Here is a 57,671-nt window from a genome sequence, read left to right on the forward strand (position 1 = left end):
ATACCAGCCAGTTAGTGGCGTAGAAATTCACTCCAACTTATGGGGTTCACTTCATTCAGGGTAGTCGGCTTTTTGTCGATTAACTGGATAACCAGTGAATCTGGTTCACATGCGTCGAACTAGTTGACTAGCACGGTGAGCATCTTCGTTACACCTATTCTTGGTACAGATCCTTAGCGATGCCGAAAGCGGACCATGCCTTGGGCCAGCCGGTGTAGAAGGCCAAGTGGGTGATCAGCTCGACCATCTCGTCCTTGGTCACCCCGTTTTGCTTGGCGATGCGCATGTGGTCCTTCAACTGTGGGACCCCCTGCGTCATCAGGCTGGCGACCGTGATCAGGCTACGGTCGTGCGCGGAGAGTTGGGCCTCGCGGGACCACACCTCACCGAATAAGACGTCATCATTTAATTCCGCGAATTTCGGGGCGAAATCGCCCAGGTTGTCGCGGCCAGCGGTTTGCTTTTTAGCCATCGTTACTTATCCTCCTCGACTGCTGCGTACTGCTCATCGGAAACGGGCTCCAACCACTCTGGCGTCCCGGCCGTAATGGCCACGTGGGAGAACCAGCTGTCCTTGGTGGCGCCGTGCCAGTGCTTGACCCCGTCATGGGTGACCACGACGTCGCCAGGAACCAGGTGCCGCGCCGGTTGGCCGGCCTCTTGGTACCAGCCCTCACCACCGGTCACCAGTAAGATCTGAAAACCGTCGTGGTGAATGTGCCAGTTGTTCCGGCAACCGGGCTCGAAGGTCACGTTGCCGACCCCGACGGTCACTGCGGGGTCGTTGACCAGTCCCTGCAGGTAACTCTGTCCCGTGAAGAATTTCGCGTACGCGTCGTTCTTGGGACCCATCGGGAAAATGCCATGCTGGATGTTTTCATTTTTAGCCATTTAATTGTCCTCCTTGACTTAAGCTTGCTTAGTGGGATAAATCGTAAATTCGTTGACGTTCACGTCTTCCGGTTGGTCGACCGCGAAGTCGACGACCCGGGCTACGGCGTCCGGGGTGATGCCCACGGCGTCGTAGAACTGTTGCATGCCAGTCGCCGTCTGCTGATCGGTGATGGTGTGCAGGAGCTCCGTGTTGATGGCCGCGGGGTACAGCGAGGCAGTCCGAATGTTGGTCCCCTCCTGAGCGCTTTCCATCCGGATGACCTCCATCAGGTTCCGCACGGCAAACTTCGTGGCGCCGTAGACCCCGGCACCGGCAAAGCTCTTGATACCGGCCACCGACGAGGTCGTGATGATCTGGCCGTGCTTTTGCCCGGTAAAGATCGGCATGACGGCCGCGACGCCGTTCAGCACCCCTTTTAAGTTGATGTCGATCATCGCGTTCCACTCATCCACGTGCAGCGCACTGATGGGCGAACTCGGCATGATGCCGGCGTTGTTGAAGATGACGTCCAGTCCCCCGAAGTCACTTTGGGCCTGGTCGACCAGCGCTTGTACGTCGGCTGGCTTCGTCACGTCGGTCACCCGGTAGCTGGCCTGACCGCCCGCGGCTTGAATGTCCTGCACGATGGCCTGGAGGCGGCTTTCACGCCGGGCGCCCAAGACCACCTTGGCCCCATGTTGGGCTAACAACTTGGCGCTGGCTTCCCCAATGCCGGAAGAGGCACCGGTAATCACAATCACTTTATTTTGTACGGTCATTTTTAAAGACTCCTTCTTTCACTAAATCCTGCTGGTACTGCATCAACCAATGGTCCACCGCGCAGCCGGCTCGGTCGGCCCGCGATCCGCGGACCGGCAACCCCGGCCGAATCTCAGCGTGGGGCAGCGCTGCCTGCAACTGCGCCTGGGTCCGTCCCAGGCCGCCCCCTTCGTGCGTCACGAACGGGTAAACGGTTCGCTGCTCGGTGGCGACCTGCCGCAAAAGCGTCATCACCGGCCGGGGCACCTCCCCGAACCACAGGGGGAAGCCGAGGAACCACACCGGTTCGGCGACCACCGTGGCGGGCAACGGCTGCAACGCCGGTAAGGCCTGACGACGCTGTTCGCCCTGTGCCCGCCGTAAGAGGTCGGCGTAGGCCAGTGGGTAGGCCGTGACCGGCTCGATGGGCGTGGGAGCGACCCCGAGGCGCGCAGCGAGTTGCTGGGCCACCTGCCAGGTATTGCCCACGGCAAGCCGTTGGGGCGTGCCCCGGTAAAGGGTCTCACCGGGGGACGAAAAAACAAGTAGGGCGACCATTCACTCCCCTCCTTTCGGTGACGTCCTTGATAACAGAACCTAGTTTACGGCCAAATTGGGTATAGGTCTAATGCCTAATTTAATCGTTGAAATGCTTATGAGGCATGCACCATCCAAAAGCTGACCGCGCCCATCAAAAAAAGCCATTCTGACGATCCTCACGGGATCTCTCAGAATGGCTTTACAGATAATGACAAATTTAGTTTGTGTCCTGTTTTGCCGCTGCACCTGTCCCGAACGCCTCCTGAAAGTACCGGACGAAGGCTCGGACGACCGGCGTCATCAGGCGATCCCGGCGCCAGACCAGCACGCAGTTGGTCTGAATAGCCGGCTTGAGCGGGATGAAGCGCGTGTCGGCCGGTTGCCGGTTCGACAGCGCCCCGGCGATCATCAGGGCCGCGGCCACCTGGTGGGCGACCAGCGGCAACACGTTAAAGCTGAGGTTATAGGTGCCCACGACGTTCAGTTGCGCCGCCGTCAGTCCCGACCAGGCCAACAAAAGGTGCTGGACCTCGGGCCGGTTAGACAGCATCAGCGGCATCCCCGCGATGTCGGCCGGTTCGATCACCGGCCGGTCCGCCAAGAAGGAATCCTGAGAGACCAGCAATCCCCACTTCTCCGTGCGCGGCAAGGTCAGCGTCGCGTACTTATCAGTATTGACCGGCTCGAGCAGGATGGCCACGTCCAACAGTCCCTTGTCCAGCTGGTCGGTGATGATGTCACTGGCACTGCTGAAGATGTGAAAGGTCACCTGGGGATAGTCACTGACGAAGTCCTCGAGCATCATCGCCAACGTGTCGGAGTTGTCAGCCTCGACGCAGCCCACGGCGATGTGCCCGCTGAACAGCTGACTTTTTCGGTCGGCAAACTCCTGGGTGGTCTGTTGGGTCAGGCGCAGAATCTCCGCCGCCCGGTTCTTCAAGAAGAGCCCGGCGTCGGTCAGGACCAACCCCTTGTTCTGCCGTTCAAAGAGCGGCGTGCCCAGCTCCGTTTCCAGTTCGCGCAGCTGTCGGCTCAGCGTCGGCTGGGTCACGTGCAAGATCTCCGCGGCCCGGGAGATGTTCTCTTCTTCGGCGATCGTCCAAAAATAGCGTAATAGCCGTAACTCCACGAGACGCCCTCCTTAGTTGTCCGCCGGCAGGTCGGGGAATAGCTGCCGTAAGCGCGCGTGCGGATCGCGCATCTGGGTGTCCTGTTCCTGCAGGACCTGGGTCACGCCCCGGTAGGTAAACAGCAACAGGTCGGCCCCGAACTCGTCCTTGACCTGGTAGAACTGGACCCCGGCCTGCATGGCCACCAGGATAAACCGCTGGCAGCGCTCGGACAAGGTCTGGTAGACCGGCAGTAACGCGGTATTCGATAACCGCTGGTACCGCCAGGCGTTGGCGACCCGCAGCCCGTAGTCCATCAGGCTGCCGTGCTGCAGGTGCTGTAACAACTTAGCAGACGGCGTGAGCTCCGGATGGGTCAGGACCTCGGCCAGGTCGTCCATCGCGCCCCACTGCTCCGTGTGCGCGTTCAACTTCTTGGCCATCGAGCCCATCTCTAAGAAGAGCTTCTGACCCTCCGTCAAGAACTTGGTCGGCTTGGTCGGATCTTCCAACGCGACCGCGGTGTTCTTCTCCCGTGCCGCCGTCAACGTGGCGGCCAGGTTGGTGTTCGGTAGCGGCGTGGTCAACAGGTAAATCATGAAAATCTTCAGGAAGTACAGGGCGTGACGACTGACCCCGTTGGCCGTGAACGGCGTATTGTCGAACCCACGAAATTCGAGGTAGCCGATGCCCCCGGTCAGGTAGTCCTGCGGCGTCTTCTGCCCCCGCAACCGGACCGGACCGGCCACCGTCGAGGTCCCGGCGTCGATGATGCGCTGCATCTCCCCTAAATGCGCCGACAACGAGGTATAGGTCACCGGCGTCCCCTCGGGCAAGATGCCACTCTGGCGAATGCTGCGCACCGGGTGCTGTAAGACGTCCGGCGTCGTGGCGAAGAACCCCTTTTCCGCTAGCGGCGTCGCGCCAAACAAATAGGTGATCAGCCACTGGTAACGGACGTAGTTCTGCGCGATGCGGAAGTACAGGACGTTTTTGAACGCCACGACCGAATCGAAGTCGGCGGTGTAGTGGCTGTATAGCCGGTGCACCACCGGATCCGGCAGGCTGTAGTGGACCTGGACCCCGGTCAGCCAGTCGAGCGGATTGGTGTTCCCCGAACTGGTCAGTTCGGCCGGCGCGACCACCGGCGGCAGGCTCAGCGGCCAGATGCGGTCGTCGCCTTCTAAGGACCGGTACGCCACCGTTTGTAGGGTGTCCAACCGGTCCAGCGTCCCCCCGATATTTGGGTGCGGCTCGGTGATCAGCTGCACCTGGCTGGCGAGCTTTCCCGTACGCAGATACGGATGTGCCGGACGATTGCGCCACGGCCGCGGTTGAGGCCGCTGGCTGAGTCGACCATGCGTGTCGACCCGTTGCTCCGTGAGTTCGATCCCCACGAGGCTGTGATAAAGTTGTTCTGATAAGTTTTCTTCTCGAATAACCGCTAATAAGTTTTCTAACATCGCGGTAACATCCCCTGACTGCATAACCATTCTGCTTAAATTCTACCGAAAGACGTCCCGCAAGTCACGCATTCAGCCCGGTTTTCGGCGCCAGTAGATGGTTTCACTATTGACGTTATTATAGCATGCTTCCAACGCCCGGCGTTAGACTGAAAACTGAAAAAATTTCCCACACGAAAGCCGTCAGGGCAAGGATTCGCCCGGGCGGCTGTGGTCAGAAATTTATGGGCAATTGGTGAGGATGCCATTCGCTTAGACGATGGGGCCGACAGCAAAAAACGAGCCCGGAAGTTTTTCCAGACTCGTTGGTGCGTGACCGCGTTAATCGTTGGCGTGAACATCAAAGGCGTCCAGTAACATCTCTTGCACGCCCGGGGCATCGGGATCGTGTTGCCCTTTGCCGGTGTCCAGGGTCCGCAGTTGGGCCAGCTCGTCATCCGTCAGCGTAAAGTCGAAGATGTCCAGGTTACTCTTGATGCGGGCTTCGTGGACCGACTTCGGGAAGACGATGATGCTCTCCTGGTTTTCGAACCGCAGGATGATCTGCCCGGCGTCCTTGCCGTACTTGGCCGCCAATTGCGTGATGACGGGTTCCTGGAACAACTGCCGGTTCCCCTGGCCTAACGGTGCCCAGGCCTCCAGCTTCACGTCATGTTGCGCAAGGATCTGCCGTAATTCCCGTTGTTGAAAGTACGGGTTGAATTCGACCTGGTTGACGGCTGGCAGCGTCGCAAATTGCGGCACAAACTTTTGCCAGATGGTCGGGGTCATGTTGGAGACACCGATGGACTTCAGTTTACCGGCCTGTTGCGCCGCTTCCATGGCCCGCCAAGCACCCGGCACGTCACCGTACGGTTGGTGAATCAGGTACAGGTCCAGGTAGTCCAGTCCCAGTTGGGTCAACGATCGGTCGATGGCCGCTTGGGCCGCTTCGTAGCCGTAGTCTTGAAGCCACAGCTTGCTGGTGATCCAGATCTGATCGCGGGGAATCCCGCTGTCGCGAACGGCGCGACCGACCTCGTCTTCGTTGAAGTAGGCCACGGCCGTGTCGATGTGTCGGTACCCCGCTGCCAAGGCGTCCTTGACGGCCTGATAGGTGGTGCCGTCGTCCGGAATCTGGAAGGTCCCGAAGCCGATGGCCGGAATCTGGTTGCCGTCATTTAATTGAATCGTAGGTGTTTGGGTCATTACTTTTCCTCCTCGTGTAACTGCCGTAAACTCGTCCCGAAAATCTGCTCGATGGTGACCGGGTCGCGGTGGTCAAAGAACTGACTCTCCTGACGGTCCAGCCCGGCCAGCGTCGTCATCTCACTATCCGTCAGCGCAAAATCAAAGACGTCCAGGTTTTCGGCCATCCGGTCGGCGTGAACCGACTTGGGAATCACCGTGATGCCCCGTTGAAGCAGCCAGCGCAGAATCACCTGTCCGGTCGTTTTACCGTGCGCCTGCGCAATCTGGGCAATCGTGGGGTCCTGGAAGATACCGTGCTTGCCCTCGGCAAACGGCGCCCAGGCCTCGACCCGTACGTTTTCGCCCTGATTAAAGGCGACTTCGGTTGGCTGCTGATACCAAGGGTTAACCTCAATCTGATTGACGACCGGCTTGACAGTCATGGTCAGCTCCAGATTCTTGAGCTGGTCCGCGTAAAAGTTCGAGACCCCAATGGCCCGAATCTTCCCCGCATGGTAGGCCTCTTCTAACGCCCGCCAGGCACCCATGACATCGCCATAGGGTTGGTGCAACAGGTACAGATCTAGGTAATCGAGCCCCAGCTTCTGTAGGGAGGCGTCGATACCGTGTTGCGCCCGTTCGTAAGTGAAATCGGACACCCACAGTTTCGAGGTGATGAAGAGCTCGTCGCGGGGGATGCCGCTCTTGGCGATGGCCCGCCCCACGGCCTCCTCGTTCTGGTAGGCCGTGGCGGTGTCGATCAACCGGTAGCCGGCTTGCAGGGCGGCGGTCACCGCCGCTTCACACTCGGCTAGGTCCGGAACTTGAAAGACGCCGAACCCTAGCTGGGGCATCGTCACGCCGTTATTGAGCGTTGTGGTTGGAATTTGAATCATGAACATCGGTCCTTTCTGCTGACTTATCGGTTCCCATGATACCCACAAACAACTTCCTTGAAAATTACCCGTTGGCTATACTAGTATACAGGTATCGTATACTAAGGAGTTGATCCGCATGATTGAAAACTACCTGCTCGCCGAACTGGTGGCCTTCGGGGAGCACGGGACCCTGGCGCAGACCGCGGCGGCCCTCCACGTGACCCAGCCCACGGTCACCCGGGGGATGCAAAAGCTGGAGGACGACCTGGGGGTCACGCTGTTCGACCGGCAACCCAACCGGATCACCCTCACGGCCACGGGCAAGCTAGCCGTTACCCGGGCCGCGGCCGTGTTGCGGGCCAACCAAGCCTTCGTTGAGCAGGTTCAGACCTTTGACCGCAGTCACCAGGTCTTCCGGGTGGTCACGACCTTGCCCGGCCCCAAATTGGTCGTGCATCACGCCCAAACAACGCTGCCAGCCAACCTTGAGTTGGACGAGGCCCTGTTAGCGGATGACCAGGTGGTGGCCCAACTGCGAAACGCCGCGGCGACCCTGGTGCTCTCCGACCACGAGCTCCTGACGGACGACGTTGAGTCCCGCTACCTGGGGACCGAAAGCCTGGCGGTCAACCTCGACCAATTCATGTACCAGGCCAACCAGCCCAGCGTGACGTTTGCCGAACTAAAGGGGCTGAGCTTTCTGGTGCTCCAGGACATCGGCGCGTGGCGGGCCATCATTCAACGCGAGATTCCCGACGCCCACTTTCTTTACCAGGCCCAGCGACAGGCCTTCACCGAGATCACCCAGTACTCGGACTTTCCCTACTTCAGTACCAATCTCTCAGCCTACGATCCACAGGTCCCAGCCACGCCCCGTGAGGATAACCGGGTCCGCCGCCCCATCAGCGATGCTAGCGCACACCTGCCCATCTACGGCAGCTACCTCACGGCCCAACGCCACCGGGTCACCCCGGTACTCCGGGCACTGACAGCGGCTTGGCCGGCGGAGTAAGGGGCTTCGTCATGAACCTAGTGCTAAAAAATCCAAAAACCGCGATGGCTGACACTCCCATCGCGGTTTTTCTGGTGGATTACGTTATTTCCATTGAACGAACTGTCGGTTAGCTGTGACGAAGTGGCCGTTGGTCAACTGATACCGCGTGACGTTGCCGCGCGTCACCAGCTTTTTGACTCGTAACGTCGCGTGCTGCTTGCGGTGCTGTTGCCGCTGCGTCCGCTTCAGCTGGGCCGTCCGGTATTCGTAGACCCCCTTAGTAGCGATGACCCGCAACTGCTTCGTCGTGCGCCGATAATACTGGTCATGTACCGCCTTACCGGCCCGCAGGTAACCACCTTTGACCCGGTAAACCCGTTGGCCGTTCCGCGTCATTACGGCTAGCACCTTGAAGCTCGGGGCCGTTGCCCGGGAATGGGCCCGGTAACTGTGTTTGACCCGCTTAAGTCCCCCATCGCGATACAGCTTGAAGGCCGCCGTCACATAGATAGCCTTGACCTTTGGCGCTGCCGTCTTAGTCGTAGAGACCGTTGCTGGCCGGGAAACGGACGTTGTCGGCGTCACACTCGGTTCGGTGAGTTGCGGCGTTGTGGTCGTGGTGGTATTGGAAGAAGACGTACTCGTCGTTGGCGCCGTAGTCGTAGGCTTCGATGACTGTGACGACAACTGCTTAAAGAGGTGGTGTTGCTCAAACAGTTGCCCCATGGCCATCAATAGCCGGTCCTGATTCTTGGCTGCCGTGAACTGAATCCCTAATGGCAAGCCCCCGGCCGAGACATAGGTCGGCAGACTAATTGCCGGATCTCCCGTCAAATTTGCCTGTTGGGTAAACGGCGTCTTGCTCAAACCGTGCAACCAGGCATCATAAATCAGTGGCATCTGCTGGGCCACCGGGACCGTTTCCATGTTGCGTAATTTTGCTTCATATTCTGGCAATACGGCGGGATCACTGACCAGCGGTGCCGTCGTGGCCGCGGTGGGCGTCAGATAGAGCGGATAGGTCTGGTGGAAGGTGGCCATCTTGGTCGCCGCATCCGCAATCGTCGCATTCGCCTGCGCCGTTTGGTCCTTGGTCAGGTTCTTGCTGGCCTGGTAAAGCCCCCAGGTCAACGGACTTACATCGTCCTTGGTCATCGCCCGTTTCTGTTGCGTCTGGGTGACGTAGGCGGCCACACTCCCCGCGGCCGTATCCAACGTATAATAGGCCTTCATCAGGGCAACCCCATCGATCTGTGGGTCGACCTCTTTGACCGTGAACCCCTGTTGCTTCAAGAAAGTGACCGCTTGGCGGACCGCCCGCACAGCATCCGCGCTGACCGGTGTTCCCACCGGCGACTTGGTGCTATACGCGATCGTCAGTTTACTGAGATCCGCTGGCGCGGCTGGGGCCGTGACCCGTGGATTCTTCAGCGCGTCAAAGAGCGTTTCGGTATCCGCCATGGTCTTGGTCTCCGCGAAGTTGACCGTGTGGGCCAGTGCCGAGGATCCATCCCCTAGAATCATCCCCTGGGTAGGTTTCAAGCCTACCAGGCCGGACCATGAAGCCGGGATGCGAATCGAGCCACCCGCATCACTGCCGGACGCAATCGGGACCATGCCATCGGCCACACTGGTCGCCGAGCCGCCCGAGGAACCCCCGGGCTGGTAGGCCGTGTTCCAAGCACTATGCGCCGCGCCATACAGCTTCGAGGTCGTGACGTTTAAGAGCCCCATTTCGGGAAAGTTCGTTTGGCCAATGACGATGAACCCCGCAGCTTGGAGGTTGCGCACGATGGTCGTCGTAAATCCGGCAATTACGTCCTTGGACGTGACCAACCCATTGGTGTTCGGCTCGCCCTTAAGGGTCTGCCCCAACCCCTTGATCAAAATGGGCACGCCTAGAAAGGGCTGTCCCGTATCTTTGAGCACTGCCGCCTCTTGGAGGGCTGCGGTCTCACGGAGCTTGATGACCCCGTTTAGCTGAGGATTATCCGCTTTGACCTTCGCAATCGCCTGTTGGACGAGCTGCTGACTGGTCACCTTACCGGACCGGACATCGGCCGCTAATTGTAAGGCCGAGCTATCCCGATAGACCTCCGTGGAAATCCCAGTCGGCGTCGTGACGGGGGTGGCCACGGCTCCCGCGGTTCCCACGGCTTGTTGTAGTTGTTTTGCTGAAACTGTTGTGGCCGTGACCGTCGTCGCGTGGGCTGTAACCGACACCCCACCGACCGTCATGACGGCTAACCCTAGCAGGAACCACCTGCTGAGTCGTCGCCGCAAGCGACCGTGTTGCTGAACCTGTTTAACCATTTCCCTATAAACCTCCTTATATTTTATCCACCTCCTCACAGTTTACGGCTTTAATGGTTATTTTAAAAGCGTTTTCATATTTTTATATATTTTACCTTTTTTCAAATTGCTATAATCCGATATTTTAAAAATAAAATAATGTTAAGTACGGCGAAAAAGGCCCGCCAGCTGACACCTCAACTGACGGGCCTTTCGTTATTCCACAAACACTCAGCCATTTTTAAAACGGGTGTGGCCCGTGCCCTTACTGCCAGGCAACGGTCATCCGCCGATTTTCATAGTGCGGGTGCTGCACCTCATCCACCAGGGCTAGCGCCATGTCCGCATAGCTGATGGTCGATTGATGATGGTGATCATACAGCAAGACGTCGGTCCTCGTCTGGTAGTGGCCGGTTTCCGCCGCGGTGGGCAGATAGTTGTACGGGGGCGCCACGTAGGTCCAGGTCACACCGGCATTTTCCAGGATCTCCCGGGACTGCAAGTGTGCCCGGCTGGCGGAGCGCATGATGAACGGCAACCGGTCGGCCACCATTTTGGTCCGCTGATCATCCAGATAAAGTGTGGCCCCCGACCCCACGACGATCAACCGGGTCGCCGTCCCCGTTAACAGAGCTGTCAGGGAGCGAATCACCCGGGGATAGTCGGCCTTCTTCGCCGAGGCAAAGGCACAGATAACGGCATCGAAGCCGTGTAGGTCGGCCCGCGTCAAATCGAAGAGGTCCCGCTCGATCACTGTTGTCGGAATCGTTAATTTGGCGGCGTTCCGCACGATGGCCGTGGTCGCCAAGCCCCGCTGCACGGCCACGCGAAGGACCGCAGTCCCCGTTTTGCCGGTGGCCCCAATAATTGCTAATTTCATCAAAGGTCTCCTTACTTGGTAAGCACTTGTTGGTAGTTGATCGTCAGCTGTTGCAGTGCGCTCGTAATGGTTGAAAAATCCACGTCCGCCCACTTGGCAGGCACCACGACCTGCGTCATCAACATCTGTAAATAATCGGGTAAGACGTCTTGGCTGCTCCCGCCGTAACGACTCAGAACGGCGGGCATCATCGCCATCGGAACCGTTGCCTCCAGTTGAATCAAGAAGAGGCCGGGATTAAGTTGGGCATTATACGCCCCGTTGGCCTTCCCCGTGGTCAGAAACTGACGGGCCCGGGCTAACCAATCGGCGTATTCCCGTTCAAATCGCTGCGAGAGGTCCGGATTGCTGTGCGCCAGGTCGGTCCGAAACTGGTGGGAACTCGACCCAATCAGCGTGATAAGGCTCAACAGGACGCGGGGCAACTGCCGAACACTGGCCGCGACATCCTGGCCCGTGGGAACCGGTTGTTCCGCCATAAATTGAAGGTACTGCTCAACAACGGCCGTGATCACGGCATCCTTAGAGGAATAGTATTGGTATAATTTTGCGCGACTAACACCCATTAGTTTGGCGATGCGGTCCATTTTTAACGTGGCAAACCCGTTTTGAACGACGGTTTGCGTAATGGTCATAATCATACGATGCTTTCGTTCGGCGACGGTGGCCATGGGAACCCCTCCTTTACGTATGGGTCGTAGTGTACACGCTCGCGTCAAAATTGTCAATTTAGACAGAAAAAGTATTTTTTGTTGATTTTTGAGTCAACCGATGGTAAGCTATGCTCAACAAAAAAACAGTAAAGGTGGTTAAACAATGGCAAAAACACATGAACTGATTTTAGTAACGGGCGGGACGGGCTTCGTCGGTAGCTGGGCAATCGTTCGCCTCCTCCAACAAGGGTACCGGGTTCGAACGACCGTCCGCAGCTTAAAAAAGGAGACCCATGTCCGGGCGGCCATCGCGCCACTGGTCGACCCTCAAGACCGGCTCACGTTTGTCGTGGCTGATTTAACCGCCGACACGGGCTGGTCAGCCGCCATGGCCGGCGTCGACCGGGTCCTGCACGTCGCATCCCCCATGCATACCAGCGATTCAGCGGATATTCAGACCTTCTTAAAACCGCAGCGGGACGGCGATGAACGAGTCTTGCGTTTTGCGGCGGCTGCGGGCGTCAAGCACGTGGTCATCACGTCGGCGGCCGCTGCGGCCAAACCGGCGGACGACAGCACCGACTGGCTCTCGGACGAAACGGTGTGGACCCAACCGAACGATCCGGTTCAAAACCCGTACCAACGTTCCAAGGCCCTGGCCGAAAAAGCCGCGTGGGACTGGATGGCAACTTATGACGGTCCTATGCAGCTATCCACCGTCTTACCCACTGCCGTCTTCGGTCCGGTCCTCATGCCCCAAAATAACAGCTCACAACAACTCATCACGCTCATGTTACGTGGTCGCTTGCCCGGGGTGTTCAACATCGGGTTCGATATCGTCGACGTCCGGGACCTCGTCGATCTCGAGATTGCCGCTATGCAGCGTGATCAGGCCGCTGGACAACGTTACCTGGCCGTTGCGGATAACCTCAAAATGAAGGCCATCGCGCAGTTGCTCAAGGAACGGGTCCCCGTGATTGCTGGCCGCGTCCACACGAACACGATTCCCGACTGGCTCCTACGCCTGGTGGCTCGGCTGAACGCCAACGTCGCCGTATTCGTTGGGTTGCTGCACCGGCAGTTCCGTTACACCTCCGCCAAGGCCCAGCGTGACTTGGGCTGGCGACCCCGCTCGGCAGAAACGACGCTGATCGATGCCGCGAATCAAATGGAAAAATTGGGATTGCTCAAATAACGCCCACAGCGCCCAAAAGGCCCGCCAGCTGATCACTCAGTTGACGGGCCTTCGCATTATTTTCACTTATTCGGCTGGTTCCACCAAACGAAACGCACTCAGATCAACGGTCACCAGGTGTTGAATGTCCTGGTCGCTGACCGGCAATTGGTTAGTGGGGGTGGCGGGCGGCAGTTCGCTTAGACCGGCCAGGGTCTTGCCAATGACCTCTTTGGCGAGAATCAACGCCTGGGCGGCACTGGTGCCGCGAATCCAGGTATCGTTGTTGATATCCGGAATCTCGACGTTGTACTCACCATTGTCTGGATGAAGAATTACGGGATACGTGACCATTTGTGCTTGCATTATTTTAGCCTCCTTGGACTAAGTTAATCATCGGAGCACACAAAACGGACCACTCGGTCGCCGAAAAACACGCCGGGGGTCCACCCATTTTCTGAAACCAGCGTCGTCACCCCTACGGATGACATATGAACCTGTTGCAGTAGCACACGGCTACTTACTAGGCCCATCTTACCACGCTGCCGGCCGAGATGGAACTCTCAAGTGCAAGTTTTCACACAAAGTCCCCTATCCGTCAAATTCCCAGTTGCTGGTGCAGAGCCTCCGTCAAATCCGGTAAGCGGTCCAGCCCCGCTTACCGGCTGAGCGCGCCACGTTGGCCCAGGTAATCTTGGATTACAAAAAAGTCTCCCCAAACGGTCTAAGACCCCTCCGAGAGACGAAATTCCTGATGATCCGTTTTAAAGCTGGTACTCATACAACCGGGCCGGGGTGTCCCCAATATCCGCATAGGGCATGACCTTATCGGCGGCCAACACGTACCCACACTTGCGGTAGAGCCGCTCGGCCGGCTGGTTACTGGTCATGACGTCTAGGTGAACCACCCGTTGACCGTGGGCCTTGGCCGCCGTCAGTAGCCCGCGCATCATCGGCTGGGCGAGCCCCTGCCCCCGAAAGTCGGGATGCACAGCAAACAGGTGCAGGACCGCAATCTCGTCGTCCGCCACCTGAGTCGGCCAGGGGATATCGTGATAGTCCGGGTCTTCGCCCACCGACAAGATCCCGGCAGCCGCGATGCGCTTCCCCACCCGGCCCACGACACACTGGTGGGTGGCCAGGGCCTCCCGCAGACTGTCGCGACTAGGATACTCGCCCCAGTGCCAGTCGGGACTGAAGTCGTCGAGGGGCTGGTGGGCACACACCTCCTGATAAAACTGACTCAACTCGTCTAAATCCGTTACCGTTAACTGGTTAATCTGGTCTAACATGCTGATCACCTCATCATTAGAATGGCTTAATCACTGGTCAGGGCAAAGCTCTCCGCCAACAGACTGGGAACCTGCCGCGCCGCCTGGGGGTCGGTCAGCAGCACCGTGATCCAGTGGCGTTTGTTCATGTGGTACGCCGGTAGGAAGCCCCGGCTCTGTTGTAAAATGGCAATCTCTTCGGGGTCCCCCTTGACCACCAACACGTCCTGTTCCGCGTCGGTAGCATCCAAGCCTAGTGTTTTGGCCGAGACGTTCACCACCAGACCGTACCACTTTCCCTGGTCGTGGCGTAGCACCGCGTAGCGCGGGTACTTGCGCCATAGGTACGCCGGTTCGGTCCCATACCGTGCCGCCGCATATTGAAAGACTTCTTCACGGGTCATATTTGCCGACCTCCCATCATTCGTTATTCTACCACACGATCACGTCACGACTGGGGGACACCCCCCCGCAACGTCAGGCGTGACGGAATCATCCCCGGTGAACCCCCATAGTTCCGGCAAACCGGTCACCACGCGTAATTGCGCGGAAAGTGGTGCCAAGAGCGAATTCTCAATGAATGCCCCCGTATCCACCGTTTCCGTGGTGCCGTGCAGCCGGGTCAGCTGCCAGCGCCCAACATCCGTGGCCTCCAAATTTTGAGACGGCTTCCGAAAGGCCGCGTCAAGATGTCTAAATAACCGCGTCACCTGGCCCCGGTCAACTTGAAACCGGCGTCGCGTAACGTCGCCCCCATACTGGTAAACCGCATAAGAGACGTCCCCATCTGCCGTCACCGTCACCCGTTGCGCCACGTCGTCGCTAGGTGCCGGCTCCGGGCCATAGCTGATGTTGCTCACGATTAATTGGATCCGATTCAGTTTGGTCATCACAAGGCCTCCTCGTGGTTTAAAAAACCTCGTTTTCCGATAAGCATAAACGACCCTGAACTTTTTAGCAAACCGCCCCCTGATGATGCTCGAAGTGGACCTTTATTGACCGCTCCCTTCCAGCCACGCAACTCTCCAAATCAGCCGTTTGCTCAAGTTCAGCACACGGCTGACCCCTCCCACCAACCCAAAAAAGTGCCCTAATTCCCTCATCAAAAAGGGAAATTAGGACACTTTTTATCTGTTATCACTACCGGCGCACCGGTAATGATTGGTTATTTAGCTGTGCGCTTCAACACCGTTACGGATTCCACGTGCGGCGTCTGTGGGAACTGGTCGACGGGCTGAATCGCGCCGTCGATTTCGTAGCCCAACTCTTCGAAGTGGGCCACGTCGCGGACCAGCGTCGATGGGTTGCAGCTGACGTAGACGACCTTGTGCGGCGCCATCTTCGCGGCACTCTCGATTAGGCTCGGTGCCAGGCCCTTCCGTGGTGGATCGACCACGATCACGTCGGGCTTGATGCCGTCCTCTTGCCACTTGGCCATCTGGTCTTCGGCCTTGTTTACGGCGAATTCCACGTTGGTCAGGTGGTTCTTCTGTGCGTTGACCTTGGCGTCCTCGATGGCCTCAGGGACGATTTCGACCCCGTAGACCTGCTTGGCGTGCTTGGCCAAAGCCAACGAGATGGTCCCGATACCACAGTAGGCGTCGATGACGGTCTCGTTACCGGTCAGGCCGGCCTTGTCGATGGCCATCTGGTACAGCTTCTCGGTCTGTTGCGGGTTGACCTGGTAGAAGGACCGGGCCGAAATCGCAAACGTCAGCCCCATCAGTTGGTCCTCGATGGTTGGCTTGCCGTACAGGACCCGGGTCACGTTCCCCATGATCACGTTGGTCCGCTTGGCGTTGACGTTCAGGATGATGCTCTTGACTTCGGGCAGGGCCTGCTGGATCTGCTCTACCAATTGCGCCTGGCTCGGCAGCTTCTGTTGCCGGCTGATCAGCACGATCATCATCTCGTGACTGTAGTAACCCCGGCGCACCATGATGTTGCGGATGACGCCCTTGTCATTGATCTCGTCGTAGGCCGGGATCTCGAACTGCCGTAACAGGTCGCGCACCTTGATGATGGCCTTGTCGATCTCGGGGTCCTGGATGTAGAAGTCCTCCAGCGGAATCAGGTCGTGGCTGTGTTGCCGGTAAAAACCGGTCTCCAGCTTTCCCTTGATCATCCGCACGGGCACCTGCGCCTTGTTGCGGTACTGGGTCGGGTGGTCCATCCCCAGGGTCGGCGCCACTTCCACGGCTACGTGAACCTTCTTGAAGAGCTCCTCGATTTGGTTTTGCTTAAAGGCCAGTTGTGCCGGGTAGCTTAAATGCTGTAACGGCGCGATTCCGGTCTGTCGGTAGGTCTTGTCGACGTCTTCGACCCGGTCGGGCGACTTGGTCTTGAAGGCCACCACCCGGGCGAATCCGTAGTGCTTTTGGACCTTGGTGACCTGAATCGTCACCTCTTCGCCGGGTAAGGCGTTCTCGATGAATAACGAGAAGTCGTCGACCTTCGCCAGGCCTAACCCTTGGAAGGTCAGGTCGGTGATGGTCACGTCGAGCTGTTGATTTTTCTTCACTGGTGCTGTACTTTTCATGTTTACCTCATTTTTTCTAAGCGTTGGAAAAGGGACTTTGCCCCATTATGACGCAAAATCCCTCATCCGTAAATACATATCTATTTTGGATCGTCGTCTTGCGGCAGTTCTTCCACCTGCTTGACGAATTTTTGTTCTGCCTCGAGCATCTCCGGCGAGTCCATCGTCACCGCGGAATCCGGAATGGCGTCGAGGTTGGCGTACATCTCGATGTGTTGCCGCAGGTTGCGGAACTTCATCGGCGCGTCGCCCCCGTACTCGCCATCCAGGTTGATCATCATCCGCTCGTTGACCGGCTTGGCAACCACCTTGTTGGTCTTGACGTAGATGATGTGCGGGTCGTTGATGTGCTTCCCACCGTTTAAGACCAGCCCCATCAGCCGCAAAAGCTCCGGCAAACTGGCGGTCTTGACGATGATCATGGTGAACTTGCCGTCGTCCAGCGCCGCATCGGGGACGATCTTTTCAAAGCCCCCGATGGAGTTGGTCAACGCCAGCAAGAACATCGACGCCTTGCCGCGGAAGTGGCCCCCGTCGTAGGTCAGGTCCATCTCGATGGGCTTGATCTGCGGCAGGAGTTCGGCGCCCTTCGCCAGGTAGGCCAGGTAGCCGAAAATCGACTTCAGGTTCGACGGCACGTCGTACGTCAGCTCGGTCAGCAGCCCCCCACCCGCAATGTTGATGAAGTACTGCTCGCCGGCCTGGCCGATGTCCATCTTGATGGTCTGCTCCTTGAGCACGACCTTCGCCGCCGCCAAGGGGTCCTCGCGCGGAATGTGCAGCGCGCGGGCGTAGTCGTTGGTCGTCCCCGCGGGGATGATCGCCAACTTGGGCCGGTGCGCGAGCCCGGCGATCCCGTTAACCACCTGGTTAATAGTACCGTCGCCCCCGGCCGCCACGATGAGTTCAAACCCAGCCTTGGCCACCCGGGTCGCTTCGTCCCGAGCCGAATCCGGCGCTGGCGTCGTCGCGTAGGCACTGGTTTCGTAGCCGGCCTGCTCGAACACTGCCAAAATATCAATTAAATCCTTTTTTAACGCCTCACGGCCTGAGGTTGGGTTATAAATCACCCGTGCCCGTTTACGCATGCTGGTGCCTCCAATGTTCTCTAGTGTTTCAAAGCCGCCATCAGTAACTGGTTGACGACCTTCGGGTTCGCCTGACCGTGCGTCTGCTTCATGATCTGACCCACGAGGTAGCCCACGGCCCGGTCCTTCCCGTTGTTAAAGTCTTCGATGGATTGTGGATTCTGGTCCAGCACGTCATCGATGATCGGTTGTAACTTGGCGGGATCGGATAATTGAACCAACCCGTGCTTTTCAACAAAGGCCTTGGGTTCCTCACCCTGGGTGACCGCCTTGAAGACCTTCTTGGCCATCTTGGTGGAAATCGTCCCGTCGGAAATGAGGTTAATCATACCGGCTAAGTTGGCGGGTGTCAACTTCGTGGCGGACAGGTCGGCCTGCTGATCGTTCAGGTAGGCGTTGACGTCCCCTTGCAGGTAGTTGGCGGCCATCTTCGGGTCCGCCTTTAAGGCAACCATGCTGTCGAAGAAGTCGGACATTTCCTTGGTCTGGGTGATGACCATGGCGTCGTAGTCGGTCAGCCCCAGCTCGTTGACGTACCGGTCACGCCGCTTCCCTGGCATTTCAGGCATCGCGTCGTTCAATTCCTTGATCCAGTCGTCGCTGATATTCAGCGCTGGCAGGTCGGGTTCTGGGAAGTAACGGTAATCGTCGGACCCTTCCTTGACCCGCATCAGGATCGTTTCCCCGGTCTTTTCGTCGAACCGGCGCGTCTCTTGCCGGACACTGCCGCCGGACATCAGGACCTGCTGTTGCCGCTTTTCCTCGTACTCCAGCCCGCGCTTCACGTAGGTAAAGGAGTTCAAGTTCTTTAATTCGGTCTTGGTCCCGAACTTCTCTTGGCCCACGGGACGCACGGAAATGTTGACGTCGACCCGCATGGACCCTTCTTCCATCTTCACATCGGAGATCCCGGTGAATTGGATGCGTTGCCGCAAGGCTTCCAGGTAGGCGTAGGCCTCGGCTGGCGATGCGATGTCGGGCTTCGACACGATTTCGATCAGGGGCGTCCCCTGCCGGTTCAAGTCGACGTAGGAATGGTCCCGTTCGTGGGTGTTCTTCCCGGCATCTTCTTCGATGTGCATCTCTTCAATTCCGATCTTCTTCTTCACACCGTCCACGTCGACTTCGACCCAGCCGTCATGGGCGATGGGTTTGTCGGCCTGGGTGATCTGGTAAGCCTTCGGGTTATCCGGGTAGAAGTAGTTCTTCCGGTCGAAGTGGGTGTGCTGTTCCACCTGAGCGTGCAGCGCCAAAGCGGCGATGATACCGTCGGCAACGACGCCCTTGTTGGTGGTTGGCAGGACCCCGGGGTATCCCCAGTCGATCACGTTCGTGTTGGCGTTAGGCTTGACCCCGAATTCAACGGGGGACGGACTGAAGATCTTCGAGTGCGTCTTTAACTCCACGTGGACTTCCAGCCCAATGGTTGTTTCAAAATTCATTAGTTTTGGCCTCCTAACGTGGGAATCTCTTGGTGAAACGCCGTATTCTGTTCAAAGGCGTATCCCGCCTTGTACAGCGTGCTTTCGTCAAATGGCCGTCCAATCAGCTGCATGCCGATCGGTAACCCGTTGCTGAAGCCGGCGGGCAAGGATAAGCCCGGTAGGCCGGCCAAGTTTACGGGGATGGTCAGGATATCGTTCATGTACATGGTGACGGGGTCCGAGATCTTGGCCCCGATGCCAAAGGCCGTGGTCGGTGCCACGGGACCCAGGATAAAGTCGTGGTCCTTCAAGATGGCCTTAAAGTCGTTCAAGATGACCGTCCGGACCTTGGCTGCCTTCACGAAGTAGGCGTCGTAGAACCCAGCGGACAGGGAGAAGGTCCCCAACATGATCCGGCGCTTGACTTCGTCGCCGAACCCTTCGGAACGGGACTTCACGTAAACGTCTTCCAGGTTCTTCACGTCGTCGGCCCGGAAACCGTAGCGAATCCCGTCAAACCGTTGGAGGTTCGAGGACGCTTCGGAGGACGCGATGATGTAGTAGGCCGCAACCCCGTATTGGTTGTGCGGTAAGGAGACTTCGTCGACCGTGGCCCCTAACTTGCGGTAGGTGTCGGCGGCGGCTAGGATGGCGTTCTTCACATCATCGGAGACCCCTTCGGCCAGGAATTCCTTCGGTAACCCGATGCGCATGCCCTTGACGCTGGTCGCGGCATTCAGGTCGGCCGCAAAGTTCGGCACGGCCTTGTCGGAGGACGTCAGGTCGTGGTCGTCATGACCGGCAATGGCGCTGAGCATCATAGCGTTATCCTTGACGCTACGGGTCATCGGGCCAATCTGGTCCAAACTGGAGGCGAAGGCGATCAGGCCCCACCGGGAGACCCGACCGTACGTCGGCTTCATCCCCACGACACCGTTAAAGGCGGCCGGTTGCCGAATCGAACCACCGGTATCGGACCCCAAGGAAGCGGGCACCATGCCGGCCGCAACGGCTGCGGCGGACCCACCGGAAGACCCACCGGGAACCTTGGTGTGGTCCCAAGCGTTCTTAGTAGTCTTGAAGGCGGAGTTTTCGGTCGAACTCCCCATGGCGAATTCGTCCAGGTTGGTCTTCCCGACGGAGATCATGTTGGCGTGGGCCAACTTCTCCACGACCGTGGCATCGTAGACTGGCTTGAAATTGGCCAAGATCTTGGAAGCAGCGGTCGTTGGGATGTTCTTCGTGACCAGGTTATCCTTTAAAGCCATGGGAATCCCGGCTAAGGGCTGGTCGTCGGCGATGCCGGCCTGGTCGATCTTCTCGGCTTGGGCTAAGGCCTCGTCTGCGTTCACGTGTAAAAAGGCGTTGATTTCAGGGTCGGTGGCCTGGATATTGTCCAGGGTCGCCTGCGTTAATTCTTTGGCACTGTACTTTTTCGCCACCAGGTCAGCGTGCAGGCTAGCGAGGTCTTGTTTGAAGTAGTTCATGAATTAATCCTCACTTTCGTCGATGATGGTTGGCACCATGATGTAGCCGTCTTGGGCTTCTGGCGCGTTCTTTAAGAGTGCTTCACTTTGTCCCCAGTTGTCCGCGACGTCTTCACGCATCACGTTGATCTGGTCGGTGACGTTGCTGGTCGCTTCAACGTTGGACGTGTCCACTTCACTGAGCGATTCAAATAAGCCGATGATCTCATCCAATTGGGGCGTCAATGCGTCCAACTGGTTATTCGTAAACTCAAGCTTGGCCAGTTCAGCCACGTGCTTCACTTGGTCACGATCAATTCGATTAGCCATCAATTATCCCTCTTTCTTCATTATCCGTATTACCCGTTTACCCGCGTGGTTCGCAAAGTAAACACACATTATCATTCTACCATATATCTAGGGGAGACCAAGAAATCTATCTAAAAACTGTGGGATTCCTGCGCTCCACCGGTGGACTTGAAAAATGATTCCCCCTACACAACGAACCACCATGTCCCAGGTCGTACAGGACCCCCGCGACCGGCAGGCGACTTTCAGGGCTGGAACGCCGGCGGGCACGACTAACTGAGCCCCGTTGCCTGCTGGTCGTTGGTTGAGCTATGAGGAAACTGGCGTCGAAAAACCAATCGAGCCAAACATGGTGGGTCGGCAATATCACTCCGTAACCTGCCCCACTGTAGCTTCCGGTATGGAGACCCGCTCCCCACTTGACCATCATTTTTCTCAAAATAGTATCAATGCCACTCCACAATCCCCACTATCTGCATGAATAATCGTCCATTGCGCTGACTAAACAACTCAGGACTCCACTCCCCCCATCTTAGCGACAGTCATCACCAATGTCGCCACCCCCTCATCAACGTTAGCGGAACAGAGGCGACTTGGTGGTCGTGCCCACCACGACCATCTTGCTCGCCGGCGTGAAGCGACCCCATCACCCTTAACACCAGCAATCCGCCCATATAAAAAACGACGGCCCCCGCAGGAGTCGCCGTTCTTTGGTTCGTCAATTTGGATCAGTAGCTGTTGAAGACGTGGCTGCTGAACTTCTTTTCGCTGGCCGTCCGGTTTAAGAAACTTTGAATCCCGTCGGTCGAGGAAACCGTGATGTCGATCGGTACCCCGGATGGCAGGTACTTTTGTGCCGCCGTCTGGAGGTACTGCGTGAAGTTGATGATTTCCGTTTGGCTGTAGAACTGCGTCGTGATGTTCACGTGCATCCCCTGCAGCGTCTTGCCGTCGTACTGCGCCTGTGCCGTGACCCCACTCAGGTTCGGGAAGAAGTTCTCGACCTGGCTCTTAAAGTTGGAGAAGGAGCTGGCATCGTTGCTGTTCGGGCTGCTGGCCCCGTTCGAGATCGGGAAGACGTAGTTCTTTTGGTTCAACGCCGTCCACTTCGCAACGCTGGTACTCCCCGCCTTGTTGTTGGAGTAAGCCAGGAACGTTCCCCCAATCAGGCTGTCGTTGGACGCCTGCCGGTAAACGGCGATCACGATGGGCACGTTCTTCAGCGCCGACTTTTGCCGCATGCGCTTCAGGACCGTGTTGGCCGCCTTCTTGGCGTACGCCTCGCCGGCCGCCTGCGTGATCTTGGTCTCGTAGGTCGCCCCGTACTGGACCTTCTTGAAGTAGTCCACCGAGTTGACCGCGATGCCGACCGTGACCCCGCCCAAGGAGAGCTTGCCGTTCTTCTGGGTCATGTAGTCCTGTTCTTCCAGGGCCTGAATGTAGATGGGGTTCCGCTTCGACGCCGACTTCGAGCCGTTATCGACCGGGTTCAGCCCCACGGAATTGGTCTTACTCTTGCGGTCCAACCAGTTCTGCACGGTCGTACTGCTCAGGTATTGCCCTTCCTGGAAGACGTAGTTCTTGGTCGAGAAGACCTTCTTCGACACGCTCAACATGCCGTTTTCAAAGCTCTTCAGGTTGTACGTGTTGCCGGAGTCCTGGGTGTTGGTCACCCCACGCGACTTGCTGACGGTGTAGTGGCCACTTTGAATGACCCCTTCGTAGTCGTTGTCGTTGCTTTGGCCGGTGAGCTGGGTCCCCGACGTACTGGTCTTCGACCCCGAAGACATGCTCGAACTGCCTAAATTACCACACGCCGCTAAGAATAGCGGAACGGCGGCTAACGCGATAAAGGTTCGTAACCGTTTCACGATGTTTCCTCCTAAATCATCCATTATTTTCCGTCATGGCTGCTTGTAACTGTGCTTCGTTCCACACGGTGATGCCCAGGTCCTGGGCCTTGGTCAGCTTACTGCCGGCCGCCTCGCCCGCGATGACCAGGTCGGTCTTTTTCGACACGCTACCGGTCACCTTGGCCCCGTGCTGCTCCAACCAGGCCGTGGCCTCGGGTCGGCTCAGCTCGGTGAGTTTCCCGGTCAAAACGATGCGCTGACCGGCAAATTCACTGTCCGGCGCCGTCACGACCGCGCCGCTGGTATAGGTCAGGTTGACCCCCACCGTCTCCAGCCGCGCAATCAGGTGCTGGACCTCGTCGGTGCTGAAGTAGGTCACGACACTGTCGGCGATGATCTGCCCGATGGTGTCGATGGCCACGATCTCGTCGGCATCGGCCGCCATCAAGTGGTCCAGGTCGCCGAAGTGCTCGGCAATCGACCGGGCCGCCTTGGCACCCACGTGACGAATGCCCAACCCAAAGAGCAACCGCTCTAGTGAATTATTGCGACTATTATCGATGGCTGTCAAGAGGTTTTGGGCGGACTTCTCGCCAAATTTATCTAAAGTTAATAATTGGTCCAACGTCAGCTCGTACAAACTCGCCACGTCACTGACCAGCTGCCGGTCAAACAACTGTGCCACGATTTTGGGCCCCAGGCCGTCGATGTTCATGGCGTTCCGCGAGGCGAAGTGGTTCATCCCCTCGGCCAGTTGCGCCGGGCAGCTGGGGTTGATGCAGCGCAACGCGACTTCCTCGTCCAGGTGGACCAGTTTGGCCCCACAGGACGGGCAATGCGTCGGGATCGGGTAGGCGGTGGCGTCGGCCGGGCGTTTATCCGCCACGAACTGCGAGATCTCGGGGATGATGTCCCCGGCCTTGTGCAGCAGGACCGTGTCGCCAATGCGAATGTCCTTGGCTTCCAGGTAATCCGGGTTGTGCAGGGACGCCCGGGCCACGGTGCTCCCCGCCAACGGCACGGGATCCATCACGGCCGTCGGGGTGACGATGCCGGTTCGGCCCACGGTCCACTCGATATCGCGGACCACCGTTTGAACCTCTTCCGGCGGGAACTTGTAGGCAATTGCCCAGCGCGGCACCTTGACCGTCGCGCCCAGCTCCCGTTGCAGCGGCAACGGGTTGGCCTTGATGACGATACCGTCGATGCCGTACGCTAGGTCGCTGCGCTTCCCGGTGTAGGTGTCGATGTAGGCCTGCACGTCGTCCATGTCGTGGGCGACTTGGTAGGTCGGATTGGTGCTGAACCCTAGCTCGGCCAATTCATCGAGCAAGCCGCTTTGCGTCCGGGTGTCCAGCGGGTCGTAGTCGGCGATGTTGTACATAAACGTCGCCAGCTTCCGGTCGCGGGTCACGGCCACATCGAGTTGCCGCAAACTGCCAGCCGCCGCGTTCCGGGGATTGGCGAAGGGGCTCTTCCCCTCGGCCTCCCGCCGTTCGTTCAGGTCTAAGAAGGCCTGCTTGGGCATGTAGCACTCGCCCCGTACGTCGATGGTCAGCGGCCGGGTCAGGACCTTGGGAATCGACGGCAATGTCTCGAGGTTGGCGGTAATGTCTTCCCCGATTCGCCCGTTGCCCCGGGTCGATCCCTGGACGAACTTGCCGTTTTCGTAGTGCAGGTTGATGGCCAGACCATCGATCTTCAGTTCACAGTTATAGTCGAAGTCGCGGTCGGCCTCGTCGACGTTCTCCCGCAGGCGCGCGTCGAATTCCTTCAGCTCGTCGATGGAGAACACGTCGCCCAGCGACAGCATCGGGATGTCGTGGTTGACCTTGGGCAGGTCGCCCCGGGTGGTCCCGCCGACGTGTTGGGTCGGGGACTCCGGCGTCACAATGTTGGGAAACGCGGTCTCGAGGGCGACGAGGCGGGCGTAGACTCGGTCGTACACGTCGTCTTCCACGGACGGTGCGTCGGCATCGTAGTACGCCCTCCCCCAGGCAATCAGCTGGGGACGCAGGTCGGCGGCTTCGGTGGCCGCCTGATTTTCGGTTAGCTCTTTCACGGGTTTGTCAGTCATACTGGTTCTCCCCCTTTGTTTTTCTCACATACCATGATTATTACCCATTTTCAGACAAAATGGTAGTCTCCGCCGCCACCGATTTGTCGCTGGCGCAGTTAACTACCATTCGTGTTTAATCTACAGTTTAAAAGAATGACCCATCGGTGGTGCAGGCGCTCCCGGCCAGGCCAAAATCAGGCTGGAACGGGGTGGGCACAGATTTGAGCCCTAAACCCGGTCTCAAATACTGGCCTTTATCTAAGCCGGCCCAAACCGCCGACTAAGATAAATCTCACCCCTGAGCCATTTTGGCCTGGCCGTCCGCTGACAAGGGTGTCAGTGGCAACCATTGCCCGACTTTTTAAGGATCATTGACAGCGCTGGCGACTCGTCAGCACTTAAACGCCGTCACGCCATCGTCCCGGAGTCACTGACCACAGTCGGGTGGGCTTGTCTCAATCGAACGGGTTAGTCGACCCGCTTGATCGGTGCAAAGGCAGCCAGAAGCCGTTTGACACCCTGTTCTGGGAAGGCGATGTCGAGTTCGGCGTCCTCGCCGGTCCCGTTGACCTTGACGACGGTCCCGACACCCCACTTCTTGTGGCTAGCCTTGTCGCCAACCGTCCAGCTCACCTTGCCAGCACCGGTCCCGGTGTCGGTCGTGATCCGGCCGGTCTTCCCGTGGTATGGGTTGGCAACGGCGCTGGCCGTCCGGCGGGCAAACGGCACGTCCTTGCGTTGCGGTTGCAGACCGCTGGTGCTTTCGCTGTAGTCCTTGTGCAGCAGCTCCGGCGCGATTTCCGTAATGAACCGCGATTCGGGGTTGTTCTGCCGCCGACCGTACAGCATCCGCGAGTAGGCGTTGGTCAGGTACAGCTTCTCCTGGGCCCGGGTGATCCCCACGTAGGCCAGGCGCCGCTCTTCTTCCAGTTGGTCCTCTTCGAGCATCGCCCGCGATAACGGGAAGATGCCCTCTTCCAGACCCATCAGGAAGATGACCGGGAACTCCAACCCCTTGGCGGCGTGAAGCGTCATCAGCGTGACCTCGGCCGGCTCCTCGTCGACGTCGTCTTGAGCGGAAACCAGGGCCAAGTCGGCCAAGAATTCGACCAAGCGGTTGTCCTCATCGTCGTGGTCCTCCTGGTCCCAATCCGTGTCGAACTTCTGGGTCACGGAGAGGAATTCCTCGATGTTTTCGATCCGCGTCTCGTTTTCCAGGTTCTTGGTGTTCTTCAGGGCGTCGAGGTAGCCCGTCCGGTCCAAAATGTCGTTTGTGATGTCGGACACGCTGGCCGTCACGGCGTTTTCCTGGATGGCCTTGATGGTCCGGCCGAACTTGGCCATGGCGTTGCGGCTTCGGGAACTGATGTCGTTGGCTAAATCGACGTTTTGCGTCGCCTCCAGCTCGCTCCAGTCGTTCATGTCGGCGAAGTCCCGCAGCTTTTCGAGGCTGGTGTTCCCGATGCCCCGTTTAGGTTCATTGATGATCCGTTCCAGGCTCATCGAGTCGGCCGGGTTGGCGATCAGCGTCAGGTAGGCCAGGACGTCGCGAATTTCCTTGCGGTCGTAGAACTTGTGGCCCCCGACCATGGTGTACGGGATGTTGGCCTTGACCAGAGTTTCTTCAATCACCCGGGACTGGGCGTTGGTCCGGTACAGGATGGCGAAATCGCCGTAGTCGTGGTGGTTCTGCTCGCGTTCCTCTTGAATCTTCGCGACCACGTAATGGGCCTCGTCGTTTTCGTTTTGTCCGCGGTAATACGAGATCTTATCCCCCTCGGGGTTCTCGGTCCACAGGTCCTTCTTCTTCCGGTTAACGTTCTGTTGGATCACGTCGTTGGCGGCCTTCAGGATGGTCTTGGTCGACCGGTAGTTTTGTTCCAATAACGTGACGTGGGCGTCGGGATAGTCCTTTTCGAAGTTCAGGATGTTTTCCATGTTGGCACCCCGCCAGCCGTAGATACTTTGGTCCCCATCCCCGACGACGCACAGGTTGTCGTGCTTCTTGGCCAACATATTGACCAGCATGTACTGGGCATCGTTGGTATCTTGGTATTCATCGACGTGGATGTATTGGAACTTGTCCTGGTAGTAGCCCAGCACGCTGGCTTCCTGCTTGAACAGCTTGATGGTCAGCATGATCAGGTCGTCGAAGTCCATCGCCTGGTTGGCCTGCAGGGCCCGCTGGTAGCTGTCGTACACCTGTGCAACGGTCGTTTCAAACGGGTTGCCCGCCTCCTCGGCCATCATCGCGGGTGTCTGCAGCGCGTTCTTGGCGTTGGAAATGGCGCCTAACACGGAACGCGGGTCGTACTTCTTGGGGTCCAGGTTCTGGTCCTGCAAGACCCGCTTGATCAGCGTCCGTTGTTCACCGGTATCGGCAATCGTAAAGGCCCGGTTGTAGCCGAGCTTGTCGGCGTCGCGCCGCAAGATCCGCACGCACAACGCGTGGAACGTGGAGACCCAGACGTCGTTGCCGTCGGGGCCCAAGAGCTTGGCGACCCGTTCGCGCATTTCCTTGGCAGCCTTGTTGGTAAAGGTGATCGCCAAGATGTGCCACGGTAAAACGTGGTTGTGTTCGATCAGATAGGCGACCCGGTGCGTCAGCACCCGGGTCTTGCCACTGCCGGCCCCCGCGAGGACCAGTAAGGGCCCCTCCGTTTGAAGGACGGCCTCCGTTTGTTTGTCATTCATGCCCGTTAATAATTCTTCTCCTGCCACCGTGAACACAATCCTCTCTGTCATTAGTCCTGACCATTATACCAAAGAAACATACGTTCTGCTGGGCTGACGGGGGAATTTAATCGAAATTTTCCGGTCCCGCGTCCGCCGGCAACACCATCGTCAAGACCGGGTACGGTTGCCCCTGCTCATCCACCGCGTGGCGTTCCGTGACGCGGAAACCCAGGTGCTCGTAAAAGCCGCGGGCCTGCGGATTTTGCTCATTGACCGTCAGGCTGGTCACCTGATACGCGACGATGCCGTGGGTCAGCAGCTGCCGGCCCAATCCCCGCCCCCGGACGGTCGGGTCCAGGAACAGCATCTCTAAATGGTGGTCGGCGACGCCCATGAAGCCGATTGGGCGTTGTTGGTCATCGACCGCCACGCACAGGTCGGGGACCTGGGTCAGCGCGGTCGGGACGTACGCTTGAATGGCGGTGACCTCCGCCGGTGACAAAAAGGTGTGGGTCGCCCGTACCGCGGCCGCCCAGATGGTCACCAATTGTGCCACCAGGGCGGGGGTACGGGGCGGGTTATCATGTAGTTGCATATTCAGGCCTCCATAAACGAAAAACTGATGCCCACCGGATCCCGGTCAAGCATCAGTTTCGTGGTTAATTTTCTGTAGGATGGGACTCGTCAGCCGGTCCCTCGTCGGACCAGATGCCCGTGTCGTCCAACTGATCCAGGAGCGGCCGAATGGCGTCGCCCTGGACCGCGATGTGGCCAACCACGGTGTCGTCATCAGCGTGGCGGTTGTGGTAGAACGTAAAGTGCCAGTTCGGCTTGATCTGCCACTGCGTCCGGATCGCGGCGACCTGCCGCTGGGTGAAGGCCACCGTGACGGCCGGCGTCAGGATCTTCGGCGTCGCCAGTGGCAAGCCGGCGATGGCCCGCAGGTGTTCCGAGAACTCGTCGACCGTCGCCGCGTCCGCGAAGACGTAGCCGTTCTCACTCGGTGCCGGCACGATCTTCTTCACGTAGATAGCGCCGCTCTTGGTCAGGTAGAAACCGACCTCGAAGACCCCGACGTAGTTGACGTGCTTGCCGACCTCGCCCGCGATGCGTTGGAGCTCGCTGGTCACGGCCGGGTCCACGTCGGCGGGCACCCAGGTCTTAAACGGCTCGTCGTTGATCGACTGGGCCTCGGTAATCGGAAAAAGCTGTTGGTTACCGTCCTGGTCGCGCGCCACAATCAGGGAGTACTCCCGGTCGTAGTCGATCTGCGACTCCAGGATGTAGGTCCCCCAGTCCAGCAGGCCGGCCGCCTTGGCAATGTCGGTCTGCGTGCGGATGACCAGCTCGCGGCCCTTGGACCATTCCTTTTGGATGGGCTTCAAGACGCACGGGTAGCCGATGGAGTTGACGGATTGGTACACGTCGTCCAGGTCGATGATGGTGGCGTACGGCGCGATGTTGACGTTCAGTTGTTCGAAGAATGCCCGCTCCAGCAACCGGTCCTGCATCATTTCCAGCAGGTCGCTACCCTGCGGCACCCGCGTGTACTGCATCAAAAACTTGACCACGCCGGTGCTGACGTGGGCGGAATCGTACACGATGGCCGCACAGCTTTCGGCAAAGTGCTGGAGCTTGGCCTTGTCCTTGCCGTCCCCGACCGCTTTAAAGTCGGCTAATTGCAACGCTTCACTGGTTTCGTCGGAGCCGTAAGCCCCCACGCGCAACCCCATTTTACGAGCGGTAGTGACCAGCATCGCGGCGTTCGCGCTGCTGCCGATCACCCCAATCGTATCGCCTGGATATAAGACCGTATTCGCCAAAATGACCCCCTACTTTCCGTTTAAATTTTTTATTCCTCGTTTAATTAAGCCTATGCTTCATCATTTATTTTAAGGTTTACCGTCCGAATAGACAAGCCGTCCGTTGGGTTAATCCTGCGCAAAGGTCACCGTGCCGTTCTCGAAGGCCGCGATGCTGGCCAGTGCGACCAACGGGACCCCGGCGTCGACCACTAACTGGTGGCCCTTCTGGAAGCGTTTCTCGATGACCACCCCGACACCCGCGACCTCGATCTGGGCGTCCCGGGCAATGTCGAACAATCCCTGGACGGCTTGACCATTCGCCAGGAAGTCGTCGATGATCAGGACCTTATCGTTCGGGTCCAGGAAGCGCCGGTCGATGGAGATGTCGTTGTTGACCTGCTTGGTGTACGAGTAGACCTTGGCGGTGTACAGGTGGTCGGTCAGCGTCAGACTCTTGTGCTTGCGGGCAAAGATCATCGGCACGCCCAGGTGCAGCGCGGTCATCACGGCCGGGGCAATCCCGGAGGACTCGACCGTCAGCACCTTGGTGATGCCGGCGTCGGCGAACTGCCGGGCGAACTCGGTGCCCAGCTGGTCCATCAGTTGCGGGTCAACCTGGTGGTTCAAGAAGTTATCTACCTTCAAAACGTTGCCTGGTAAGATCGTGCCATCTTGACGGATGCGGTCCTCTAAAATTTTCATGTTGTTCGTTAGCCTCCAATAATCTGCCTGTTCACTAGTTTATCCTCTATTCTACCCGACTTGGGCCGGAAAACACAACGCTCATCCCCCGAATTTTAGGAAGGTTTTAAGGTAGGAACACCCCCAGCCCTTCCGCCACTACCGTGGTCAGGGCCAGGATGCCCAGGTTGCGCACGGCCAGGATGAAGGTCTCCTTCTTGACCTGCACGGCAAACAGCCCGCGAACGTTGCGCGTGACCGGCACGATGCTGACCAGCGCCAGCAACGACCAGATTGGCAAATCACCGATCAAAACGCTGGCCACCAATGCTAGGTAACCGACGACGTAGAAGCCGGCAAAGAGCCATAACGCCCGGCGTTTGCCCAGGTAATACACGATGGTGGTCCGGTTCAGGGCGAGGTCCTCCTGGGCGTCACAGATGTTGTTGGCTAAGAGCAGCGCCGCGATGGCCATGACCGCCACCCCGGAGGCCAGCAGGACCCGGCCCCACAGCGCAAACGTCAGGGCGTGGGTCTGGTAGAGGTTCAGGTAGACCGTGATGGCCATGATCATGAACCCCATGGTGAAGCCGGCGAAAAACTCCCCGGTCGGCGTGCCGGACAACGGCTTGGGGCCACCGGCGTAGAGGTACCCGATCAAAAAGCAGAACAGCCCCATCAGGAGCAGTGGCCAGCCGGTGACCCAGACCAGGTATAGCCCGATGAGTGCGGCCACCACCGCGAAGCTGGCCATCAGGGCGAAGATACCGCGGACGTTCAAGTGGTGGACGCCGATGATGTTGGTGTGCTTTTTCCACTCGGCGGCCTGCGTATCGTCGGCCTTGGTGTAGTCCTGGTAGTTGTCGTTGATGTCGACGGCCATGTTGAACAGGAGCATGGCGATGAAGAACAGGGCGTTGAGCCCCCAGTTCAGGTGGTGAAAGTTGGCCGCTACGAAGATCAGACCCAGTAAAAACGGCCAAACGGATGCAATTTTGGCTTTAATCTCGACTAATTCTAAAAAAACCTTTAACGTCACGATGTTTTCCCCCATAATAATGTACAGAATTTGAATCGGCTTTGTTTGACAACGTTTTCGGTTGTCGGTAGAATTATTTTATTGCAGAACAACGAGGTGCAGCATGGATCGACAACTTTGGCGACAATTTCCACGGGTGGCTCCACAGCTCGACGACCTTCAGGGATACCTCCTGGACGCCGTGCAGCTGACGAACCAACCCATCCACCATAAAATATTAGCCTTATTACAATCCGGCGGCAAGCTCTTACGCCCCGGGTATTTCTATTTATTCGCTGAATTTGGCCGGGCAGCCACGGCGGCCCAGCTCCAAGCGGGCGCGGCGGCCCTGGAGATTCTCCACGTGGGGACGCTGATCCACGACGACGTCATCGACGAGTCCCCCACCCGGCGCGGGGTCCGGACCATCCAAATGAAGTACGGCCAACGCAACGCCATTTACGCCGGGGACTTCATGTTCACGGTCTACTTCGACCAGGTCCTGAAGTCGACCAGCGACATGGCGCTGATTCAGACGCACATCAACGCCATGCACAAGATCCTGACGGGGGAACTGGGACAGATGGCCCTGAACTACCGCGAGGACGCCAGCCTGGACGCTTACTTAAGCGAGGTGGCCGGCAAGACCGCCGAGCTGTTCGCGCTGAGCTGTTATCAGGGTGCGATGCTGAGCCAAGCGCCGGTTAGCGTGACCGAAAAGGCCCGCGAGATTGGCATCGCCATCGGGACGGCCTACCAGATGTTAGACGACATCCTGGACTACGCGGGCGACCCGCGGAAGACCAAGAAGCCGATTCTGGAGGACTTGCGTCAGGGCGTGTACTCGCTGCCGCTGTTGCTGGCGCTCCCCAAGGCACGGCGGGACTTTCACGCCTACCTGAAGAAGCAACACGACATGACCCCCGCCGACATCGACGCGGTCCGCGACCTAGTGCGCCAGCACGACGGCGTGCCCGCCGCGCGCCAGTTGGCGACCCAGTGGACCGACAAGGCACTGACGCTGATTGGCACCCTGCCAGACTCAAACACCCGTGAGGACTTGCTGCGGCTGACCAAGCTGTTGCTGGTGCGGGATCACTAAGCGGTTTTCGCCCATAGAGCCTTTACGTGATAAGGCCCCTTTGGACGAGCAATCATTATTGAACACAACCTTATTGGCCGATAATCCCGGAGCTTATAGGCGAAAGAAAAGCGGGCTCAGATTGTAAACATTACAATCTAGGTCCACTTTTCTTATATTTTTAATTTTATGGATAAGTTAAAAAAACGCTAAGTCCTTATAAAAACGATAACATTAGCATTAATTGCAAACAATACGATTCTTTAGCCATTCTTAATGAAACGGGTACAATTTGTAAGTTCACCTTTTCTATCATATCGCTGATATAACGGGCTTCTTAAGGGCAATTTAATTTTTATGAAACCGCTTTGTCATCTGTTTTTTACAGTTCTGTATCAAAAAAAGGACGGCCAGTGTGGTCGTCCTTTTCGGTTATCTTCATTGATGATGTTGTGCGTACTTCGCTTCCACCGTCGCCTTACTACCCTGCCACCACGCACGATGGTCCCGGTACCAGGCAATCGTTTGCCGCAGGCCCTGTTCGAAGTCCCGGTACTGTGGCCGCCAGCCCAATTCCGTCCGCAATTTAGTCGCATCGATGGCATACCGGCGGTCGTGGCCCGGCCGGTCACGAACCCAGTCGAAGGCGTCCGCCGGCTGATCCATCAATCGCAGGATCATCCCCAACACCTCACGATTACTATGCTCACCGTTCGCCCCAATCAGGTAGGTCTCACCCAGCGTCCCCCGGGTCAGAATGTCCCAGACCGCCCGCGAATGGTCCGCCGTGTAGATCCAGTCTCGCACGTTGGCGCCGCTACCGTACAGCTTCGGCCGCCGCCCACTCAGAATATTAGTAATCTGCCGCGGGATAAACTTCTCGACGTACTGGTACGGCCCGTAGTTGTTCGAGCAGTTGGAAATGGTCGCCCGCAGCCCAAACGACCGAACCCAGGCGCGCACCAGCATATCCGCGCTGGCCTTACTGGCCGAGTACGGACTACTGGGCTGATACGGTGACGTTGGCGTGAACTTCGCTTCATTATTTAAGGGTAAGTCCCCGTACACCTCATCGGTCGAGATTTGGTGGTAGCGGACCCCGTACTGGCGACAGGCCTGCAACAGGGTATAAGTTCCCACAATGTTGGTCTGGATAAACGGCGCCGGGTCGATCAGCGAATTATCGTTATGGCTTTCCGCCGCGTAGTGCACCACCGCATCCGTTTGCTGAACCAACCGGTCGACCAGTTGAGCATCACAGACATCCCCAACGACCAGGCGGACCCGTTCGGCCGGGAGTCCCGCCAAGTTGGCTCGGTTCCCCGCATAGGTCAGCTTATCCAGCACGGTCACGTGCACCGCCGGATGCGCTTGGACCACGTACCGGACAAAGTTCGAGCCAATGAAGCCAGCGCCCCCCGTCACCAATAATCGTTTCATCATTCGGCACCTCCATCATTTTTTCTTCTATTATACGCTCCCAAAACCACAAAACGGCCACCCCTAAGAGTGACCGTTACTTTCGCTAGTTTCCTTTACCGTCCCCGGTCCAAATCATACAGTGCCCGGAACCGCGCGTTGGTGCGGTAGAGCTCCTGGGGCGTGCCCTGCATGTCGAACTGGCCGTTTTCGATGAAGCGCACCTGGTTGACGTGCTGGATGCCCGCCAAGTGGTGGGTCACCCAGATAATCGTCTTGTCGTGCAACACGTCAAAGACCGTGTCCAGCAAGTGCTGCTCCGTAATCGGGTCCAGACTGACCGTCGGCTCATCCAAGATGATGATTGGCGCGTCCTGCAACAGGATGCGAGCCAGCGACAACCGCTGGCGCTCCCCACCGGAGAAGCGGCTGCCAGCCTCCTGCACCTGGGTATTGTACCCGTCCGGCAGGCTGCCAATCAGGTCGTCCAGTTCCACGGCCTTGATCACCCGGCGGACATCTTCATCCGTCGCCTTGAGGTTCCCCAGCCGCACGTTGTTCATCACCGTGGTATTAAATAGGTACGGTTGTTGGTCCAGCACCCCGAAAAGCTGCGCGCGCTGGTCCTGTAACCGCGCGACCGGCAAGTCGTTCAACGTGACCTGGCCGCTGGTCGGCTGCTCGTCGCCCAAGATCAGCTTCAACAGGGTACTCTTCCCCGTCCCACTCGGGCCCAGCAAGGCCAACTTTTCCCCCGGCTTGACCGTCAGCGACAGGTCGGAAATGACCTGCCGTTGCGCCCCGGCATAGGTGAAGTTCAGGTGGTCCACTCGCAGCGTGGCCGGCGTCTCAATCGTGGTCTGCTCCGCCGGTTCGGCCGGGGCATTTTCATCCAACCGGTTGACTCGCTGAATCGAGTCACGGTAGACCGGCCACTCGCTGACCCCCTGGCTCATGTTGGCGAACGGCTCGATCGTCGGGAACAGCGCCAACCCGAAGGCCGCGACCCAGTTGGCTTCCGCCTGATTATGGGTGAAGGTCACCCCGGCCCACCAGACGATCAGCACGATGGCCGCGCCGAAAATCAGCTGAATGGCGAAGTTGCGCCACCACTGAAAGTAGTGGTCGCTTCGCCGCAGCGTCGCAATCTGGTCGATGGGCTGGTCCTGGCGTTGCAAGAAGGCCTCGCGCCGCCCGGAAATCAGCCAGTCGCCCAAGCCCAGCACGGCATCGGTCAGCTGCGTGTAGAACCGCCGCTGGACCTGGCGCGCCTGGAACTCGCGTTTACCGTTGGCCGCCACCGACAGCAGGGGCATCACCAGCACGATGACCCCCAGCAACAGCAGCATCAGCAGCCCGAAGGCCCAGTTGAAGTAGCCGATGCCGATGACCACGAACAGGTACAGCAGCCAGCCGATGACCAGCGGGAAGACCGTCCGCAGGTACAGATTCTCGATGTGGTCGATGTCCTCGGCCAGGATACTCAGCACGTCCCCGGTCTGGTGCGTCTGGCGAATCGCCACCGCCTGCTTCTCCACGGACTGGTAGAGGCGTTTACGGAAGTCGGACACGATCCGCAGCACCCAGTTGTGGCTGGTCAGCCGTTCCGCGTACCGGAAGGCCGGCCGCCCAATCCCGAAGGCCCGGGCCAGTACGATGGGCACGTAGATCATCAGAATGTTAAACGGGTGGGTCGCCGCCCGGCTAATCAGGTAGCCGGAGTTGAACATCAGCGCCCCGCCGCAGAAGAACGTCATGAAGCCCAGGAACAGGACCAGTCCCAGTAGGCCCTTATACTTTCTCAGATAGGGCATGACCCAGTGGTCGTTTTCAAACGTCTTAAAGAATCCCTTCATCACGCTGGCGCCTCCCCTTCCATTTCGGACCGTAACCGCACGTAAGCCCCGTTCTTCGCCTGGAGCTCGGCCGGCGTCCCCTGCTCGACCAATTGCCCGTGGTCGAGGACCAGGATGTAGTCCATCTCGTTCATCCAGTGCAGCCGGTGGGTCGCGAAGAAGACCAAATGGTGGTCAAAGACCGGCAGCATGGCCTTCTTCAAATCAATTTCCGTTTCAATGTCCAGGTGCGCCGTGGGTTCGTCGAACAGCAGCACCTTCCGCGAATCGTCCAGAAAGGCCCGGGCCAACGCGATTCGTTGGGCCTGGCCCCCGCTGACGCCGCGGGCCCCCTCACCGATCTGGGTCGCCAGGCCGTCGGGCAGCGTGGCCACCCAGTCGGTCAGGCCGGCCCGGGCGACGGCCGCCGTCACGGCCTCGTCCGACGCGTCCGGCGTGTAGAAGGTCAGGTTCTCCCGCAGGCTCGCGTGGAACAGGTACGGTGCCTGGGGAATGTAGACGAAGCTGCGTTGCCAGGCCCGTTGGTCGAGGTGCGGCACCTGGGTCCCGCGGACGGTCACCTGGCCGGCCTGCGGGCTCAGGAACCCACTCAACAGATTGATCAGCGTCGACTTACCGGACCCCGAGGCCCCGATGATGCCGACCTTCTGGTAGCCGTGCACGTCAAAGCTGATGTCCTGTAAGGTCGCGTGGTCGGCCGTGTACCCCACGTTGACGTGTTGCAGGCGCAGGTCGTCGTTGGCCGTCCAGACCGGTTGGGTCGCCGGCAACAGTTCGCGGTCGGTGGGCGTCTTTCGTTGAAGGATGTCGAGCACCGCGGTCAACGCGTTCTTCCCATTTAAAGTGGCGTGGTAGTCGTTGGCAAAGTTGCGAATCGGCGCGAAGTAGTCCGGCGCCAGCGTCAGGATGATCAGCGCGGGCAACAGCTGAATCGTGTTGTCCATTAGGCCGAACCCCAGGAAGACCGCGATGATCGCGATGGACAGGGTCGTGAAGAAGTCCAGGGCAAACGTCGAGGTCATGGCAATCGTCAGGGTCGCCATGGTCTTTTTCCGGTAGTCCTCGCTGACCGCGTACACGTTGCCGGCATAGGCCTCGTTTAACCCCAGCTGCTTCAGCGTCGGTAGCCCACGCAGGGTATCGACGAAGTGGTTCGACAGCCGCTGGTAGCCCGCATACTGCCGGTCGGCCTTGGCCTGCGCCGCCAACCCCAGGATGATCATGAACAGGATGATCAGCGGGTAAATCGCTAGCAGAAACAGGGCTTCCTTCCATTGAATCAGTGCTATGTAGATCAGAATCAGCCACGGCGTGATCGCCAGGTCGAGCACCTTATCGATGATCATCATCAGGTATGTCTGAATCTTGTCGATGCCCTCCAGGCCCATGGTGACCACGTTCCCGGTCCCCTTCTGGGCGACCACGCTGGGCCCCAGGTCGAACAGTTTGGCCATGAACTGCTTGCGCAGGGTCTTGGTCGTGTTCTCGACGAACGGGTAGGTCAGCCAGTTCTTCGCCAGCGTCACCAGGTGCCGGCCCACAAAGGCCGCGGCGAAGACCAGCAGCGGTAACACGATGCCGCCCAGCGGTTGCATCTTCCAGAGATGGACGATGGCCACCGCCAGGTACCGGGCCTGCAGGATAATCAGGACGGCTTGCAGCAGGGTCAGAAGGCCCAACCCCACCGTCAGGCGCCGCACGCCCGGAAATTTAAAGACACGTTGATCAATCACAAAAAATCCCCCCAGTCACTGGTTACTTATCCTCATTATGATACTGCTTTCATTTGAAACTTGCGACTTTTTATCACGGCTGGCAGCCAGCGCTAACCGGTCGGCGCTGTCCCCCACCTACATCACCAACCTAAAAACCGGCCCACCGCGCGAGACGGCCGAGCCGGTTCCAGACAGAATTCAATTTACAAGGTTAGGCACTTTGCTTCGGTGACGCCAACCGCTTGTAGAAGACCCAGTAACTCCAGATGAAGTAGACCAGGACGATCGGCAAGATGGAGAACGTCAGAATCGTCATCAGGTGTAACGTGTACGGCGAGTTCGACGAATCCTTGATCAGCAAGCTGTACGCCGGATTGTTGGCGACCATGACCCGCGGGAACAACCCGTTGAAGATCAGGACGACCACGCTAATCAGCGACAAGCCACTGCCGACAAAGGACAGCCACTCGTGGTTGCCCAGCACGCCCCAGTAAGCCAACGCGGTCACGATGACTAGGAAGACCACGATCAGGGTCGTGGATAACGGCTTCTTGGTGAAGAAGTCGGTCGAGAAGTACAACAGGATGGCGAAGACGACTTCCCCGGCGAACAGGACGGGGTAGAGAATCCGGTTCCAGGCACGTGCCCGGTCCCGCAGACCGCCTTCCGTCTTCAACCGGATGAAGTTCAAGCCGTGGACCAGGCAGAGTACCGTCACGGCGACCCCACCCACGATGGAGAACAGGTTGACGTAGTCGGTAAAGTGGGCGGTCATATCGCCGTTTTTATCGATCGGCATCCCCTTGATCATGGCCGTGAACAGCATCCCGAACAGGAAGGCCGCCAGCCCAGAGCCGATGGTGCCGGCCCATTCCCAGAAGGTCTTCCAGGTCTGCGTCTGCATGTTCGCCCGGAATTCGAAGGAGACCCCCCGGAAGATCAGGCACGCCAGGATCAGGAACAGGACCAGGTAGAAGCCGGAGAACAGCGTCGCGTACCACATCGGGAAGGAGGCAAACATCGCCCCGCCGGCGGTGATCAGCCAAACTTCGTTGCCGTCCCAGTGCGGGCCGATGGTGCGAATCACGACGTCTCGTTCGGCGTCGTCCTTGGCAAAGCTCTTGATCAGCATGCCGACCCCGAAGTCGAACCCTTCAAGGAAGAAGAAGCCGCTGAACAAGACACCAATCAGAATAAACCAGAGTAATTGTAGGTTAGTCATGGTTGAACGCCCCCTTCGAGTAAGGATCAATCTCGGCATCGCTGGCCGAATAGCCGTCGGTGTTGTCCGCATCCGGACCCGCCTTTAACGTCCGGTGACTCAAGACGATCATCACCAGCCCCATGCCGGCGAACATCAAGAAGTAGACGATGTTCGACGTCAGCAGCGAGGCCACGGAGACGTTTGGTGAAACGGCGTCCGCGATGGTCAACAGCCCGTAGACGACCCACGGGTAACGCCCAAATTCGGTGATAAACCAGCCACAGGTGTTCACGATGAACGGCAGCCAGAGGCACAGCCCCATGATATACAGGAACCAGCGCTGATTCATAATCGCTTGGGACTTCTTACGGTTCATGAACAGCCCGACGATGGCCAGTAAGGCGAACAAGGCGCTCGCCCCGGACATGATCCGGAAGCTCCAGAATAATGTATTGGTTGGGACGTAGTAGTTGATGTCCTTACCGAACTTCTTATCGTACTTCGCGTGCAACTCCTTGTTGGCCTGGTTCATCCCTTCGACGGTCCCGGTCAATTTGTGATAACTTAATAAGTTCAAAACATACGGAATATCCACTGACCAGGTCGTCTTGTGGGCCTTGGTGTCGAAGCCGGCGATTGCCGTCCACTCACCCTTTTCAGTCGAGTTCTTGTAGAGCCCTTCCATGGCCCCGACCTTCATCGGCTGGTTGTTCAGCAGGTAACGCATCTGCGTGTCCCCACTGGCAATGGAGCCCAGGGAGAAAATCAACCCAATGACCAGCGCCACCTGTAAGGACTTACGGTAGAACGTGACGTGGTCCTTCTTGAGTAACCGCCAAGCGGCACAACCCGCGATGACAAAGGCAGCGGTTACAAACGACCCAAAAATGACGTGCGGAAATTCGTTCCACAGTTGTGGGTTGCCCACGATCGCCCCGAAGTCGACCATCTGCACGTGGCCGGTCTTCTGGTTGATGATGTACCCTAATGGGTTTTGCATAAAGCTGTTGGCCGCCAAAATCCAGAGGGCTGATAACGAAGACCCGAACATAACTAACCAAATAAACAACACGTGAACCCACTTGTTAAAGCGGTTCCAGGTGAACATCCACATCCCGATGAATGTGGATTCCATGAAGAACGCGGCCAACGCTTCGATGGCCAGTGGCGCCCCGAAGATGTCACCCATGAACCGTGAGTATTCCGACCAGTTCATCCCGAATTGGAACTCTTGGATGATCCCGGTCACGACCCCCACGGCAAAGCTGTACAGGAAAATCTTGCCCCAAAACTGCGCCATTTTCTTGTAGTCCTTGTCGCCCTTAATCGCATACATCGTTTCCATGACGGCAACGACGAAGGCCAACCCGATGGAAAACGGAACGAAGAAGAAATGAAACACGGTGGTCATTCCGAATTGGAATCGTGCTAAGCCTAGAATATCTAGACCAACATTGAGCATTGTTCTAACCTCCCCAAACGTTATGTGTGTGAATAAATAATTGCTAACCTGTCTTCATTATATCGACTGATAAGTAAAGATTCAATGATTCGCGCTGATTTATTGTCCAAAAGCTTATTTTTGTATCCGTTTCCGCTTATTTATGTTCGGTGAACTTCGTAACAGATTCGCAAAAGTGTGTCACTATTTTAACCACTAATTGGAACCGAATTCATCCGGAAGCCGCGAAAGAACGTGATAAAATAGAGATAGTCTTATCTAGCGTTTAAGGAGGGTCAATTTATGACTGAACGCATCTTAGCTTTACAAGCCTTAGAACCCGATCAGCTGGCCAAGTTACAGGCGGCCGACGTCGAGCTGGTCACCCGCGACACGTACCCAGCAGCGGGCCCCATCACCATCATCTACGGGTGGGACGCCCAACTCGGCCCAGCCGCCCTCAAGGATCCGCACAACCAGGTCCACTGGATCCAAACGCCCAGCGCGGGAATCGATTACCTGCCCCTCGACTGGATCAGTGAGCATCACGTCACGTTGACCACCGCCAGCGGGGTGTACTCACCGGCCATCGCCGAATCGACCATCGGCTACCTGCTCTACTTCCTGCGGGGCTTCAACGAGGCCATCAAGAACCAGGCCGGCCACTTCTGGCAACAACCCGAGCGGGACGACCTGCACAGCCTGGCCGCCCAAAAGGTGGTCATCTACGGGACCGGGAGCATCGGTCAAGCCATCGCCAAGCTGCTAAACGGCTTTGGCAACCAGCCATTTGGGGTCAACCGTACGGGGCATCCCGTGACCGGCTTCCAGCAAACGGTGAGCCTGGCGGATGACGCGCAGATTCTGCAGGATGCCGACATCGTGATCAACGACATGCCGGCGACTGCCGAGACCGTCCACTACTTCGACGCGGCGTACTTCAAGCGGCTGAACGGCCTGCGGATCTTCGTCAACGTCGGTCGGGGCAACGCGGTCGACGCCCAAGCGCTGATGGACGCCCTGCTCTACCAGGAGGTCATGCACGCGGCCTTAGACGTCTTCGAGACCGAGCCGCTACCCCGGGATTCCAAACTCTGGGACTACCCGAACGTGATCATCACGCCGCACCAGACCGGCTTCTCCGTGGCCAACCGGCGAGGCATCTTCAAGATTTTTGACCAGAATTTGACCAGCCTGTTAGCCGGCGAGCCCATCGCCGTCAACGTCGCTGATCCTAAACGGGGCTACTAAGCCCGAGTCCAACCAACCGTTCGCGGGGGTTGGGCTTTTTTGGTGAGCGCACTCAAGACTGGTCCTACGCCGAACTGGGCCGCCTCTGATTGTTAAGAATCCGGCGTTTCTAAGTAGCGGTCCGCCCCACCCCAACCAACTCCATGCTAGGCTAAAAGAACAAGGGGGAGGATTATTATGAAGCATAAAGTCATTGTCATGGGGACCACTTTTAGCCAACCGACGTTTAAAAAACGGGCACTGGCCATTATCACGCCTTTTGTGTCCAATCATTTAGTGCAGCAGATTCTCTGCATCAACTTAGATCCACAGCGGGCCGACCCCGACGAATGTTCCGTCGCCCTCTACTCGAAGGAGACCAACCAGCTGGCCATCCACGACTGCACGGGCGAGGAAGCGACCGAGCCGCTGGGCATCCTCAAGATGACCAACGCGGTCGAGGCCCTGGACGACACGGTCGACCCGGATTCCATTTTCTTACACCAATTCTAAGTCATCAGTTCGTTGGCGTTTTGGGGAACGCCAAACAGCCACCCTTTCCGTGCGGAGGGGTGGCTGCTTATTTTTAGCGTTGGCTTTCGATGATGTGGGGCTGGGCGATCCAGCGCGCGGACCCGTGGTGCGGCTTCAGTTGCAGGTAGGTCACCCGCCGGCCGTTGACCACGAGCTTGGCCTGCCGGACGATGCGCCACTGCTTGAGGGACCGTTTGCCGGTCGTGGTCAGGCGGTGCTTGAGGTGCACGTCGCGGTAGGTCGGCTTATGGCCCTTCGTGAAGACGTACCTCCCGTGCGAAACGCGCTTGACCGCCAGGACCCTGACCCGTTGCCGTGGACGGGGCTTGGCGCCCGGACGTGCCGGTTGTGGCTGGGCCGGCTGCGTGACTGGTGGGAACGGGGTTGGTAGTAAGGGTTGCGGTTGCGGTTGCGGTTGCGGTTGCGGTTGCGGTTGCGGCTCACCCGGCATTTCGGGGTCCGGACCAGGAACCACGTCCGGCTTATCCCCTGTCTCCGGTTTCTCAGTACTTCCTGGATTAGGAGTGGGTACTTCGGGTACTTCGGGTACTTCGGGTACTTCAGGCTTTTCTTCTTCCGTGTCAGCTTCATTGGCTGCTGTCGTATAAGGCGTTTGCTTTCCATCCGCCGAAATAAGGTACTTGGATCGTAAGGCCTCTTGCATCTCTAAATTAATACCTAATCCATCTTGTATATACTTATCCATCAGCATTCGACTCGTTCCGATTCCCAGCAAGTAATCTTGAAGTTGTCCTGCAGTTGCCACCTGGGCACCGGTCATACCTAAGTAAAAGTTATCTATTTTTGCTTGCCCGTCTATTCCCAGCACAGTCATCACCAAATATGCGGCTACTCCGGTAGCTTCTTCACCTTTGGTATCATGGAAAAGGGTCGCCCCTTTCTGTTCGGCCAACCCTTTCAAAAATCGCGAGTATGCCTGTTTAACTAACTCATTTCGAGCATAATAGGAAAAAGAAAAGTTCTCCTCAGAGTCAGAATATTGAATTTTCTCCTGTTTGTAGCTTGCACCAGGAATTAGCCTTAGATCCTTACCAAAATGACGAAAGTCGACAACTACTCTTACGTCATACTTATCACGTAGCATTTCCCCATCCTCTAGAGATAGATCATCAAGTTGCATTGACCGTATCAAGTGATTCTCTCGGATTTTCCACCTGCCATTTGCTGTCGTATAACCGCCCAAATCAAAGGCATTGCTTAGATATCTAGACGTCGCTTTTTTTCCCTGAAATTTAATATTTTGCCTTGGCTGTATCCCAGCTGTAGGCTCTTTAATCTGCACTCTAGATGCCTCAACCGATATAAGTGGTAGCGCTGTGCTCGTTAAGACGAGTGTCAAGGCTGCTTTAGCCGCCAGTCGTAAAAAGTGATGCTGCTTCATAAACTATAAACTCCCCCGATTAGTGTTTTTATAGTTTATCAGGGAGTATATCAATTGTCATCAATTTAATTGTGCTGGCGAGAGAGCTAAATTCACTAGTATATCGCTATTTACTGGGATTCCAGGCTACTCTTATCGTAAAATCTTGCGTCACCACTCAATGTTTCTACTTCAGAATATGCGCAGGAAAGTCTAGGAATTTGTTAACAGAGTAAATCAAAAAGCAATTAGGCCAACTATGAAATCACCCCCATATACGTGGGGAACACAATCTCGGAAAATAACGGTAAAATTCCCTTTGAGGATCACCCCCACATGCGTGGGGAATACGCCGTTAGCGAATATCGGTATTTTCGCGTATAGGGATCACCCCCACATGCGTGGGGAATACCCTGATTGAGCTTATCAATTAGTGTTGCTTCGAGGATCACCCCCACATGCGTGGGGAATACGATTTACCCGCGTCCATGCCTCGATGGCGGTTAGGATCACCCCCACATGCGTGGGGAATACTTTAAGCTGGTACTCCAGTTCAATGCCAATTTGGGATCACCCCCACATGCGTGGGGAATACACTAAACAAATCCCGCTATATCAACCTTTTCAAAATCAAAGATTCCCGTTTTTTATTAACTTGGTTCCCATTAAACAAATCATACGCCTCTCTCCATCGGCTACCAAGGGCAACGTCTCCCACCAGAAGAATCCACTCAAGCAACACAAAAATATCTTTTCTAGACTGATTCCCCTGCAATTCCATGCCTAGCAAAAACACATTCTTCATTCAATATATTTTTGTTTATCGCTATGAGTAGGTGAAAAAAATTCCCTGAGGCTTGATTTTTATCAAGTCCCAGGGGATTTTGCGCTTTTCACTAATCCGTTAATCGGTACTCACAAAACTTCTGATAATCTGCTTGAACCTGGTCCGTGTACGCCCAGGCGAACTTCGCCAGCTCACTGTCGAGCGTCTTGCCGCTACCGCCGATGTAGCCCCGGATAATGGCCGCAGTCGGGCTCTGTGAGTGAGCCATGGCCAGCGTCCACGCACAGGTCGCCGCGTAGGTCTGGAACTGGTCCCAGTCCAGCTGCGCCAGGTTGACAGACTCCTTCATGTCCCGGAATTGCCGGACGTAGAAGCTCCGCTCGTGGCCCGCGAAGTAGCCCAGAAACGCATCCGACGCCGACTGCAGAATCTTCTGCGAGTCCACGATCCGTTGCCCTTCCGACTGCTCGAAGTCCGCCGTGATGCGGGTACTCTTCTGACTCCCCCGTCGCCGGGTCGGCAGGGCTTCCTTGACCTGTAAGACCAGGTGCGAACCGTCAATGGCCGTCAGCAGGATCAGGTAGCACCGCGACCCAAAGCTCCCGACCCCGACACTGTGCCGCACCACATCCGTGATGTGGTACTGCGACAGCAACAAATTGACGTCCGGCCGCAACGTCTGCCGGTATGCCGCGAAGTAGTCGTTCACGTGGGTCGTGAAGTCGTCGTCCACGTGGGTCGTACGCGGCGCGTTCTCCCGGAAGCACAGCCCACCCCGGATATCGAGCGTGGTAAACTTGCGCACGACCTGCTCCGAATCGCGTTTATTCGCGTGATTGATCAGGTTCATCAGGAGTTTGGAGCTGTCCTCGTCCAGCGCGCTGGCCTTAATGATCTTCTCCACGTCGTTGGCCGGGTAGAACCGGCTCAGCGTGGTCTGATCGAACATCCACTTCATGCCCTTGCGGTAGCTAGCCGCCACCGCGGGCAAGAACTCTTTCAACTTTTTCTCTTTAAACTGGTTGGCTTGGCCCGCCAAAATCACGCTGACCAGCAACCGTTTCAGGTCCCACTCCCAGGGGTTGATACCCGCTTCATCGAAGTCGTTCAGGTCGAACAGCAGCCGTCGCTCCGGTGACGCGTAAAAACCGAAGTTACCGATGTGGGCGTCCCCACAGGTAAACGTCAGGATCCGCGTGTTCGGCTGGGTATCCAGGTCGGCCTCCATCAGTTCGGCCGTTCCCCGGAAAAAGGCGAAGGCCGAGGCCCCCATCAACCGTGTCCGTTCCGGCAATAACTCCGGAATCAGCAGTTGGCGAACCTGGTCCATCATGACCGTGCTATCCCGTCCAGTCGGGGTAAACTGCCCCAATTCTTCGAAGGGCACCTTGGCCCGCGCGGCCTTGCCCATCTCGCGGAGCTCCGCGACCGTTTTATTCACCTGGACCTGTCCTGTACTGAATTTTGCTGGCGTCATCACGCCACCTCCCGTTGTTCATTCCTTTTTATTTTACTCCTCTACCGACCCAGAATAACGGAAAATGTTTGCCACATTTGTTTGTCGTCATTTATTTATTAGATTTAAATTTAATTATCATTAAATATATTTCATATATTAATCAATTCGCATTATCTCTCCATAAATCTGCTAATATAAAGGTTGTAAGCATTTACATATTGGAAGGTGGTTTTGCTGTATGAAAGTTCAATTCTCTCTTAAATGGCTGCTCGGGCTACTCATGCTCGTTATCGGTTTTATCATAATCAGTCCCCTCAGCGCTCAGGCTACTGGTTTTCAAGCCGACGCACACACGATTCGGGTGCCGTTGCCGGATGGTTCAACCATCTCAGTCCCTAAAACAGATACTTCTCCAGAGACAATACCGCTTTATAAAAGCGACGGAACTAAGACCTCGTTTGAACTTGCTGCAAATGGCTCCTTTGCAACTGATACGACTCTAATCAATCTAAATACTGAAAAGGTCTACTACCGCGTTGCCGTGGCTGACTACGTGATCAGTACCGATGTTCAGCTCAACGTTGCCAATAGTTCCACCAGCGTTGAACTAGCCGTTCATTACGTTGATACCGAAAATCACAGCCTCAAGCCCACACAGACTTTCTCCGTGGACGAAGATCAAGTTGACGACTTCATCGCCGGGCTGACATCCGGTACCCCGGACGTCGCCATCGATGGGTACCAGTTACGCGATACCAAGAGTGGCACTAATGAAGTCACCTTCATTTACCAACCCGATCAGACCTCGGTCACCTTCAAGTACGTCGACACTGCGGGTCACTCACTCTCCGCGAATAAGGCCCTTAGCGGCAAGCCCGGCAGCGCCTACACCATCCCGGACCCAGCTGGGAACGCCGACCTAAAAGGTTACGACCTCAAGGAAATCCAAGGCGGCACCCCTTCCGGTACCTTCGACACCACGGATCAGACCTTTACCTACGTTTATCAAAAGACGCCTTCGCCGGTGACCCCCGTCGCCCCCACCACGCCCAGCGTGGTCGCCGCGCCCGTAACCGTGCGCTACCAGACAACAACGGGCACACAGCTGGCTCAAGACCAGGTCTTAACCGGGGACCTTGGCGCTCCTTACCAAACCACTCAAAAGGACTTCGCCCACTACCAGCTCGCTAAAATCATCGGCCAGCCAACCGGGCGCTTCACCTCGTCAGCGCAGGACGTCATCTACGTCTACGAACCAGCTCAGGGAACGGCCATTCGACCCTTCATGATCTACGCTAAACGGGGGCTGTACCACTACGCTTCCCCGACCTTTACCCGGGCACAGCGGTTATCCTTCGTCAAACAACAACCACGGGTCAAGGCGGCCACCTTTAAGGTCGTGGACACCGCGACCTCGACCACGGGGAAACTTCGCTACCGGCTTGCCGATGGGACTTATATCACGGCCAACCCGAATTTTGTGGCGAACCTCTACTGGCAGGGTACCCAGTACCGCCAGCTCCGCGTCACCAATCCCCAGGGCGCTTACCTCTATGCCACGACCCGTTTCTCGGCCCAAAGCCGCCGCACGCACCTCAAAAAAGGCAAGACCGTGACCGTCCGCCGCATCATCCACACTGGCATGACGACGCGGTACCAGCTCGCTTCCGGTCAATACATTACCGGGAACAAGCAGTGGGTGACTCCTTTTAAATAAACGACAAAAATCCTGACATCTCCCTTCCGTGGGACATATCAGGATTTTTTGGTTCTCTTTTTACACGAAAAGCCCCGGAACCAGCGTCCCGGGGCTTTTCGTATTCAGTCGGTATGACTGTCAGAGAAGAATTACTTCTTCAATGGCGTCCATTGCCACTTCGTGAATTCTTCGATATCGTGACCTTCATCACGGGTAACCTTGAAGTGCTTAGCCAAGATTTCATCCATCTTAGCGTCGAAGGCCTTAGCGGCAGCTTCGTCGATCACACCCTTGGCAACTAAGACGCTAACAGCGTCCTTAGCTTGGTGGAAGCGGTCAAGTTCGGAGTAGACCCGCATGTCGTAGGCCGTGGTGATGTCACCATCTTCACGGTAACCGTGGACGTGTAAGCCTAAGTGTTGACGTTCGTAGAACATGGATTCGATCAAGTCTTCGTAACCGTGGAAGCCGAAGACAACCGGCGTACCGGATTGACCGAACAATGAACTGAACTTGTCGTCAGACAACGCACGTTCTGCGTTCAATTGACCGTTCTTGTTTTGCAAACGACCTAATTCAACCACGTTGACGTAACGCATCTTAACGGCTGGGAAGGCATCGTTGATTAAGTGTAAAGCAGCTAACGTTTCGATCGTTGGTTCTACACCGGCGGAAGCAAAGACGATATCAGCATCTTCGCCTTCGGCAACAGTGGAAGCCCAGTCGATAACCTTAACCCCTTCAGTCGCTAATTCAGCGGCTTCATCAACGGAGAACCATTGTTGACGAGGTTGCTTGGAAGCAACGATGTGGTTAACCTTTTGACGGTCCTTGAAGGCCCGGTCAAAGACAGCTAACAAGGTGTTCCCATCAGCTGGCAGGTATTGGCGAACGAAGTCAGACTTCTTTTCAGCCAAGTGAGTCAAGATACCTGGATCTTGGTGGGTGTAACCGTTGTGGTCTTGTTGGAACACAGTGGAAGTGGAGATCAGGTTCAATGATGGGTAATCATTGCGCCAGTCTTCAGCAGCCGCTTGGCGGATCCACTTGAAGTGCTGGGTGATCATGGAGTCGACAACGCGCAAAAATGATTCGTAAGAAGTGAAGACCCCTTGACGACCAGTCAGCGTGTAGGCTTCTAACCAACCTTCAGCTTGGTGTTCGGATAATTGGGCATCCAAGATACGGCCTTCTGGGGCTTCGTATTGGTCATTTGGTTCCTTGACCGGACTTTCCCATTGACGGTTCGTGATCTTGAACATTTCCCAGAGACGGTTGGACATCGTTTCATCAGGTCCGAAGACACGGAAGGATGAAGGGTTCTTAGTCGCAACACCGGCGAAGAACGTTGATAAGACGTTCATGTCCATGTTCCGGTTACCGTCTGCTAAGGTCGTCCCACGGTTGCTATCGTTGATGTCGTTTGCGTAAGACTTCCAGTCTGGTAAGTCTAATAATTCTGGCTTTTCGCCACGTGCACGACCACCGTTAGCCAGTGGGTTGGCTGCCATTCGCTTGTCACCCTTAGGGGCAAAGTCAGCGACTTCGGCCTTCAAAGAACCGTCAACGTTGAACAGTTCTTCTGGCTTGTAGGACTTCATCCAAGCTTCGAATTCTGGTAATTCGTCAAGCTTGTTTTGTGCTAAGCCAAGCGGAACTTGGTGAGCACGGAAGGAGTTTTCGATTGGTTCGCCGGCTGGGTTGTGCGTAGGACCGCCCCAACCCTTTGGCAAACGAGCCAGAACAACTGGCCATGGTGCAATCGTGCCGTCTTCGTACTTGCCGTTTTCACGCGCATCCTTTTGGATTTGCTTGATGTCAGCAATTGCTTGGTCAAAGACTGCGGCTGCCTTTTCGTGGTAAGTCATGTAGTCATGGATATCATCGTTTTCGATGAACCGTGGTGACCAGCCTAACCCTTCGAAGAACTTCGTCAAATGTTCGTCGTCCATCCGAGAGAACAGAGTTGGGTTAGAAATCTTGAAGCCGTTTAAGTCAAGGATTGGTAAAACAGCACCGTCGTTCTTAGGGTTCAAGAACTTGATGGAGTTCCAAGCCGTCATGGCTGGGCCGGTTTCAACTTCCCCATCACCCACAACCGTGAAGGCGATTTGGTCAGGGTTGTCTAAGACAGCACCCGTTGCGTGGGAAAGGGAGTAACCTAATTCTCCACCTTCATGCAGAGAACCTGGCGTTTGGGCCGTCATGTGGGAACCGATACCACCTGGGAAGGAGAACCGCTTGTATAAACGAGCCATCCCTTCAAGGTCTTGGGTGATTTCTGGGAAAGCATCCGTGTAAGTTCCGTCCAAGTATGAGTTGGTAACCATGACTTGACCACCGTGACCTGGGCCACCGATGTAGAACATGTTTAAGTTGTACTTGTTGATCAGACGGTTGGCGTGAGCGTACAGGAACGTTTGACCGGAGATAGTTCCCCAGTGTCCGATAGGCTTCACCTTAACGTCGTCTTTTTGGATTGGTGTATTCGTTACTGAGAACAGTGGGTTGCTCTTTAAGAAAATCATCCCACCGGAGAGGTAAGTCGTTGCGCGCCACCAGGCGTCAACTTTTTCCAAGTATGACTTGGAATCGAAATCTACTGCCATGTATTTGTACACTCCTTCGTTAAACTAGTCATCACTATAACGATGTGTCGTCGTAAATCACAAACTTCTAATTTACATTCTTTCATCATACGGACTTTTCGGAAAAAGTCAACTACTTTCTAAATTGATACGGTCCAATTTTAGAAGTTTTTGACTTTTCGCTTAAAAAAAGCGCTTTTTTCATCGAAAAATGAGTTTTCTTCACAGAAACAAGAGTGGGACTCAAGGCGATTAGCTGGCGAGCATTAACGGTGTCAGGCGGATAATCCCGATCTTGGATTATCTGTCTGACACCATTAAGCGGAACCAGCTGCCTTGAATCCCACGTTTCGACACCGTTGCTTCCGAAGAAAAGCAGGAAGGCGCTTCTCCAACGAGAATTCCCTTCCTGCTTTTAGTAGAATTCGAATGATGTCCCAACCCTTTTGATAGCGCTAATCTTCGTTCAAATTCACGAAGGTACCGTACTTTAAATACTGATAATGCAACCGCATATTGGAGACCTCAAACGGCGTGCCGTCGTCGAGGAAGAAGATGCCTTCCATGACCCCGACCGGTTCGTTGACCTTGAGCTTCAGCAGCTCCTGGTCCTCGGCGTTCGACGGCTGCGCCTGAATCGAGAGAAACGACTTGTTGACCGACCGCCCCTGCGTGTCCTGCAGGTAACGGAAGATGGAGCTCTGCACGGCCTCGGGCGTCAAGGTCGGCAAGATTTTGATAGGAATGTAGCCGGTCTCGATGATCACCGGTTGGTCATCAAAGATTCGCAGCCGCTTGATGCGGTACACGAACTCGGCCCCGTCTAGGAACAGGTCCTGTTGCAGCTCCGGACTGGCGGGGATCACCCGGTAGTCCAGCAGCTTGCTGTGGGGCTGCTCCCCGTTGACCTGGAAGCTATCCGTGATGCCCAGGTTGTTCCCCTCGTAGCGAAAGGCCGACTGGTCCTTCAGGTATAGGGGGTTGATGAACGTCCCCGACCCGCGCTTCTTGAACACGATACCCTGGTCGACCAGGACGCCCATGGCGCGCTTGATGGTACTGCGACTGACTTGGTAGCTGTCGCTGAGACTGCGCTCATCCGGTAATTTATTCTGTTGAAATTCCCCGCTACGGATGCGCTTCTTCAAGTCGCGCATCACGGTTCGATAGACTAACTCTGTCATCGTCGCTCTCCTCAAGGCCTAGCCATAATTATCCGGATAGTATACCAGACTTTAGGGGCGCGTGGTGGCTTTTTCTGAAATTGGTTATTAATTTGATTATTTCTGAGCGGGTTGGGTTGGGAAAATGGTGCGGTCCAAAATAAGCCAACTTGCTAGTTTCTTCGTGCTAATCACCTTCAAGCACGTAAAAATGGGATGCCTAACCCGCATCCCATTTAACTCAATTATAAGTAAAAATTTTATAAAATTACGCTCGTGCCGCAATCAACCGGCCGACCACTTCACCCTTTTCCAACGAAACCAGTCCTTCCGGAATCTTATCAAAACTAGTAGTTGGCAAATCCAGGTGCATCTTGCCGGTCTGGAAGTACTTGTACACGTTGGCGATGTCTGCCGGCGTCCCACCGGAGTTCCCCGTTAAGGTGATGTTGCGAGTAATCAGTTCGCCCGTATCAATCGTGCTGTGTAGAATGCCCATGCCAACTACGACGACCGTTCCGCCCGTCTTGACGGCCTTTACCGCCTGATTGGTCGTGGTGTCGAATCCCGCAAAATCAATAATCAGAGGCACATCGGCTTGCTTGAGGTCGCAAATATCCGCGTAGACCCCTTTGGCTCCAATCTTTTGAGCCCATTGCCGCGCCGCGGCCTTGGTGTCAACGGCGTACACATCGCAGCCCGCAATGACTGCCATGTTAACGGCAAATTCACCCAGGCCGCCAATTCCGATGATGCCAACCTTCATCCCCGGCTTCGCCTGGCCGGTCACAAATAGTGGGTGGTACGACGACATCCCCGCATCCGTCGCGGAGGCTCCCTGAACATAGCTCACCCCATCCGGTAGGGGCACCAACTGGTTTGCCGGTACCGCAACCTGGTCGGAATAACCCCCATCGCGCATGCAGCCGATGGTCTGTCCCGTTTCTGGATTTTGCGGAGAGACCCCCACGCGGTCGCCCACTTTAAAGTCGTGAACGTTCGTCCCCACCTTGATAATTTGTCCGGCACATTCATGTCCCAGAATCACCGGGGCCTTGATTAAGGGGAGCCAACTTGGGTCGTGCAAGATGCCGACGTCGGTGTGACACAGCCCCGCGGCCTTGACCGCTAAGATCACCTCATCCGCAGCAGGTTGGGGATCTGGCTGTTCGACCAATTCCAACGGTTCATCTGTTTTCGTAAACTTCCATCCACGCATCGAACCACTCCTTCATATTATGTAATCGCTTTCACAAGTTTATTGTAGCATACCCAACGATAATCCATAACACCCACAACTAATTTTTTATTGTGGCTAGCTAAAATTGGTGACGAGTTGCCATGATTAAATATCCAACTGCCGATTTTGAAGAAACGCAAAAGCCCCCCGCTAGTTAACTAAGTAGCGAGGTGCTTTTCATAATGAATCGTTTAAGTCTAATAAACAATTCACTTTTCAGAAACTACGTTCAATTTTTCTAGTATCTTTTTGATGCCAATATCGACGCCGCAGATAATCGCGACCAGCACAAATATTCCAACCGTAATTGCTAACAGATGCCACCATGGCTGATACAGCCACTGGGAAACTCGTGTTGCCCGCTCAAAGTCCGTGTAAACAAATCCCACTATGAAAATGATTCCGATACTAACAACGACAAACAATCTAATCGTTCTAGTCGTTTGGTACTCTCGATCAATTAACTTAGAGATTCCTGACAACAACGAAACTAAAATAACGTAGGTCCCAAACAAGAAAACGGAGCCCAGCATTATCTCACTACCAATGGCCTGATTTTGATAATTCTTAACATGCCCAAAGACATTTCCCAATAGTTGCAAACCACCAAAAGTTGCAAACGTAATGGACGTAAATATCCCTAGAATCGTCACAAAATCAAAAACCATTTTGTCATTTTTCTGAGCCAATTGTTCCGTTTGCTCAGATAATCGTGCCGCCTGCTCTTCGCTTGTTTTTAGCTTGTCGTCCAACTCTGCGACTTGAGCTTTCAGATCCGCCATATAACGATTCTGCTTCAACAATTGTTCTTGTAAATTATCAACGAACCGTGACTTTTGAATTCCAGCCAATTCTAGGATATCCAAGACTTGGTAAAGATGGCTTTTAGCCAAAGTCGTATGGTGTTCATCAATTTTTGTCTTATCTACCGCACTTTTCAAAGCCTGTTTAAACATACTAACTTCATAGTTTTCATTTTGATAAACCCAAGAACTAATTGGGGTTGCCTCAACGTCATTCTGCGTATCATAGATCTGCCATAAGATATCAAAATGCTGACTTGCCATAATGTCTTTTGGGTTACTGATACTTCCCAGCTTAGTTAGCGCTTCTCTAATCTGCTCATTTTTTTGCCCCATCAGCAATTACTCATAATATCGCTCAACTTATATTGAGCATCTTCATGCCTGCCATCTGCTCTGTGTTGTTGCCAAAAGGATTGCTCATGACTTCTATTAACCAAGTCAAAAACATCTTCTTTTAGCAGACTTACGATATTGGAATCCAGCACGCTCAAAGCTGAATGGTAGTGCCCCGCTTCAGAAATGGACATACTACCAAATGCACTAAATTCAAAATAGATTTCTGGGATTACTGGTCCATACTGCCAAGTTTCGAAGGGAGTATCATAAAGAGCCGTAATAAAGTCGTCCTGTCCATGTTGCCGTAAGTAATCCTGAACACTGAAGTACATCACTTTTTGCAAAGCCAAATTTGTCACCGACAAGTTATGCATTTTCCCGACCGCCAGAATATGCTGACTCAAATCACTCATTGACATTCTTCATTCCCCCTTCCACCCAGAAGCCTAGCACATTTATAGCGCGCTTTAGCGGATTAACACTCCAAAACTGCGAACAAACGTTCTGATGCACTAAACTAATCTCATTTAAAATAAATAACCGCTATTACCATACTCTCATATGGTAATAGCGGTTATTCTCTTCTTATCTGATTGGGTATACTGGGATCGAACCAGTAAATTACGGATTCAGAGTCCGGTGCCTTACCATTTGGCGAATACCCAATGATGATGTGTCATTGCCCTCAAGCAACTATTTAATATTACCTTGTTTGCGAATTAGTGTCAACCGATTTTCGGCAAAAATGCCGAGCTGTCGAAAAATCCATTTTTTTATACACGAACCGTTGACAACTTGCTGGAAAAAAGGTAAATTATATTATGCTAGTTATCAATTATTGCCCATTGGTCAAACTGGTTTAAGACGTCGCCCTCTCAAGGCGGAGCTACGGGTTCGAGCCCCGTATGGGCTATCAATTGTGCCGAAACGTTGTGATATCAACGTTTCGGCTTTCTTTTTACCCTCAGCTCATCGACCACCCACGTTGCCCGCAAAAAGTGACGGTCTAGACCAAAAAGTCGGTCCCTTCCATTCCGGAAAGGACCGACTTTTTTTATTCATCTTTTGTGTTTTTAGCGCGTTTCGTCAGGACAAGACCCCCGATCAGCCCCAAAATGCCGAGCACGGACAGGCCCATCCCCAGCCGCAAGCCCGGCGTCTGGTACGTCAACTTGACCGCGTGGGTCCCGGCCGGTAACCGGGCCCCCACGAAGCCGACGTTGACCTTTGCCGTCGGCACAGACCGGCCATCGACCGTCAGGTGCCAGCCGGACGAGTACGGAATCGACGTCGTCAGGACCGTCGCACGTTGGGCCGTTGCCGTTCCCGTGACCTGGTTGTTACGGACCCGCAAGCCCTGTAGCTTCTGGCGCTTCAACTGCTGCATGCGTTGCGTGTAGGCCGACCCCAGTGGCACGGCGATCAATCGCGCCGACTTGAACGTTAATCCCTTGACGCCCTTGAACGTCAATTTGATCGTCTTTCGCGGTTTGCGCGAGTAGCCCAGGTTCAGCAGGACCCGCTGCTTTTGCTGGTAGTCGGACAGGTTGGTCTGCCCCAGCTGCGAATACCCGGTAAAGTTATGGAAGCTGGTCACGTTGAACGTGTAGGCCCCGTCGTTTTGGTTCCACAGCGCCCGCCGCAGGACGTTCAACCGTTGGATCCCGGTGAAGGCCTGGTTCTGAAAGGCGTTCGTGGTGGCCTGGCCGCGGTACTTGTCCTGGACCGACAGTCGTTGCACGTCAATGCCCGTTAGTTCCAGGTATAGTTCGGTCTTGGCCGTGCGTTGCGACCGCTGCGTTTCCAGCTTGTAGGTGATTGGCTGGTTCTGGTTGTCACTGACCATCGCAGTCAGCCCCGCCAGATTGGCCTGCCGGTTTTTGGCCAAAAGAGTCCGGTTCTGCTTCGCCAGGCGTTTTAACCGCGCCTTGTCGCTTCGAATGCTGACGGAGCGGTCCTGGTTCTTCTGCCGCAGCGATGCCTCGGTGGTCGTCGCCAGGTCCGGGTTCAGCTGATTGCCCCGTTGCCGGTACAACGCCACCTTGCCCAGGCTATCGACGACGGTCGAATCATCCGCCACCACCGTATACCCAATCTCCCGGTTGGTCGAGCGGTAGCGGGTCGTCGGCACCCCGGTCGTCGCCCCATCGAAGAGCGCCCCCGTGGTCAGCGCCTGTTCCCGGTCGGTCCCGTCCAGCCGGTCGAATTGTCGGTGATCCAGGACCCGCGTTTGCAGGTAGGCCAGTGGTAAGGCGTTCTTGGAGCGGTACAGGATGGTCCCGTAGTTGTTCCCGAAGTTATGCACCGGTTGGTCCTTGTACGTCAGGACCTTGCCGTTGGCTCGCTTGACCACCTTGTAGCCGTACGGGAAGGCCTGCTTGCCCCGCTGATTGGTCCGGGCGAAGATGTCGCGCACGCCCAGCAGGTTGCTCAGTGTGGTGCGACTATCCGCCTGGTTGATGGGTTTGTTCATCTTGAACTGCGAGTTGTCGACGGCCTGGCTAAAGGCCCCGACCGCCCCATTTTCGATGGAGAAGTACGACATGATGTCGTGGGTCCCCAGGTTCATCCCCATGTTGGTCTTGGCCTCGTTGGCGTAGTAGTACTGATTGCTCAGCACGCTGCGGCCGAAGCCCTTCTGACGTTTGACCGTCTTCTGCGCACCGTCGTAGTAGTTCTTCTGAAATTTGGTGGCCACGCCCCGCGGCGTCAGCTGTTGACTGGCGCCTCCGGAGTCGGGGCTAAAGTACCCGTACCCGTTGGCCACGATGTTGAGGCTCAGCAGTCCCAGCAGGATGCCCAGGGTCTTGGGTCGCGTCCAGTGGTCGATCTGCGCGATCAGGATCACCATCACCGTCAGCAGCAACAGCCCGTACATCACGAAGTCGTGCGGATGGTTGTTATAGATGAAGCCGTTGGCCGCCCAGACGGCCACCAACAGGCCCACGGTCCCCCACAGTAGGGTCGTCAGGTCCTGGCGGGTCAGGTCGCCCAAGTGGTCGCAGAAGGTCATGAGCGCCAGGCTAAAGCCCAGACTGCCCAGTAACAGCCAGCGTTGTGACGGCGTGGTGCCCCCGTTCATGATGGCCGCCACCGCCGGCACCAGCGTTCCGCCCATCACCAGCAGCAGGCCGATGTTCAGCCAGCGGTATTGCCGAAAGTGCCGGAGCGTGTACAGAATACTCAAGAAGGTCAGGCCGGCCAGTCCCAGGTTGACCCAGAAGCTCATCGGGTTCCCGGTGGTCAAAACGGCGTTAGACAGCCGCAGGTAGTAGCTAAACGGGTACAAGACGTAGCCGTTGGCAAAATTCGCGGTCGCCCGCGTCGAATTGAGCACCCCCAGCACCGACGGCACGAACAGGATGCCGGCCAGCAACAGCCCAATCACCCCGGCGGTCGCGAGGCGGCCAATCAGGGTCGGGACCTTGAGTGCCGGCCGCACGGCGAAGTAGCGCAGGAGGGCGTACACCAGGCTCCCAATCGCCAGGATGTAGGCAAAGTAAAAGTTGCCCACCAGTGCCAGCCCGGCAAAGGCCGCCAACGGGACCCAGCTCTTCCCCGCGTAGACGCGGTCGATGCCGTACGCCAGCAGTGGAAACAGGATCATCGGCAACAGAAAGAACGGGTGCCGAATGCTGACGTAGAGTGAAAAGCCCGTGAAGGTGTAGGCCAGCGTCCCCAACAGCTGGCTACCGGGTCTAAATGACCGCTGCCGCGCGAACAGCAGAAAGGCCAGGCCGCTGAAGTACAGCCGCACCAAGACCAGCAGATTGTACCCCATTTCGAGATGAGCTTTGGGCACGAAATAGATCAGATAGGCAAACGGATCCCCTAAGACGTAGTACGAGAAAGTCGTGACCTTGTCCGCTCCCAGACCCAGGGCCCAGGACCAGCCGGTCAGGCTTCCCTGGTGCAGCCACTCGTAGAAGCGCACCAGGATCGGGTAGTGTTGCGCTAACCCGTCCCCCTGCCAGATAAACGACTTCCCCGTTAAGATAAAGATCCCATATAGCACCAAGGTCAACACAATGAAGGCCAGGGTGTACTGGGCGTATCCTCGTTTCGATGATTTCATTTTATTCTCTCCCCTAATCATCATCAGACGCGATAGTGTGTTTTCTTTATTTTACGGGCACCCGGCGCTAAACCACAAGTCATCCGCCGCAACTGTAACCAAAGCGTCACCGGAGCTTAACGTTTGTGGCCGGAAATTAACGTAAGAAAGCCCGGAACGGCGTGGCTCCGGGCTTTCTTGCAACTTTCATCGGTTTAAATTAATTTACTGAACAAATTGAAAGCGATTTTACGAGTGCCGCCGGCGAAAACCTACCGCGCCCGCAATCGTCAGTAACAATCCGCCCAATAGTCCCCAGACGCTCGTCGCTGCTTCGTTGGTCTGGGGCAGCGTGGCGGCCTTGGTCGCCGCCGGCTGGGTAGCTACTTCCCCGGTCACGGTCGTTCTCAGCGTCTGCGGCGTCCCGGCGGTGTGGCCGGTCAGGCTCGTGGTTGCGGCATTACCACCGCTAAGTAGCTGGCCCGGTTGCGTGGGCTGTGGCGCGGTGGCCGTCGCCCCGGTATTCCCGGCATCTCCCGCAGCACCCGGCGTTGGCGTCGGTTTAGGCGTTGGCTTTGGTTTGGGTTGTGGCGTTGGCTCCGGATCGGGCGTCGGTTCTGGATTCGGTGTTGGTTCCGGATCTGGGTCAGGCGTCGGCTCTGGATTCGGATCAGGTGTCGGGTCGACCGGCGTGGTTCCGTTG

Annotated in this window: 47 protein-coding genes, 2 tRNA genes, 1 pseudogene and 1 CRISPR repeat array (1 of these 51 running past the window's edge); of the genes and pseudogenes, 7 read left to right on the plus strand and 43 right to left on the minus strand. The window is 56.5% G+C overall.

All coding sequences use genetic code 11. The features are described from left to right. Positions 1-154: 154 nt before the first annotated feature. The 8 genes from FD37_RS05800 to FD37_RS05835 form a co-directional block, all read right to left on the minus strand. Entirely contained in the window at positions 155-472 is a 318-nt protein-coding gene (locus FD37_RS05800; RefSeq protein ID WP_056964144.1) for a carboxymuconolactone decarboxylase family protein, read from the minus strand. Positions 473-474: 2 nt separating this feature from the next. Beyond that, positions 475-891 (minus strand): cupin domain-containing protein, encoded by a 417-nt coding sequence (locus FD37_RS05805; protein WP_045808467.1) that lies wholly within the window; start codon positions 889-891, stop codon positions 475-477. An 18-nt stretch (positions 892-909) separates the two neighbouring features. Beyond that, positions 910-1,653, minus strand: a complete 744-nt coding sequence (locus FD37_RS05810) for an SDR family oxidoreductase (protein WP_045808466.1) — start codon at positions 1,651-1,653, stop codon at positions 910-912. Further along, positions 1,637-2,191, minus strand: coding sequence for a flavodoxin (locus tag FD37_RS05815; RefSeq protein WP_056964147.1), 555 nt, complete (start codon positions 2,189-2,191; stop codon positions 1,637-1,639). The genes FD37_RS05810 and FD37_RS05815 overlap by 17 nt, the downstream gene beginning before the upstream one ends. A 199-nt stretch (positions 2,192-2,390) precedes the next feature. Next, complete coding sequence (locus FD37_RS05820) at positions 2,391-3,302, minus strand: LysR family transcriptional regulator (RefSeq protein ID WP_056964149.1); 912 nt, start codon at positions 3,300-3,302, stop codon at positions 2,391-2,393. Between the two features lie 12 nt (positions 3,303-3,314). Further along, positions 3,315-4,745: a gamma-glutamylcysteine synthetase gene (locus FD37_RS05825; protein ID WP_045808463.1), complete on the minus strand. Its 1,431-nt coding sequence runs from the start codon at positions 4,743-4,745 to the stop codon at positions 3,315-3,317. Between the two features lie 321 nt (positions 4,746-5,066). After that, entirely contained in the window at positions 5,067-5,933 is an 867-nt protein-coding gene (locus FD37_RS05830) for an aldo/keto reductase (RefSeq protein ID WP_056964151.1), read from the minus strand. Continuing rightward, the gene (locus tag FD37_RS05835; protein ID WP_056964380.1) at positions 5,933-6,811 is read right to left on the minus strand and encodes an aldo/keto reductase; all 879 of its coding nucleotides are present in this window, start codon (positions 6,809-6,811) and stop codon (positions 5,933-5,935) included. Before FD37_RS05835 ends, FD37_RS05830 begins: the two co-directional genes overlap by 1 nt. 118 nt (positions 6,812-6,929) lie before the next feature. Between FD37_RS05835 and FD37_RS05840 the strand changes: the two genes are divergently transcribed. Beyond that, a complete protein-coding gene (locus tag FD37_RS05840) occupies positions 6,930-7,805 on the plus strand; it encodes a LysR family transcriptional regulator (RefSeq protein WP_056964152.1) in 876 nt (291 codons plus the stop codon). 84 nt (positions 7,806-7,889) lie between these two features. Here the strand turns inward: FD37_RS05840 and FD37_RS05845 are convergent, their stop codons facing one another. From FD37_RS05845 to FD37_RS05855, 3 genes are all read right to left on the minus strand, one after another. Next, entirely contained in the window at positions 7,890-10,100 is a 2,211-nt protein-coding gene (locus tag FD37_RS05845) for an amidase family protein (protein ID WP_082605139.1), read from the minus strand. Positions 10,101-10,344: 244 nt separating this feature from the next. Further along, positions 10,345-10,959 (minus strand): NAD(P)-dependent oxidoreductase, encoded by a 615-nt coding sequence (locus FD37_RS05850; RefSeq protein WP_056964154.1) that lies wholly within the window; start codon positions 10,957-10,959, stop codon positions 10,345-10,347. Between the two features lie 11 nt (positions 10,960-10,970). Further along, entirely contained in the window at positions 10,971-11,594 is a 624-nt protein-coding gene (locus FD37_RS05855; RefSeq protein ID WP_162256119.1) for a TetR/AcrR family transcriptional regulator, read from the minus strand. 181 nt (positions 11,595-11,775) lie between these two features. Between FD37_RS05855 and FD37_RS05860 the strand changes: the two genes are divergently transcribed. Continuing rightward, complete coding sequence (locus FD37_RS05860) at positions 11,776-12,807, plus strand: NAD-dependent epimerase/dehydratase family protein (RefSeq protein WP_056964158.1); 1,032 nt, start codon at positions 11,776-11,778, stop codon at positions 12,805-12,807. Between the two features lie 66 nt (positions 12,808-12,873). Here FD37_RS05860 and FD37_RS05865 read toward each other — a convergent pair whose 3' ends face one another. The 16 genes from FD37_RS05865 to FD37_RS05940 all read right to left on the minus strand — a co-directional run bounded on the left by FD37_RS05865 (position 12,874) and on the right by FD37_RS05940 (position 30,996). After that, positions 12,874-13,152: a type II toxin-antitoxin system HicB family antitoxin gene (locus FD37_RS05865; protein ID WP_045808457.1), complete on the minus strand. Its 279-nt coding sequence runs from the start codon at positions 13,150-13,152 to the stop codon at positions 12,874-12,876. 398 nt (positions 13,153-13,550) lie between these two features. Next, the gene (locus FD37_RS05870) at positions 13,551-14,078 is read right to left on the minus strand and encodes a GNAT family N-acetyltransferase (RefSeq protein WP_056964160.1); all 528 of its coding nucleotides are present in this window, start codon (positions 14,076-14,078) and stop codon (positions 13,551-13,553) included. A gap of 26 nt (positions 14,079-14,104) precedes the next feature. Continuing rightward, positions 14,105-14,461 (minus strand): MmcQ/YjbR family DNA-binding protein, encoded by a 357-nt coding sequence (locus FD37_RS05875; protein WP_056964162.1) that lies wholly within the window; start codon positions 14,459-14,461, stop codon positions 14,105-14,107. A 39-nt stretch (positions 14,462-14,500) separates the two neighbouring features. Beyond that, positions 14,501-14,947: a hypothetical protein gene (locus tag FD37_RS05880; protein ID WP_056964163.1), complete on the minus strand. Its 447-nt coding sequence runs from the start codon at positions 14,945-14,947 to the stop codon at positions 14,501-14,503. Between the two features lie 275 nt (positions 14,948-15,222). After that, positions 15,223-16,596 (minus strand): 23S rRNA (uracil(1939)-C(5))-methyltransferase RlmD, encoded by a 1,374-nt coding sequence (gene rlmD / locus FD37_RS05885; RefSeq protein WP_056964164.1) that lies wholly within the window; start codon positions 16,594-16,596, stop codon positions 15,223-15,225. An 80-nt stretch (positions 16,597-16,676) separates the two neighbouring features. Beyond that, positions 16,677-17,684: a diacylglycerol kinase gene (locus FD37_RS05890; RefSeq protein WP_045808445.1), complete on the minus strand. Its 1,008-nt coding sequence runs from the start codon at positions 17,682-17,684 to the stop codon at positions 16,677-16,679. A gap of 20 nt (positions 17,685-17,704) precedes the next feature. Then, positions 17,705-19,126, minus strand: coding sequence for an Asp-tRNA(Asn)/Glu-tRNA(Gln) amidotransferase subunit GatB (gatB, locus tag FD37_RS05895; RefSeq protein ID WP_045808444.1), 1,422 nt, complete (start codon positions 19,124-19,126; stop codon positions 17,705-17,707). Next, positions 19,126-20,595 (minus strand): Asp-tRNA(Asn)/Glu-tRNA(Gln) amidotransferase subunit GatA, encoded by a 1,470-nt coding sequence (gene gatA, locus FD37_RS05900; RefSeq protein ID WP_045808443.1) that lies wholly within the window; start codon positions 20,593-20,595, stop codon positions 19,126-19,128. Before gatA ends, gatB begins: the two co-directional genes overlap by 1 nt. Positions 20,596-20,598: 3 nt before the next feature. Next, the gene (gene gatC / locus FD37_RS05905) at positions 20,599-20,904 is read right to left on the minus strand and encodes an Asp-tRNA(Asn)/Glu-tRNA(Gln) amidotransferase subunit GatC (protein WP_056964165.1); all 306 of its coding nucleotides are present in this window, start codon (positions 20,902-20,904) and stop codon (positions 20,599-20,601) included. A gap of 707 nt (positions 20,905-21,611) precedes the next feature. Next, on the minus strand, positions 21,612-22,778 hold the full coding sequence (locus FD37_RS05910; RefSeq protein ID WP_045808441.1) for a CamS family sex pheromone protein: 1,167 nt from the start codon (positions 22,776-22,778) through the stop codon (positions 21,612-21,614). Further along, complete coding sequence (ligA, locus tag FD37_RS05915) at positions 22,771-24,813, minus strand: NAD-dependent DNA ligase LigA (protein ID WP_056964166.1); 2,043 nt, start codon at positions 24,811-24,813, stop codon at positions 22,771-22,773. The genes FD37_RS05910 and ligA overlap by 8 nt, the downstream gene beginning before the upstream one ends. Before the next feature lie 450 nt (positions 24,814-25,263). Next, positions 25,264-27,516 carry a DNA helicase PcrA gene (pcrA, locus tag FD37_RS05920; RefSeq protein WP_147007690.1) on the minus strand — a complete coding sequence of 751 codons (2,253 nt, stop codon included), beginning with the start codon at positions 27,514-27,516 and terminating at the stop codon, positions 25,264-25,266. A gap of 79 nt (positions 27,517-27,595) precedes the next feature. Further along, complete coding sequence (locus FD37_RS05925; protein WP_056964168.1) at positions 27,596-28,066, minus strand: acetyltransferase; 471 nt, start codon at positions 28,064-28,066, stop codon at positions 27,596-27,598. A gap of 64 nt (positions 28,067-28,130) precedes the next feature. Next, on the minus strand, positions 28,131-29,294 hold the full coding sequence (locus tag FD37_RS05930) for an ATP-grasp domain-containing protein (RefSeq protein ID WP_045808438.1): 1,164 nt from the start codon (positions 29,292-29,294) through the stop codon (positions 28,131-28,133). A 108-nt stretch (positions 29,295-29,402) separates the two neighbouring features. Then, positions 29,403-29,978 (minus strand): xanthine phosphoribosyltransferase, encoded by a 576-nt coding sequence (locus tag FD37_RS05935; protein ID WP_056964169.1) that lies wholly within the window; start codon positions 29,976-29,978, stop codon positions 29,403-29,405. Positions 29,979-30,084: 106 nt separating this feature from the next. Beyond that, the gene (locus tag FD37_RS05940; RefSeq protein ID WP_056964171.1) at positions 30,085-30,996 is read right to left on the minus strand and encodes a 1,4-dihydroxy-2-naphthoate polyprenyltransferase; all 912 of its coding nucleotides are present in this window, start codon (positions 30,994-30,996) and stop codon (positions 30,085-30,087) included. 103 nt (positions 30,997-31,099) lie between these two features. Between FD37_RS05940 and FD37_RS05945 the strand changes: the two genes are divergently transcribed. Beyond that, complete coding sequence (locus tag FD37_RS05945) at positions 31,100-32,077, plus strand: polyprenyl synthetase family protein (protein WP_056964173.1); 978 nt, start codon at positions 31,100-31,102, stop codon at positions 32,075-32,077. Positions 32,078-32,494: 417 nt separating this feature from the next. Here FD37_RS05945 and rfbB read toward each other — a convergent pair whose 3' ends face one another. From rfbB to FD37_RS05970, 5 genes are all read right to left on the minus strand, one after another. After that, positions 32,495-33,496, minus strand: a complete 1,002-nt coding sequence (gene rfbB, locus FD37_RS05950) for a dTDP-glucose 4,6-dehydratase (RefSeq protein ID WP_056964175.1) — start codon at positions 33,494-33,496, stop codon at positions 32,495-32,497. A gap of 95 nt (positions 33,497-33,591) precedes the next feature. Next, positions 33,592-35,331, minus strand: a complete 1,740-nt coding sequence (gene cydC, locus FD37_RS05955) for a thiol reductant ABC exporter subunit CydC (RefSeq protein ID WP_056964177.1) — start codon at positions 35,329-35,331, stop codon at positions 33,592-33,594. Then, positions 35,331-37,064, minus strand: coding sequence for a thiol reductant ABC exporter subunit CydD (gene cydD / locus FD37_RS05960; protein WP_045808421.1), 1,734 nt, complete (start codon positions 37,062-37,064; stop codon positions 35,331-35,333). The genes cydC and cydD overlap by 1 nt, the downstream gene beginning before the upstream one ends. A gap of 193 nt (positions 37,065-37,257) precedes the next feature. After that, positions 37,258-38,268, minus strand: coding sequence for a cytochrome d ubiquinol oxidase subunit II (gene cydB / locus FD37_RS05965; RefSeq protein WP_045808420.1), 1,011 nt, complete (start codon positions 38,266-38,268; stop codon positions 37,258-37,260). Then, the gene (locus FD37_RS05970; protein ID WP_056964179.1) at positions 38,261-39,712 is read right to left on the minus strand and encodes a cytochrome ubiquinol oxidase subunit I; all 1,452 of its coding nucleotides are present in this window, start codon (positions 39,710-39,712) and stop codon (positions 38,261-38,263) included. The genes cydB and FD37_RS05970 overlap by 8 nt, the downstream gene beginning before the upstream one ends. Before the next feature lie 282 nt (positions 39,713-39,994). Between FD37_RS05970 and FD37_RS05975 the strand changes: the two genes are divergently transcribed. Continuing rightward, complete coding sequence (locus FD37_RS05975) at positions 39,995-40,942, plus strand: NAD(P)-dependent oxidoreductase (RefSeq protein WP_056964182.1); 948 nt, start codon at positions 39,995-39,997, stop codon at positions 40,940-40,942. Between the two features lie 177 nt (positions 40,943-41,119). Continuing rightward, positions 41,120-41,434, plus strand: a complete 315-nt coding sequence (locus tag FD37_RS05980) for a hypothetical protein (protein WP_045808417.1) — start codon at positions 41,120-41,122, stop codon at positions 41,432-41,434. A gap of 73 nt (positions 41,435-41,507) precedes the next feature. Here FD37_RS05980 and FD37_RS13155 read toward each other — a convergent pair whose 3' ends face one another. From FD37_RS13155 to FD37_RS05995, 3 genes and pseudogenes are all read right to left on the minus strand, one after another. After that, positions 41,508-42,161 (minus strand): hypothetical protein, encoded by a 654-nt coding sequence (locus FD37_RS13155; RefSeq protein WP_225436305.1) that lies wholly within the window; start codon positions 42,159-42,161, stop codon positions 41,508-41,510. A 72-nt stretch (positions 42,162-42,233) separates the two neighbouring features. Next, a pseudogene (locus tag FD37_RS13220) lies at positions 42,234-42,857 on the minus strand (tyrosine-protein phosphatase); the annotation flags it as partial. 241 nt (positions 42,858-43,098) lie between these two features. Further along, positions 43,099-43,431: a CRISPR direct-repeat array (repeat unit 28 nt; unit sequence GGATCACCCCCACATGCGTGGGGAATAC). Positions 43,432-43,732: 301 nt separating this feature from the next. Further along, on the minus strand, positions 43,733-45,100 hold the full coding sequence (locus FD37_RS05995) for a DUF2252 domain-containing protein (protein WP_056964187.1): 1,368 nt from the start codon (positions 45,098-45,100) through the stop codon (positions 43,733-43,735). A 523-nt stretch (positions 45,101-45,623) separates the two neighbouring features. Between FD37_RS05995 and FD37_RS06000 the strand changes: the two genes are divergently transcribed. Beyond that, positions 45,624-46,799, plus strand: coding sequence for a MucBP domain-containing protein (locus tag FD37_RS06000; RefSeq protein ID WP_056964189.1), 1,176 nt, complete (start codon positions 45,624-45,626; stop codon positions 46,797-46,799). Positions 46,800-46,930: 131 nt separating this feature from the next. Here FD37_RS06000 and FD37_RS06005 read toward each other — a convergent pair whose 3' ends face one another. The 6 genes from FD37_RS06005 to FD37_RS06030 all read right to left on the minus strand — a co-directional run bounded on the left by FD37_RS06005 (position 46,931) and on the right by FD37_RS06030 (position 53,579). Beyond that, a complete protein-coding gene (locus tag FD37_RS06005) occupies positions 46,931-49,390 on the minus strand; it encodes a phosphoketolase family protein (protein WP_056964191.1) in 2,460 nt (819 codons plus the stop codon). A 434-nt stretch (positions 49,391-49,824) separates the two neighbouring features. Next, positions 49,825-50,553, minus strand: a complete 729-nt coding sequence (locus tag FD37_RS06010; protein WP_056964193.1) for a GntR family transcriptional regulator — start codon at positions 50,551-50,553, stop codon at positions 49,825-49,827. 247 nt (positions 50,554-50,800) lie between these two features. After that, on the minus strand, positions 50,801-51,751 hold the full coding sequence (locus FD37_RS06015) for an alcohol dehydrogenase catalytic domain-containing protein (RefSeq protein WP_056964195.1): 951 nt from the start codon (positions 51,749-51,751) through the stop codon (positions 50,801-50,803). 230 nt (positions 51,752-51,981) lie between these two features. Next, positions 51,982-52,911 (minus strand): M48 family metalloprotease, encoded by a 930-nt coding sequence (locus FD37_RS06020; RefSeq protein WP_056964197.1) that lies wholly within the window; start codon positions 52,909-52,911, stop codon positions 51,982-51,984. Then, positions 52,911-53,333 carry a Panacea domain-containing protein gene (locus FD37_RS06025; protein WP_056964199.1) on the minus strand — a complete coding sequence of 141 codons (423 nt, stop codon included), beginning with the start codon at positions 53,331-53,333 and terminating at the stop codon, positions 52,911-52,913. Before FD37_RS06025 ends, FD37_RS06020 begins: the two co-directional genes overlap by 1 nt. Before the next feature lie 174 nt (positions 53,334-53,507). Further along, positions 53,508-53,579, minus strand: a tRNA-Gln gene (locus FD37_RS06030). A 175-nt stretch (positions 53,580-53,754) separates the two neighbouring features. Between FD37_RS06030 and FD37_RS06035 the strand changes: the two genes are divergently transcribed. After that, positions 53,755-53,827 (plus strand) — tRNA-Glu (locus FD37_RS06035). A 141-nt stretch (positions 53,828-53,968) separates the two neighbouring features. On the opposite strand, the gene FD37_RS06040 is transcribed toward FD37_RS06035, so the two are convergent. Then, on the minus strand, positions 53,969-56,989 hold the full coding sequence (locus tag FD37_RS06040) for a YfhO family protein (protein ID WP_056964200.1): 3,021 nt from the start codon (positions 56,987-56,989) through the stop codon (positions 53,969-53,971). Positions 56,990-57,217: 228 nt separating this feature from the next. Then, positions 57,218-57,671: the 3' portion of a mucin-binding protein gene (locus FD37_RS06045; RefSeq protein ID WP_147007689.1), read on the minus strand. 2,150 nt of this gene lie beyond the right edge of the window; only the last 454 of its 2,604 coding nucleotides appear in the window; its start codon lies beyond the right edge, outside the window — the gene reads right to left on this strand; its stop codon occupies positions 57,218-57,220.

Source organism: Levilactobacillus spicheri DSM 15429 (assembly GCF_001435095.1).
GTDB classification, from domain to species: Bacteria; Bacillota; Bacilli; order Lactobacillales; family Lactobacillaceae; genus Levilactobacillus; species Levilactobacillus spicheri.

Coding starts and splice junctions, on each gene's coding strand:
- FD37_RS06015 (WP_056964195.1), bottom strand. CDS start 51,751: ATGCGTGGATGGAAGTTTACGAAAACAGATGAACCGTTGGAATTGGTC.
- rlmD (WP_056964164.1), bottom strand. CDS start 16,596: ATGAAAAGTACAGCACCAGTGAAGAAAAATCAACAGCTCGACGTGACC.
- FD37_RS05875 (WP_056964162.1), bottom strand. CDS start 14,461: ATGACCCGTGAAGAAGTCTTTCAATATGCGGCGGCACGGTATGGGACC.
- FD37_RS05830 (WP_056964151.1), bottom strand. CDS start 5,933: ATGACCCAAACACCTACGATTCAATTAAATGACGGCAACCAGATTCCG.
- gatA (WP_045808443.1), bottom strand. CDS start 20,595: ATGAACTACTTCAAACAAGACCTCGCTAGCCTGCACGCTGACCTGGTG.
- FD37_RS05810 (WP_045808466.1), bottom strand. CDS start 1,653: ATGACCGTACAAAATAAAGTGATTGTGATTACCGGTGCCTCTTCCGGC.
- FD37_RS06025 (WP_056964199.1), bottom strand. CDS start 53,333: ATGTCAATGAGTGATTTGAGTCAGCATATTCTGGCGGTCGGGAAAATG.
- FD37_RS05815 (WP_056964147.1), bottom strand. CDS start 2,191: ATGGTCGCCCTACTTGTTTTTTCGTCCCCCGGTGAGACCCTTTACCGG.
- FD37_RS05840 (WP_056964152.1), top strand. CDS start 6,930: ATGATTGAAAACTACCTGCTCGCCGAACTGGTGGCCTTCGGGGAGCAC.
- FD37_RS05975 (WP_056964182.1), top strand. CDS start 39,995: ATGACTGAACGCATCTTAGCTTTACAAGCCTTAGAACCCGATCAGCTG.
- FD37_RS05880 (WP_056964163.1), bottom strand. CDS start 14,947: ATGACCAAACTGAATCGGATCCAATTAATCGTGAGCAACATCAGCTAT.
- FD37_RS05970 (WP_056964179.1), bottom strand. CDS start 39,712: ATGCTCAATGTTGGTCTAGATATTCTAGGCTTAGCACGATTCCAATTC.
- FD37_RS06005 (WP_056964191.1), bottom strand. CDS start 49,390: ATGGCAGTAGATTTCGATTCCAAGTCATACTTGGAAAAAGTTGACGCC.
- ligA (WP_056964166.1), bottom strand. CDS start 24,813: ATGACTGACAAACCCGTGAAAGAGCTAACCGAAAATCAGGCGGCCACC.
- FD37_RS05995 (WP_056964187.1), bottom strand. CDS start 45,100: ATGACGCCAGCAAAATTCAGTACAGGACAGGTCCAGGTGAATAAAACG.
- FD37_RS05925 (WP_056964168.1), bottom strand. CDS start 28,066: ATGCAACTACATGATAACCCGCCCCGTACCCCCGCCCTGGTGGCACAA.
- FD37_RS05855 (WP_162256119.1), bottom strand. CDS start 11,594: ATGACCATTACGCAAACCGTCGTTCAAAACGGGTTTGCCACGTTAAAA.
- rfbB (WP_056964175.1), bottom strand. CDS start 33,496: ATGAAACGATTATTGGTGACGGGGGGCGCTGGCTTCATTGGCTCGAAC.
- FD37_RS05800 (WP_056964144.1), bottom strand. CDS start 472: ATGGCTAAAAAGCAAACCGCTGGCCGCGACAACCTGGGCGATTTCGCC.
- FD37_RS05870 (WP_056964160.1), bottom strand. CDS start 14,078: ATGTTAGACCAGATTAACCAGTTAACGGTAACGGATTTAGACGAGTTG.
- gatB (WP_045808444.1), bottom strand. CDS start 19,126: ATGAATTTTGAAACAACCATTGGGCTGGAAGTCCACGTGGAGTTAAAG.
- FD37_RS05825 (WP_045808463.1), bottom strand. CDS start 4,745: ATGTTAGAAAACTTATTAGCGGTTATTCGAGAAGAAAACTTATCAGAA.
- FD37_RS06020 (WP_056964197.1), bottom strand. CDS start 52,911: ATGGGGCAAAAAAATGAGCAGATTAGAGAAGCGCTAACTAAGCTGGGA.
- FD37_RS06010 (WP_056964193.1), bottom strand. CDS start 50,553: ATGACAGAGTTAGTCTATCGAACCGTGATGCGCGACTTGAAGAAGCGC.
- gatC (WP_056964165.1), bottom strand. CDS start 20,904: ATGGCTAATCGAATTGATCGTGACCAAGTGAAGCACGTGGCTGAACTG.
- FD37_RS05850 (WP_056964154.1), bottom strand. CDS start 10,959: ATGAAATTAGCAATTATTGGGGCCACCGGCAAAACGGGGACTGCGGTC.
- FD37_RS06040 (WP_056964200.1), bottom strand. CDS start 56,989: ATGAAATCATCGAAACGAGGATACGCCCAGTACACCCTGGCCTTCATT.
- cydB (WP_045808420.1), bottom strand. CDS start 38,268: ATGACTAACCTACAATTACTCTGGTTTATTCTGATTGGTGTCTTGTTC.
- cydC (WP_056964177.1), bottom strand. CDS start 35,331: ATGAAGGGATTCTTTAAGACGTTTGAAAACGACCACTGGGTCATGCCC.
- FD37_RS05860 (WP_056964158.1), top strand. CDS start 11,776: ATGGCAAAAACACATGAACTGATTTTAGTAACGGGCGGGACGGGCTTC.
- FD37_RS13155 (WP_225436305.1), bottom strand. CDS start 42,161: ATGGATAAGTATATACAAGATGGATTAGGTATTAATTTAGAGATGCAA.
- FD37_RS05980 (WP_045808417.1), top strand. CDS start 41,120: ATGAAGCATAAAGTCATTGTCATGGGGACCACTTTTAGCCAACCGACG.
- FD37_RS05945 (WP_056964173.1), top strand. CDS start 31,100: ATGGATCGACAACTTTGGCGACAATTTCCACGGGTGGCTCCACAGCTC.
- FD37_RS05865 (WP_045808457.1), bottom strand. CDS start 13,152: ATGCAAGCACAAATGGTCACGTATCCCGTAATTCTTCATCCAGACAAT.
- FD37_RS05835 (WP_056964380.1), bottom strand. CDS start 6,811: ATGATTCAAATTCCAACCACAACGCTCAATAACGGCGTGACGATGCCC.
- FD37_RS05910 (WP_045808441.1), bottom strand. CDS start 22,778: ATGGATGATTTAGGAGGAAACATCGTGAAACGGTTACGAACCTTTATC.
- FD37_RS05845 (WP_082605139.1), bottom strand. CDS start 10,100: ATGGTTAAACAGGTTCAGCAACACGGTCGCTTGCGGCGACGACTCAGC.
- FD37_RS05935 (WP_056964169.1), bottom strand. CDS start 29,978: ATGAAAATTTTAGAGGACCGCATCCGTCAAGATGGCACGATCTTACCA.
- FD37_RS05805 (WP_045808467.1), bottom strand. CDS start 891: ATGGCTAAAAATGAAAACATCCAGCATGGCATTTTCCCGATGGGTCCC.
- FD37_RS05890 (WP_045808445.1), bottom strand. CDS start 17,684: ATGCGTAAACGGGCACGGGTGATTTATAACCCAACCTCAGGCCGTGAG.